This is a genomic window from Marinobacter sp. MBR-105 (genome assembly GCF_053628895.1).
The window spans coordinates 1-57,671 of the sequence record NZ_JBRJHG010000007.1 but is presented as its reverse complement, the minus strand read 5'-3'; the positions used below and the strand labels follow the sequence as shown (position 1 = coordinate 57,671).

48 protein-coding genes (1 of these 48 running past the window's edge) are annotated in these 57,671 nt (G+C 53.7%); 27 read left to right on the top strand and 21 right to left on the bottom strand.

Annotated elements, in window-relative coordinates; translation table 11 throughout:
- The 3 genes from ACSSVV_RS09835 to ACSSVV_RS09825 form a co-directional block, all read right to left on the bottom strand.
- Positions 1–1,259, bottom strand: partial view of a DUF927 domain-containing protein gene (locus ACSSVV_RS09835; protein WP_454106170.1) — the 5' portion only. It extends 418 nt beyond the left edge of the window; 1,259 of the gene's 1,677 nt are visible here — the first part of the coding sequence; its start codon is at positions 1,257–1,259; its stop codon lies beyond the left edge, outside the window.
- A 15-nt stretch (positions 1,260–1,274) separates the two neighbouring features.
- Positions 1,275–1,472: a helix-turn-helix transcriptional regulator gene (locus tag ACSSVV_RS09830; RefSeq protein WP_104417155.1), complete on the bottom strand. Its 198-nt coding sequence runs from the start codon at positions 1,470–1,472 to the stop codon at positions 1,275–1,277.
- A gap of 302 nt (positions 1,473–1,774) precedes the next feature.
- Positions 1,775–2,716, bottom strand: a complete 942-nt coding sequence (locus tag ACSSVV_RS09825; protein WP_454106169.1) for a LysR family transcriptional regulator — start codon at positions 2,714–2,716, stop codon at positions 1,775–1,777.
- 47 nt (positions 2,717–2,763) lie between these two features.
- Here ACSSVV_RS09825 and ACSSVV_RS09820 point away from each other — a divergent pair, with 47 nt between their 5' ends.
- The 4 genes from ACSSVV_RS09820 to ACSSVV_RS09805 are packed head-to-tail and all read left to right on the top strand — an operon-like array spanning position 2,764 to position 6,681.
- Positions 2,764–3,747 (top strand): aldo/keto reductase, encoded by a 984-nt coding sequence (locus tag ACSSVV_RS09820; RefSeq protein ID WP_454106168.1) that lies wholly within the window; start codon positions 2,764–2,766, stop codon positions 3,745–3,747.
- A complete protein-coding gene (locus tag ACSSVV_RS09815; RefSeq protein WP_454106167.1) occupies positions 3,744–4,151 on the top strand; it encodes a carboxymuconolactone decarboxylase family protein in 408 nt (135 codons plus the stop codon). The genes ACSSVV_RS09820 and ACSSVV_RS09815 overlap by 4 nt, the downstream gene beginning before the upstream one ends.
- Position 4,152: 1 nt before the next feature.
- Complete coding sequence (locus tag ACSSVV_RS09810) at positions 4,153–5,340, top strand: MFS transporter (protein WP_454106166.1); 1,188 nt, start codon at positions 4,153–4,155, stop codon at positions 5,338–5,340.
- A gap of 51 nt (positions 5,341–5,391) precedes the next feature.
- Positions 5,392–6,681, top strand: a complete 1,290-nt coding sequence (locus tag ACSSVV_RS09805) for an ISL3 family transposase (RefSeq protein WP_454106165.1) — start codon at positions 5,392–5,394, stop codon at positions 6,679–6,681.
- 219 nt (positions 6,682–6,900) lie between these two features.
- Here ACSSVV_RS09805 and ACSSVV_RS09800 read toward each other — a convergent pair whose 3' ends face one another.
- The 13 genes from ACSSVV_RS09800 to ACSSVV_RS09740 all read right to left on the bottom strand — a co-directional run bounded on the left by ACSSVV_RS09800 (position 6,901) and on the right by ACSSVV_RS09740 (position 21,625).
- Positions 6,901–7,389 (bottom strand): small multi-drug export protein, encoded by a 489-nt coding sequence (locus ACSSVV_RS09800; RefSeq protein WP_165794770.1) that lies wholly within the window; start codon positions 7,387–7,389, stop codon positions 6,901–6,903.
- A gap of 10 nt (positions 7,390–7,399) precedes the next feature.
- Positions 7,400–10,447 (bottom strand): efflux RND transporter permease subunit, encoded by a 3,048-nt coding sequence (locus ACSSVV_RS09795; protein ID WP_104417157.1) that lies wholly within the window; start codon positions 10,445–10,447, stop codon positions 7,400–7,402.
- The gene (locus tag ACSSVV_RS09790) at positions 10,447–11,586 is read right to left on the bottom strand and encodes an efflux RND transporter periplasmic adaptor subunit (protein WP_454106164.1); all 1,140 of its coding nucleotides are present in this window, start codon (positions 11,584–11,586) and stop codon (positions 10,447–10,449) included. The genes ACSSVV_RS09795 and ACSSVV_RS09790 overlap by 1 nt, the downstream gene beginning before the upstream one ends.
- Positions 11,587–11,612: 26 nt before the next feature.
- Positions 11,613–12,203, bottom strand: coding sequence for a TetR/AcrR family transcriptional regulator (locus ACSSVV_RS09785; RefSeq protein WP_104417159.1), 591 nt, complete (start codon positions 12,201–12,203; stop codon positions 11,613–11,615).
- 458 nt (positions 12,204–12,661) lie between these two features.
- The gene (locus ACSSVV_RS09780) at positions 12,662–14,761 is read right to left on the bottom strand and encodes a GmrSD restriction endonuclease domain-containing protein (protein ID WP_104417160.1); all 2,100 of its coding nucleotides are present in this window, start codon (positions 14,759–14,761) and stop codon (positions 12,662–12,664) included.
- A gap of 27 nt (positions 14,762–14,788) precedes the next feature.
- Positions 14,789–15,109, bottom strand: coding sequence for a helicase (locus ACSSVV_RS09775; RefSeq protein WP_104417161.1), 321 nt, complete (start codon positions 15,107–15,109; stop codon positions 14,789–14,791).
- 50 nt (positions 15,110–15,159) lie between these two features.
- Positions 15,160–18,075: a TrlF family AAA-like ATPase gene (locus tag ACSSVV_RS09770; RefSeq protein ID WP_104417162.1), complete on the bottom strand. Its 2,916-nt coding sequence runs from the start codon at positions 18,073–18,075 to the stop codon at positions 15,160–15,162.
- 207 nt (positions 18,076–18,282) lie between these two features.
- Entirely contained in the window at positions 18,283–18,855 is a 573-nt protein-coding gene (gene mobI / locus ACSSVV_RS09765; RefSeq protein ID WP_104417163.1) for a conjugative transfer protein MobI(A/C), read from the bottom strand.
- 108 nt (positions 18,856–18,963) lie between these two features.
- A complete protein-coding gene (locus tag ACSSVV_RS09760; protein ID WP_165794771.1) occupies positions 18,964–19,119 on the bottom strand; it encodes a hypothetical protein in 156 nt (51 codons plus the stop codon).
- 41 nt (positions 19,120–19,160) lie between these two features.
- Positions 19,161–19,790: a recombinase family protein gene (locus ACSSVV_RS09755; protein WP_104417164.1), complete on the bottom strand. Its 630-nt coding sequence runs from the start codon at positions 19,788–19,790 to the stop codon at positions 19,161–19,163.
- A gap of 120 nt (positions 19,791–19,910) precedes the next feature.
- Positions 19,911–20,300, bottom strand: coding sequence for a hypothetical protein (locus ACSSVV_RS09750; protein ID WP_106761122.1), 390 nt, complete (start codon positions 20,298–20,300; stop codon positions 19,911–19,913).
- A gap of 70 nt (positions 20,301–20,370) precedes the next feature.
- Entirely contained in the window at positions 20,371–20,784 is a 414-nt protein-coding gene (locus ACSSVV_RS09745) for a hypothetical protein (protein WP_173920289.1), read from the bottom strand.
- Complete coding sequence (locus ACSSVV_RS09740; protein WP_106761124.1) at positions 20,777–21,625, bottom strand: hypothetical protein; 849 nt, start codon at positions 21,623–21,625, stop codon at positions 20,777–20,779. The genes ACSSVV_RS09745 and ACSSVV_RS09740 overlap by 8 nt, the downstream gene beginning before the upstream one ends.
- A gap of 250 nt (positions 21,626–21,875) precedes the next feature.
- Between ACSSVV_RS09740 and ACSSVV_RS09735 the strand changes: the two genes are divergently transcribed.
- Positions 21,876–25,199 (top strand): VPA1262 family protein, encoded by a 3,324-nt coding sequence (locus ACSSVV_RS09735; RefSeq protein ID WP_133166197.1) that lies wholly within the window; start codon positions 21,876–21,878, stop codon positions 25,197–25,199.
- A gap of 437 nt (positions 25,200–25,636) precedes the next feature.
- The gene (locus ACSSVV_RS09730) at positions 25,637–26,386 is read left to right on the top strand and encodes a substrate-binding periplasmic protein (protein ID WP_014423150.1); all 750 of its coding nucleotides are present in this window, start codon (positions 25,637–25,639) and stop codon (positions 26,384–26,386) included.
- Between the two features lie 67 nt (positions 26,387–26,453).
- On the opposite strand, the gene thpD is transcribed toward ACSSVV_RS09730, so the two are convergent.
- On the bottom strand, positions 26,454–27,389 hold the full coding sequence (gene thpD, locus ACSSVV_RS09725; RefSeq protein ID WP_011787293.1) for an ectoine hydroxylase: 936 nt from the start codon (positions 27,387–27,389) through the stop codon (positions 26,454–26,456).
- A 195-nt stretch (positions 27,390–27,584) separates the two neighbouring features.
- A complete protein-coding gene (locus ACSSVV_RS09720) occupies positions 27,585–29,405 on the bottom strand; it encodes an acyl-CoA dehydrogenase C-terminal domain-containing protein (RefSeq protein WP_014423148.1) in 1,821 nt (606 codons plus the stop codon).
- 310 nt (positions 29,406–29,715) lie between these two features.
- Between ACSSVV_RS09720 and ACSSVV_RS09715 the strand changes: the two genes are divergently transcribed.
- Genes ACSSVV_RS09715 through ACSSVV_RS09705 form a run of 3 tightly spaced genes read left to right on the top strand, consistent with a single transcriptional unit; the run spans position 29,716 to position 34,496 of the window.
- Positions 29,716–30,228, top strand: a complete 513-nt coding sequence (locus ACSSVV_RS09715) for a DUF3833 domain-containing protein (RefSeq protein WP_374730301.1) — start codon at positions 29,716–29,718, stop codon at positions 30,226–30,228.
- A 23-nt stretch (positions 30,229–30,251) separates the two neighbouring features.
- Complete coding sequence (locus ACSSVV_RS09710; protein WP_022992621.1) at positions 30,252–31,346, top strand: efflux RND transporter periplasmic adaptor subunit; 1,095 nt, start codon at positions 30,252–30,254, stop codon at positions 31,344–31,346.
- 3 nt (positions 31,347–31,349) lie between these two features.
- Positions 31,350–34,496, top strand: a complete 3,147-nt coding sequence (locus ACSSVV_RS09705; RefSeq protein ID WP_454106163.1) for an efflux RND transporter permease subunit — start codon at positions 31,350–31,352, stop codon at positions 34,494–34,496.
- A 23-nt stretch (positions 34,497–34,519) separates the two neighbouring features.
- Here ACSSVV_RS09705 and ACSSVV_RS09700 read toward each other — a convergent pair whose 3' ends face one another.
- Positions 34,520–35,785, bottom strand: coding sequence for a sensor domain-containing phosphodiesterase (locus ACSSVV_RS09700; protein ID WP_141066693.1), 1,266 nt, complete (start codon positions 35,783–35,785; stop codon positions 34,520–34,522).
- A 582-nt stretch (positions 35,786–36,367) separates the two neighbouring features.
- On the opposite strand from ACSSVV_RS09700, the gene mnmG reads away from it, so the two are divergent.
- From mnmG to ACSSVV_RS09610, 18 genes are all read left to right on the top strand, one after another.
- Complete coding sequence (gene mnmG / locus ACSSVV_RS09695) at positions 36,368–38,254, top strand: tRNA uridine-5-carboxymethylaminomethyl(34) synthesis enzyme MnmG (protein WP_454106162.1); 1,887 nt, start codon at positions 36,368–36,370, stop codon at positions 38,252–38,254.
- Position 38,255: 1 nt separating this feature from the next.
- Complete coding sequence (gene rsmG, locus ACSSVV_RS09690; protein WP_022992616.1) at positions 38,256–38,900, top strand: 16S rRNA (guanine(527)-N(7))-methyltransferase RsmG; 645 nt, start codon at positions 38,256–38,258, stop codon at positions 38,898–38,900.
- A 23-nt stretch (positions 38,901–38,923) separates the two neighbouring features.
- Positions 38,924–39,718: a ParA family protein gene (locus ACSSVV_RS09685; RefSeq protein ID WP_014423140.1), complete on the top strand. Its 795-nt coding sequence runs from the start codon at positions 38,924–38,926 to the stop codon at positions 39,716–39,718.
- Positions 39,719–39,778: 60 nt separating this feature from the next.
- On the top strand, positions 39,779–40,654 hold the full coding sequence (locus ACSSVV_RS09680) for a ParB/RepB/Spo0J family partition protein (RefSeq protein ID WP_023008489.1): 876 nt from the start codon (positions 39,779–39,781) through the stop codon (positions 40,652–40,654).
- Between the two features lie 277 nt (positions 40,655–40,931).
- Positions 40,932–41,264: an ATP synthase subunit I gene (locus tag ACSSVV_RS09675; RefSeq protein WP_454106161.1), complete on the top strand. Its 333-nt coding sequence runs from the start codon at positions 40,932–40,934 to the stop codon at positions 41,262–41,264.
- Positions 41,265–41,279: 15 nt separating this feature from the next.
- On the top strand, positions 41,280–42,134 hold the full coding sequence (gene atpB, locus ACSSVV_RS09670) for a F0F1 ATP synthase subunit A (RefSeq protein WP_141066692.1): 855 nt from the start codon (positions 41,280–41,282) through the stop codon (positions 42,132–42,134).
- 54 nt (positions 42,135–42,188) lie between these two features.
- Positions 42,189–42,416, top strand: coding sequence for a F0F1 ATP synthase subunit C (gene atpE, locus ACSSVV_RS09665; protein WP_014423137.1), 228 nt, complete (start codon positions 42,189–42,191; stop codon positions 42,414–42,416).
- An 86-nt stretch (positions 42,417–42,502) separates the two neighbouring features.
- A complete protein-coding gene (locus ACSSVV_RS09660; RefSeq protein ID WP_011787280.1) occupies positions 42,503–42,973 on the top strand; it encodes a F0F1 ATP synthase subunit B in 471 nt (156 codons plus the stop codon).
- 12 nt (positions 42,974–42,985) lie between these two features.
- Positions 42,986–43,522, top strand: a complete 537-nt coding sequence (locus ACSSVV_RS09655; RefSeq protein ID WP_011787279.1) for a F0F1 ATP synthase subunit delta — start codon at positions 42,986–42,988, stop codon at positions 43,520–43,522.
- Between the two features lie 28 nt (positions 43,523–43,550).
- Positions 43,551–45,095 carry a F0F1 ATP synthase subunit alpha gene (gene atpA, locus ACSSVV_RS09650; protein WP_011787278.1) on the top strand — a complete coding sequence of 515 codons (1,545 nt, stop codon included), beginning with the start codon at positions 43,551–43,553 and terminating at the stop codon, positions 45,093–45,095.
- Between the two features lie 70 nt (positions 45,096–45,165).
- Complete coding sequence (gene atpG / locus ACSSVV_RS09645) at positions 45,166–46,029, top strand: F0F1 ATP synthase subunit gamma (protein ID WP_011787277.1); 864 nt, start codon at positions 45,166–45,168, stop codon at positions 46,027–46,029.
- A 52-nt stretch (positions 46,030–46,081) separates the two neighbouring features.
- Positions 46,082–47,476, top strand: a complete 1,395-nt coding sequence (gene atpD, locus ACSSVV_RS09640; RefSeq protein WP_011787276.1) for a F0F1 ATP synthase subunit beta — start codon at positions 46,082–46,084, stop codon at positions 47,474–47,476.
- 38 nt (positions 47,477–47,514) lie between these two features.
- Positions 47,515–47,937 carry a F0F1 ATP synthase subunit epsilon gene (locus ACSSVV_RS09635; RefSeq protein WP_014423136.1) on the top strand — a complete coding sequence of 141 codons (423 nt, stop codon included), beginning with the start codon at positions 47,515–47,517 and terminating at the stop codon, positions 47,935–47,937.
- Between the two features lie 150 nt (positions 47,938–48,087).
- Entirely contained in the window at positions 48,088–49,452 is a 1,365-nt protein-coding gene (gene glmU / locus ACSSVV_RS09630) for a bifunctional UDP-N-acetylglucosamine diphosphorylase/glucosamine-1-phosphate N-acetyltransferase GlmU (protein ID WP_454106160.1), read from the top strand.
- Positions 49,453–49,481: 29 nt separating this feature from the next.
- A complete protein-coding gene (gene glmS, locus ACSSVV_RS09625; RefSeq protein ID WP_023011880.1) occupies positions 49,482–51,314 on the top strand; it encodes a glutamine--fructose-6-phosphate transaminase (isomerizing) in 1,833 nt (610 codons plus the stop codon).
- A 189-nt stretch (positions 51,315–51,503) separates the two neighbouring features.
- Positions 51,504–51,980, top strand: coding sequence for a molybdopterin-dependent oxidoreductase (locus tag ACSSVV_RS09620; RefSeq protein ID WP_223268740.1), 477 nt, complete (start codon positions 51,504–51,506; stop codon positions 51,978–51,980).
- The gene (locus ACSSVV_RS09615) at positions 51,977–53,923 is read left to right on the top strand and encodes an EAL domain-containing protein (RefSeq protein WP_022992597.1); all 1,947 of its coding nucleotides are present in this window, start codon (positions 51,977–51,979) and stop codon (positions 53,921–53,923) included. Before ACSSVV_RS09620 ends, ACSSVV_RS09615 begins: the two co-directional genes overlap by 4 nt.
- Positions 53,920–54,684: a HAMP domain-containing protein gene (locus ACSSVV_RS09610; protein WP_023011877.1), complete on the top strand. Its 765-nt coding sequence runs from the start codon at positions 53,920–53,922 to the stop codon at positions 54,682–54,684. The genes ACSSVV_RS09615 and ACSSVV_RS09610 overlap by 4 nt, the downstream gene beginning before the upstream one ends.
- Before the next feature lie 8 nt (positions 54,685–54,692).
- Here the strand turns inward: ACSSVV_RS09610 and ACSSVV_RS09605 are convergent, their stop codons facing one another.
- On the bottom strand, positions 54,693–56,768 hold the full coding sequence (locus tag ACSSVV_RS09605; RefSeq protein WP_454106159.1) for a diguanylate cyclase domain-containing protein: 2,076 nt from the start codon (positions 56,766–56,768) through the stop codon (positions 54,693–54,695).
- Positions 56,765–57,671: substrate-binding domain-containing protein (locus tag ACSSVV_RS09600; protein WP_454106158.1), on the bottom strand; the 907-nt coding region annotated here is incomplete at its 5' end. The genes ACSSVV_RS09605 and ACSSVV_RS09600, both read right to left, overlap by 4 nt.

Here is a 57,671-nt window from a genome sequence, read left to right as displayed (position 1 = left end):
GACTCCTCTTCTGACCATGGTAGGATGAAATTTCTGCTTCCGAGACAAAGTGCTGCACCTATCAAGGCAAACCGCCGGATGACACGTTGCACCTGGGATGCCATCTGATCGTTTGACCACGCACCGCTCAAACGACCAACCTCGTGATTTAGATACTGACTGAGCTCAGTGTGACGCTCGGTCAGTAACGAAACCCACTCCCGAATGACTGAGCCGTGGTAGCGCTGACAAGACGATTTAAGCTCGTCCACAAATTGTTGAGGATGCTTGTGACCATGCAATTCGTCGAACGCACCGTAGGTCCCAAACACTGGGAGCTCCACCAGGCGTATTTGCTGACCAGCGCGTAACGGTTTACCGATCTGCTGAAGCAGCTCAGCAATCCAGACTTCACCGCTACTCAACACCAGCGTTCGCCAGTGCGACGTTGCGGCCAGCTCGCCGGAAACGTTTGCGCGTAGCTTCCCTGAGCCGTTCATGATCTGATATATCGCCGTATCGATGTCTTCCGGACGGGCCATACCGATCTCATCCAACGGCAGCAGCATGTCGTTGTGCTCTGAGGAGACTGCCGCTAATCCGTTGCTGGTTGAGATCCAACTGCGGACATAGCGGTTGTTCCCGTAGACGCTGGCTGCCAATTGCAACAAGGTCGTCTTCCCAGTCGACGATGTTCCAACCAGATGGATAGCGCCATTTTCCATCCCAGCAGATGCAATCAGTGGCGCCGCCAGTGCCGTGCCAATGCTGAATATTGCTAATGGATTGCCTCGGCATAGCTGCCCGACATAAGTCTGCCAGTCGCTGAGACTTCCAGACTCCTCTAACGTCGGAGAGCCTGATAATTGGCCTACGAAATGGTACGGTTCTTCAGCTGAGCCGATCGTCCAGTTACTGGTGGCAAATACTCCACCGTGCCAACCCGTTCGATTAACCACTGTCGCCGGTTCGGCCAGAGCCATCTGTTCCAACAGATAGTGCTGAAGCCGGCTCCAGCTCGCCTGCCCGGGTGTCAGTGGATAACCGGTATCAACCAGCATATCCCGTACCTGCCGGGCATTGTCACTGTTGAGATCTCGCGCATACACGACCTCGCGTAACTTCACACCATCGAAATTCTGCCATTCCAGCAACGCTCCGTGCCCGTGCCGTTTGTCAGTTAGCCTGGTGCGAGCCATTACCTGAATCCAGCCACCGACACGCTGCCAATGGTCCCCTGATAAGGCATAGAGCCCGTCATCTTGCAGTTTGTATTGCATATCACGCAGCCCCTCTCACAGCTTGTCCAGCCACGCTTTTACATCCTGGTAGCGAAAGCGAACGGCTCGGCCATTGGGATTTGGCTTCACTGGTGCCGGAAACCGGCCTTGCTTTACGTAGCGCCGTAAAGTTGCCTGTGACATTTTCAAAACAGTGCAAACTTCCTCATAGGTCAGCAAACACTCTTTTGAGGTGGTTATCTGTTTCTTCATGACTACTCCTGATTTTTTGTGAATCAATCGGGGGTAATCATCGGAAATATTCGTCTTGGGGGAGAACCGTGGAATTGCCCTTAAAGGGCACAAAGGCGAGGGTGGATGATAACTTGTTGATAATTAATAGATAAAAATCAAAATAAATTAAAAAAAACGGGTATTCGGATTAAATGGTTGATTTTCAAAAAATCACAGTAAGAGACAAACATCCCGCTCAGCGGATTGCTTGGTTGATTACATTAAAATAGAGGGGCCATTGATATCTTATTTGAAGGTACGTTTGGGCACACCCTGTCGTTTCAACCACTTAGGCGAGTGCGGTTCCGGCTCACCAGATCGACAAGAAAGTCAGCCACTGCACGCGTGCGGCGCGACTGTGTCAGGTCGGACTGGATTACCAGGTAGATAGACTGGTCGACACCTATGTCCGTATCGACGCAGACCAGACCAGCATCGAGGGCGAGGAAATGGGGTAGTACGGCGAGCCCGAGCCCCGCTTTGGCGGCCGCCACCTGGGTCGAGAGCGAGGTGGTGGCCAACACCGGTTCACGCCCTTGCAGAATCCGTTCAATCCATTGTGCGGCAGGCAGGTGCGACTGCATCTCGCTCCAGGTGATGAAGGCGTCCGCGTCATAGGCGCCTGCGTCGGGACCGGTCTCACGCTGCGTCGCATAGCCTGGACTACTGTACAACCCGTATCCCAGTGTGCCGAGGCGGCGAAGCGTGACGTGACCTCGTTCGGGTTTGACCATCCTCAATGCCAGGTCAGCGTCGCGACGATGCAAGTTGACGGTGGTTATATCGGTCACCAGTTCAAGCGTAATGCCAGGGTACTGTCTGTGGAACTCCGGCAATGCCGGCAGAATGAGCCCGGTCGCCAAGTTATCGGCCGTGGCCAGACGCACTCTCCCTGCCATCTGCGCATGAGTGGCGACTCCCGAGGTAAACGCAGCCGCCGCAGCTTCCAGCGCCTCGGCCTTCTCGATCAGGCCTGCCCCTTCCTCGGTGAGTTGATAGCCTGACTGTTGGCGTACAAAGAGCGGCAATTTCAAGGCCCTTTCGAGCCGCTCGATACGCCGTGACAGCGTTGCGATACCCAGCTTGAGCTCTGACGCCGCACCACTGAGGGTCCCGTGGCGGGCGACGGCAAGAAAGGCGCGGGTGTCGTCCCAGACCCAGCCTCGCGGCATCCGATTTTCAAAATCGGAAATCTGGTTGCCTGAATCGTCAATTTTTTCCATTTACGGATAGTGGCACGATACAACTCCGGTATTCAAGGAGACGTATCATGGAACAACGAACGCTTGGCACCCACCTGTCCACTTCCGCTATCGGATTGGGCTGCATGGGCATGAGTGAGTTCTACGGCCCCCGGGATGACAACGAATCGCTGCGTGTACTCGCGCGAGCGGTCGAGCTTGGGATTGATTTTTTCGATACCGCGGACATGTACGGGCCGCACCACAACGAGGAGCTGATTGGTCGCTTTCTGGCTCACCACCAGCCGCAGGTTCGCATCGCGACCAAATTCGGTATTGTGCGCAAGCTCGGCGAATACAAACGCAGCCTGGATAACAGCGCTGACTACGCACGCAAGGCCTGTGAGGCGTCTTTGCGCCGACTCGGCGTGGAGCAAATCGACCTCTACTATGTTCATCGGATCGATCCCGAGCAGCCCATCGAAGAGACGATCGACGGGCTTGCGCGGTTGGTCAAGGCGGGCAAGATCGCCCGCATCGGCCTGTGCGAGGTCAGCGCCGAAACGCTGCGCCGAGCCCATGCGGTGCACCCGATCACCGCAGTGCAAACCGAATATTCTCTTTGGACGCGCGACGTAGAGCGAGAAGTGCTACCCACCTGTCGCGAGTTGGGCATCGGCTTCGTGCCCTATTCCCCGCTCGGCCGCGGGTTCCTGACCGGACGATTTCAGGATAGAGCGCAGTTCAGCGATGGCGACTTTCGTAGCAACTTGCCGCGTTTTACAGAAGAGGCGATTGACACCAATCGCCGGGTCGCCGACGTGATCGCGGACATGGCCAGACACAAGGGCTGCAGCCCGGCGCAGCTCTCGCTGGCCTGGCTCCTGTCAAAAGGGCCCGACATCGTGCCGATCCCCGGCACCAAGCAACTGCGCTATATCGAGGAGAACGCGGCTGCGGTGCACATCACGCTGAGTGCTGCGGAGCAACAGCAATTGGAAACGGCAACCGCACGGTTGCCGGTGATGGGTGAACGCTATACCGCCGAGGGCATGAAGGGGGTTAACGCATGAGTGTCAGCCCCTCCGATCGCCGCGCGCAGGCATTGAAGCTGCTTGAACAGCTTGAGCCCGGTGCGCCTGGGCGCGTTGCGAAAAATCTCGATGACTTTCACCCTGATGCGGCCGGGATACTCCTGGGTTTCGCTTTCACCGACGTGCTTGCACGTGAAGGAATGCCACTGAAGACCCGCGAGATGCTGACCGTCGCGATGCTTGCGGCGATGGGGACGGCACCGGTCCAGCTTGAATTTCACATGCGCGCAGCGCTGAACACCGGAATCACCCGCGATGAGATCGTCGAGATCGTCCTGCAAGTGGCGGTGTACGCGGGCATTCCGGCGGCGATGAATGCGATCACGGCGGCAAAATCCGCCTTCATGTCCCGCAAACCTGCGGGCAGAGAGAAAGGAGCCTAGCATGTCTGCTCAACATACAACCTGGCGCAATTGGGTTGCCGTAACGGCGCTTGGCGTGGGTAGTTTCACCATTGTTACCACCGAGCTTGCGCCGATTGGATTGCTCTCTGCCATCGGGAACGATCTTGGGACGCCAACTTCACAGTCTGGGCTGATCGTAACCCTCTATGCCTGGATCGCTGTGGTTGCAGCGCTGTTTTCTGCTGTCGTGCTATCCCGTGTGCCGAGACGCCCGCTCCTGGTTATCCTGATGTTGATCTTGGCGTTGTCCAGCGGGGTTGCGGCTATGGCTGAAACCTTTCCCGCACTGATGGGCGCGCGAGTCATCGGCGCGCTCTCTCACGGCGCCTTCTGGGCAATGATCGGTACTGTCGGGGCTCAGCTCGTGCCACCCAACCGCGTTGGCCTGGCCACGTCGATCATATTTGGTGGCGTCTCGGCTGCCAGCGTGCTCGGTGTGCCGCTGGCCAACCTTATCGGTACAACCGAGGGCTGGCGTGGTGCCTTTGCCAGTGTGGCAGCCCTATCTTTCGCCGTCGCGGCTGTGTGTTTCATCACCTTGCCGAAACTACCAGGTCGCGAAGGTGTCGGAATCGCCGCAATGGTCCGCGTTTTATCAAACTCGCGATTCCTGCGCATATTTGCCGCTACGGTACTGGCGATCACCGCTCATTTCATGGCTTTCACCTATATTGAGCCCTACCTTAATGCGCAAAATGGCATATCGCCATCTGCTATTGCACCGCTGCTCTTTGCTTTTGGTGGAGCCGGGCTAGCCGCTAACGTTGTGACCGGCGGCTTGATAGACCGCAGGCTTAAATCTGTTCTCCTGGTCGCACTATGTCTCGCTTCAGTGGCGTTGTGGCTGCTATCCGGATTGGGAGGCGGGCTCGGGCTGCTAGGCACGACGCTATTGCTGATCCTTTGGGGTGGTGCAATCGCCGCTGTTCTGGTGGGATTCCAAACTTGGATTCTCAAGGAAGCGGGCGCTGACGCGCTGCCGGCCTCTGCAATCTATGTCGCAATTTTCAATGGTGCGATTGGTCTTGGCGCAGTGCTTGGGAGCTATGCGCTTACGCAGGCCGGTCTCTCACAGATCTTTTTGATCGCGGCCATGGCAACAGCAATGGGGACGCTAGCCATTTTGTTGTTAACTTATCCGGCTACAGTTCTTAGCTCTGTAGAATAGGCAGGCACGCTCTCTGACACTTCGAAAATCTGGACAAAGTAAGGAGGCTATGTGGCCTGCGAGCCCGCGAATATTCTCCATCTTCCGAAATACCAAATTCAGGGGACCAAGGTAGAAGAGCACGATCTCCATTTCCATATAGAAGCTCCTCACCCTATAGCTTGTGAGGGGTGCGATGTAGAGGGAGAGCTTGCCAGATTCGGAAAGCGCGACGTCGCGTACCGTGATCTCCCTATCCACGGAAAACGCGTCACCCTTTGGGTGATCCGCCGCCGTTATACCTGCCGGGCCTGCAAGACCACTTTCAGGCCCCGGCTACCGGAGATGGCGGACAGCTTCCGCATGACGCTGAGGCTGCATGAGTACGTAGAGAAGGAATCCTTCAACCACCCCTACACCTTCGTGGCAGCCCAGACCGGCCTGGACGAGAAAACGGTACGCGACATCTTCAGCGCCCGGACCGAGTTCCTTGGGCGCTGGCACCGATTTGAGACGCCCCGCATTCTGGGCATCGACGAGCTGTACCTGAACAAACGCTACCGCTGCATCCTGACAAACATCGAGGAGCGAACCCTGCTCGACCTGCTGGCTACCCGCCGTCAGGACGTGGTGACCAACTACCTGATGAAGATGAAAGACCGGCAGAAGGTTGAGATCGTCAGCATGGACATGTGGAACCCCTACCGGGCAGCGGTCAAGGCCGTGCTGCCACAGGCCCGCATCGTGGTCGACAAGTTCCATGTGGTGCGCATGGCCAACGATGCGCTGGAGAAGGTGCGTAAGGGCCTCAGAAAGGAGCTGAAGCCCTCCCAAAGCCGAACCCTCAAGGGAGACCGGAAAATACTGCTGAAACGCGCTCACGAAGTCTCAGGCCGAGAGCGCCTCATCATGGAGACCTGGACAGGCGCATTCCCGCAACTGCTGGCCGCCTACGAGCACAAGGAACGCTTCTACGGCATCTGGGACGCCACCACACGACCCCAGGCAGAAGCCGCCCTGGACGACTGGATAGCCACCATCCCGAAGGGCCAGAAGGAAGTCTGGAGCGATCTGGTCAGGGCGGTGGGCAACTGGCGCGAAGAGATCATGACCTACTTCGAGACGGACATGCCCGTCACCAACGCTTACACGGAGTCCATCAACCGACTGGCCAAGGACAAGAACCGTGAAGGGCGTGGTTACTCCTTCGAGGTGATGCGGGCACGAATGCTCTACACCACGAAGCACAAGAAGAAGGCCCCGACTGCGAAGGTCTCTCCGTTCTACAAGAAAACCATCGGTTACGGATTGCCGGACTTCGCAGAGGAACTCAACTACGGGGTCGATCTATCAACCATCTGAGGATGATATCAGGTTGGTGGGGTGGGGGTGCCCCATCAACCATTTAATCCGAATACCCAAAAAAACAAGTCATTACTGGAAATTTATGGCTTGCGCGAGTGGGTTTTGCGCATTTTATGATCAAATTAGCTATGTGTCTTTCACATGTGAAAGTCAGTGCTCGTTATCAGCTGCATTTTTTGATGCACTGAAACTGATAACCACTTTCTACATCAGCCACTAACCTGAAAATGGTAGCTGTTTACCATCTGACACTTCGGTAATGCCTATTCCCGCTAGAAAGCCGAAGAGCAACGAACAAAAAATCAATGACAAGGTAAACCAAAATAGTACACTTCGTTTTGTAGCTCCCATTGCCATAGCAAATGCGGCCGCAGCATGGACCCCAATAAGAAAAGGACCAAGAAAAGCTAAGCCAGGAACACCGAACTTTTCAAGAATTCGGTGTTTTCTGTCTTTACGTTCAGGTACGGATTCAGCTATATCATCAGTTTCAGATTTTTTTAGCCAACGGCGGACAAAAGCAGTTACTTTTTCACTGGCGTAGATAATCGGTAGTAAAGATACAAGGTTGCCGATAAAGCCAACCATAGCTGCGGGGAACCACGGCAAACCGGCCACTACTCCTAAAGGTACGGCAATCCACACTTCCAGAACCGGAATCGCGGCCCCAACAAATACACTTACATAAAGCATCAACTCATTCATGAAAAAGTTCCTACGCGTTCGCGCTCTTTTTATTAAAAAACAGTACATACAGGCTTGGAACAACGATAAAAGATGCCACGGTTCCCGAGATAAGTCCGCCCATAATTACAACATTAAACGATCTCCATAAGGGATCATTCGCTATGAGTAACGGAAGAAGTCCAAGTATCGTTGTTATTTGGGTTAACATAATTGGACGAAATCGTTCCATCAAAGCCGATTTAAGGGAATCGAGCTCAGATTTCCCCGATTCTTTTTCAATATCGACCTGCTCAATAATTAACATAGCATTCGATACAATAATCCCTATTAAGGCGAATATGGCCAGATTCGCCATAAAATCGAAAGGAAGACGGAAGATAACTAGCGCGAGCAGCAAGCCGATGGCACAAAAAGGTACGCTCAAGACGATAATTGTCACTTTTCTAAACGAATTATACTTATAAATAAACAGTATAATCATTGCTAAGATACACAATGGTAAGAAAGCAAATATCGCTTCTGCTGTAACTTCACTTTCTTCAATCTCACCACCAAACTGTACTTGAACGCCAAATTGCTCTTTTACTTCATCAATAGTGTTTGATATGGAGTTAACTAATTCTTTTGATGTCATTGAAGGATTCAATGCTGTCACCGTGACCGTCGGTGTTAGGTTGCGCTTCTTAATAAGTGACGGATCATGCCTGGTTTCAATGATCGCTATATCAGATAGATATACCGGTTTAGACGAGGACTCGGGGAATACTTGGATATTCTCCAATTGAGATAATGATAAATTCTCCGATAAATTCGTGCTCAGTACGATTGGAATTTGATACTCGCCCTCCCGAAGTACTGAGGCATTTTCTCCCAAACTATGTTCACGGAGTGCTAATAAGATATCCTCACGAGTCACCCCTGTGGATAGAGCTGCGGGACGATCAACCTTTACCAGAAAGTTCGTAACGGAACGTTCCCAATCTTGCTTTACGTTAATAGTGTGCTCTACCTCGTTGAGAGCTCCTTGAATAGCATCTGAAGCCTTTAGAATATTCGATTGCTTGTTACCAATAAGACGAATAGCGGCCTCTCCTGGCGGCGTGGAGCCCATAAAGAACGGGTTGATTTCGAGTTCGGCAAAAGGATACTCAGGAGGCATTTCTGCTCTTAGTTTATCGACAAACTCGCTGACAAGCGTATCTTTGGTGACGTTTACAACAAAATATGCCGAGTGAGGTGCTGGTTCAGGAGGGTTTAAACCAAGGATAAAGCGCGGTCCGCCTTCACTTACATAAGCTGTTGCACCTGTAATTTCCGGGAACCGATCATCATTACTTAGCCACTGAGTCATCTCTTCAGCTACAGCAGCCGTTTGTTCCGCTGGCGTGTTCGCTGGCAGCTCAACAGAAATCTGTAGTTGAGAACGTTCTGAAGGCGGGAAGAACGCCTCTGGGATGGTGCTTGACACAAACAATGCCACTACAAGACTTAAAACCGAAGCACTTAGAAACAACTTCGGACGCGAAATAACCTTGTCCCAAAAGGAAGACATTACGTTCATTACATAGGAAGGTTTACCGCCAGAGATCCCCCGGGTCTTGGACGATTGATTGATAAACCATTTAGCCATGATTGGTGTTAACATCGTAGCGACAAACCATGAAACAAGCAGCATCACACCAATGACAATAGTTAGTGTCTGCATATAAATAGCAGTAATATTGTCAGTGAACACCGGGGGAGCAAAAGCCAATATCACGGTTAAACTAGCAATAAGAATGGGCGTCCCCAGAGTCTTTCCCGCAGATAAAGCAGCCGACTCTCTCTCCTCGCCTTGCGCTACCCTTTTTGAGATGTCTTCAACAATGACCATGGGATTGTCAACGAGTATACCTAAGGCAATGATGAACGACGCAATGCTTACTTCGTTGAGTTCTACGCCAAAAATTCTTAGAAAAACTAACGTGATAACACCCGTGACAGGAACAGCCAGTGCCACCAAAGATCCCGCACGAAGACCCAAGGCAAGTACAGTGACGATCGTCACCACTAGAATAGTTTCGAGCAGCGTTGAAATCATTTTCGATATCACTTGATCAACGACTTTCCCCTGATCAGTGATGGTTTTCATTTGGTAACCTACCGGTAGCTCACTCCCCCATTCGTCCAGCTTACGGCGCAGTTGCTTGTTAAAATCCACCATATTAAGCCCAGGCGCCATATAACCAGCAACAACAATGGCCTGATCACCATCAAGGTATGCTGCACTATTCAGAGGTCTAGCCGGAACCCTGGTGACATCGGCAATATTTTTCAACGGAAGCATAGATCCGTCTGGTAGCGATATCACGGTTTCCTTAACTTCAGCCAGTTCGTCATAACTGCTCTCAACAAAAATTCGGCTTTGCTGAGTATCAAAATTGATACGCGCTACTTCCCCGAGAGAATTGCTCTTACTCAGTTGTAAAAAGATGTCATTAGGGTTCAGCGCATACTGTGATGCCACAAACGGCTTAAGTTCTATTGATATCTGTTCATCGGCAACACCGTGCAACGTAACTTTGTCCATCCCTGGAATACTATAAAGATAATTGCGAAGCTCATTTGCCTTGTCCCTCAACTCTCTAAAAGAATAATCCGTTGCACTTAGCGCTACTGTCATCACGGCTACCGCATCGTAATTATCATTAACGAATGGCCCTGATACCCCCTCCGGCAACTCAGTAAGTACATCGTGCATTCTCGCTCTGACTCTAAGCCACGCATGCGAATAACTTGGCGTACCATCTTTTATTTCAAGAGAGAGATAAATTTCTCCTGCCCTTATTGAGGTCGTAATATTTTTCGTTTCTTCTAATTCTCGCAACGCTCGCTCAATTGGTCGTGCAATAAGGGCTTCTGTCTCATAAACATCTAAGGCTGGGTGGTAAGCCGTTATGATGGTTTGGTTGATAGGTAAGGTGGGCTCCTCCCGAGAAGGGTAATCCGGATATAATGCCAGACCCGTGATCGTTAGTATTATGAAAATAAATAAAACAAGTCGGCTGTTTTTTATCGAAAAAGCAGTAATAGACATTATCGTACTTCCTCAGCCGGTCGAACCTTCTGACCCTCACTGATAAAGGCAGCACCCGCAGCAACATACGAATCTCCTTTCTGAAGATCACTTTTAATCCAGTAGCCACCTTCTTCAGCGTTAACAATACGGATGCCTGCTTTACTAACTCTCCCGGTTTTTTCGTTGTACTGGTAAACAAAAGGATTCCCATCAGTAGGCTCAGCAACAACAGCACTGTGAGGCACAAATATCGCGCCTTCTCCGTCGGGCATTCGATAACTGACGCTAACCACTAATCCTGGCAAAGGGCGTTTTTCTCGGGAAGTGTCGAGACGAAGTCTAACGGGGAAATTTAATCCCTCGTTTGCTCGCTCACCCAAATGCTCGACGGTGGCATTAAAATATGACCCCCGATAGTTCACTGTGATCTCTAGTTCTTTGTCATTTGATATATACTCTGCCAGATCACCGGGAATTGATGAGTCAACGATGAACTTCTCCATGCCGTCAAATGTAAAAGCGACTTGATTTGCAGTGACTTCTTCGAAGGGTTCGACACTACGACTTGAAATGACCCCATCATAGGGTGCCTTGATAGCGGTTTTAGAAAGGTTTCGCTCTGCAAGCCTGATTTGTGCCAGGGCATCACGGAGCGTCGATTGAGCGTTTTCGTATGTCGATCTGGCAGCATCTAAATTCTGTTCAGATACAGAGTTATTTTCACGCAACCGCACGAGTCGCTCATAATTTGTTTTAGCTTCTTCAAATGTAACCCGCGCTTTCTCAGCTTCAGAGCGAGCGCTCTCAAGGGCAAGCCTATAGGGCTCCTGATCCAGAACAGCCATCACATCTCCGGTGTTGAGCTGCGCGCCAATATCGAAGAGAACGTCGTTCACTGTACCATCAACACCAAAAGACAATTGGCTTCGGTTTTCTGTCTGTGTCACTCCTGGAAAACGAATGCTATTAACATAAGCATCGTCGGCCACACTGTTAATCGATACGGCTCTTACGTTTTCTGTAGCAGTTTGGGTCGGTTCTTCACTACAGCCCTGTAACAGCAGTAAAGTACAAATAAGCATGCCTAATACGAAAACTCGATTAGCCCGTGCATAATAAATACGTAACTGATCATTTATATAAATAAGCGATGTCAATTTGTGAAGTCCTATAAACGAAAATACTAAGGTCGAGGTCTTAAAAGCGTTTGTATAAACAGCCTTAACATGTCAGGCGAATACTCGGCGTCAGCCGTTGCAATATGGCAGGATATTCCGTCAATATATGCGAAAATAAAATGAGTTATCTGTTCAGGCGTTAGGTGATTACTAATTACGCCCGTGTCTTGTGACTTTTTAAACATCGAGCACGAAACATCATAAAGCTCCTTGCTTGAATTAAGTACAATCTTCTTTATCTCGGGGTTTCTAGACGATTCCGCGAGTATTTCTAAGTACATAATTGTTCCGGTCGTGTCACCGGTGAGGTGCGCTTCTTTCTCCAGAGCTGTTTGAAAGTCGTCGGCGCTTTCTACTCTTTTGAGGGCAGCCATGTCTCTTGAAAAATATCGCTTGGCGATTTCCAAGATCAACTCATTTTTTGAGGAAAAATATTGGTAGAGGCTAGCTTGACTAACGCCAGCCATTCGAGAAATCTCAGCGATTCCAGCCCCGTGAAAGCCTTTCTTAACGAAGCACTGGATGGCACCATTAATGATTCGCTCTATTTTCGCTTCACGAGCAGCATAATTGATTGGACGGCCAATATTCGACATCTTCACACCTTAATTAAGTGAATAATCATTTATATAATATACCGGTAGCATTGTCAACCATAAAGGTCCTTTCAGAGCCCCATTCAAGCCCTATTAGTAAACATCTACACCAACAATCGCGCAAAGAGTCCTTTTCGAGGCTCTTAAGAGAGGGAGAAGTGCTGGCAGGGAGGTTACTGGACTGAGAGCACGTCGTTTCCACCTGATTTGGAAAAACCACGCACTGGGATTCCGGCGACAACTTATCCAGATTAGTAGCGTATGTGCTGCTCATATCTCCAAGAGGCGACCTATTAGAGCGCATGGAATGGGCTCAAAGTTATCCAAATCAGATAGGTATGTGTAGCGATTGGAAAGTCCTCCAGGAGAGTCCCCGACCGCTGTTGGAGAACTCTCGCTCATTGTGATCGTCCAGCCACTACTTTCCGCCCCAGTTGCCGGGGCGCTGTTCCCACTGCTCAATCAGCATCGTTCCCCATCTGCTTTTCGAACGCCTGTCGAATGAGCCCCATTACATAGGCCAGCTCAGATTCCTCACTTAACCCTACTTCTACATCGCCATTTCCCCAACGTCCGAGGTTGGTCACGTCACGAGCCATCCCTTTCGGATCGCTCAACTCGTGAAACGGCATATTCAGAGACAGTCGCAAACGGGTCTTTTGCGGGACCACATCGACAAAGTTCGTCTCGGCTTTGAACGCTATATAGAGCTTGAGAACTTCTTCAGTGACGCTCGGGTCGAGCGCCTGGACTTCCTTTCGGAGCTGCTCAAATAGAGCGCGCATTGGGGTCCCGTTTGCTAGTTGAGGGTGATCCTCAAGATTGTAGGCTTCTGGTTTGACGGCCACGTTGCGGTAGGTATCGAGGATCTCGTCCGGCAATACCGGAGCCGCCCAAACCCGCACCGCTTCCTGGGCCAGCTTGGCGGCCCGATTCTTAATTGAGTCCTCATTCCATGCTTCTACAGCTCCCAGGCCCTCGTTGAGCCGTAGAGGGCTTTGTTTGAATCCGCCCTGCATATCGCGCTTCTCGATGAAAGCTCGGTCGCTGTACTCTGAGTTGTAGCCCGTAAGAGTCAGGTTACCCAGCGTATGCAGCCAGGTTTCATGCACACGCTTCCATTCCGGACCTAGCTCATCCTTCCATCTAGCAGACAGATTCTCATTCTGCGGCATGATGTGTTCAATCGTGTATTCGTCGACCGGAACCCGCTCCTTGCGCTCGAAATTCTCCAGGCGGCGTAACCAGTAACTCCGGCTGCGGAAATTATAGAGATCGCGTACTGCCAGTTCCCTTTTGAACTCTTCGTCATTCGGAAAACGCCGGTATGACTTCAAACCGAGCAGGTGAGCCTTGACGCTCTCCAGGTAACGGTTCTTCTGCAATGATTTGTGAAAGGTCGCAAAGGTCTTGTTCAGCGAGTTTGTGGGGATGGCACAAACGGCACGACGGAACACATAAGCCTCGATCAGCCGAATAGCGCTATGAAAGTCATCTTGGGACAGATTGTCCTGTTGGTAATCATGGTAAAGTTCCAACAGAAACGGATATGCCACATCGACTTTGAGTTCACGCAGATCTTTAAATGCCATTCCGAGCTGTTTATCTGTTTCTTTCCCCAATGCCATCGCACAAAAATACCGAGCGAAAGCATGTATTTCGGCAACCAATGAATCGACACCAGCACTCGCAACTTCGGCGCGACGTGAATGCTGTTTGAAAGCCTCGTACACTTCATCTAACCGTGGAATTTCCCCGGTTTTAACCGTGAGGTAGTGACGCATGAAGCTGTCAAAGTAAACGCCATAGCCTTCTTGCCCGAATTCCACCTCCATCGGACGCCAGTGGTCGCGATAGAGCCGAGTTTGATGCTCCGGCTCCAGTCCCATCAGCACATAGTTCCGGATCAGGTCAGCCTGGCTCAAAGCTTTTCCTGTGGAATTCATGCTCTCAAAAATGAGTTGCGGGTTATCCTGGTCTCGGCTCAGCGCAATATCAACGATGATGAGCTTTGAAAGGCCCCGGCAGAGGGTTTCCAGTTCCCCGTTTAGCCGCTCAATCTGGCTGTTGAAGAACTCGAAGTTTTCTTGGATTCGAAGAGAACCGTCATCAGGTAACGGCTTCTGCGTGACCAACGCCAGCAGGCTCTCTTTGTCCGTCTGGGTCAATAGCAGTTTGTAAGCTCGCTCACCGTCTTCCAACGGGTTAAGCAGGTAGTAATTGCGCAGCTTCTTAGCCGAAAACCCCTCCAGAGTCTCTGTGTTCCCAAGGTGTCGAGATAGCGCCTCAAGAATCAGCATGGTGGTAGTCAGTCGCTGTTGCCCATCAATGACCAGCAATGGTGATTGACTGGACACCTGATAAAGCCCCTTCTCGATGTAGACCACCGAGCCAATGAAATGTGCTGATATACCATCGTTGGTGCCGGCTCGCATAATGTCGTCCCACAGTTGGCGACATTGCTGTTCAGACCAGGAATACGTTCTCTGGTAAATCGGAATGACAAATTGTGGCGACTTCTTCAGGAAGTCGAGCAACTTGGCTTCTGTAGCTTTCATAACGGACGTTATCCCTTTTTTGTTCTGTTACTGTGATTCAACGCTGGTTTTGACCTGGTTATACACAGCCCGCATCAGGTACTGAGAAGCGATATTGCGGAAGGATTCGTCGTTCATCAAGCGTATGAAGATGTCTTCGTTGCCGTCCATTCGCTCTACAAACAAATTCTCAAGCTGCTTGTTAAATACCGGTTCGAAATTCTCCAGGCTGTTGGCCATGACGGCCTGCCGTAGCTGTTCGTTGGCAACAGCGGTTCCCTTCACCTGATCGAAGAACAGCTGATCCGCCGGGGTAAATTCAGTACCAAATCGCTCGTTGAGCTTGTCGACCAGCGTCGATAACTGCACCTCTTCCTCTCCCTGGCCGGTGCCGACCTCGATCGGGCCTTAAGTTGTCCTTATCGCTTGAAAGCGTACTTACGCTCTCGCTCTTCGAATGCAAGTTGCCCCCCCTCTAGAACCTCGCAAATATGCTCTCTAATGCCGAATTTCTTAAGCAATGAAGGCGCATCTGGTTCGAAAAACGTGCACTCCATGGCGCCGGAAACATATTCGAATCTAAATTGCTCGTTTTCCATATCATGCTGCTGGCCAGCCTGATTCGCGACGATAACACATTCGGAATCCGTGGATACAACCATATTAGCGTTGTGAGTGACCATGATGATTTGTCTTTTCTCTTTCCTTTCCCTAATAAAGTCGCGGAGTTCATTATAAACTGTTCGGTTATCTAAATTATCTTCAGGCTGATCTATAAGTATAGGGTGAGAGGAATTGCTCAAGTGTAGTATGAGATGGAGAAGCACCAGTCCTCGCTTACCGGGCGACATGCTGATAATGTCGTCATTTTTATAAAGCAAGTTAAAAGATATGTAAAAGCAATCCTGAAGTAGATTTCTAAGGATTAGTTCCTCGTTCGCACTCTTTCGAACTTTATGGGCGATCTGGGAGAAATCTCGAACCTTCTCGCTCAGGGTGAATATAGAGTCTAAATGCGTGTCTTTTGAGTAAATATAATTGTTTTCACTATCAATCGAGTCGCCTAGAATACTTGCAAGGCTTCCTCTGGCATCAAAACAGTTTATGAAAGAATCGAAACTATTGTGATCGAATTCTAGGCTAGCTTGAAGCGTTATATTTTCATTGTCTATCTTCGCAGCACCATTGAAAAGCGCCTCTATTTCACCATATGTGTCAAACAACTGCTCATACAGGGCTTTAAGCTGATCAGAAGCTGCTTTTCCTTGTTCGAGAGTGCTTTTGACCTTCTTGCCTGCTTCTTGAATAGCTCTAAGCTTAGCTTCTTCCCGTTTTTGCGCCTCTAGAAGTCCTTTCAATTCGTTTTGGCTTTTTACTTTAGACGAGAATTTTTCAAGACTTTCCGTGGTATTTATAATTCTTTCATCTAGCGAGCCTATCAAGCTATTAGCGCGGCGAATGTTCTTTCCCGCTTCTATTGGCAGGTCATCAATAATTTTCTGAATCTTAGCCAGTGTTATCTGAACAAGGCGGCTTCCAGTGTGAAACCGTTTTTTTTCTGACTCTTCAGAATTCGTCATAAGAGCTACGTTTCTAAACGAGTCTTCCATCTCTCTTACTAATTCATTTTTTAGCTCAGTGTGTATTTCAATATATCTTAAAAGAGACGAACGCCTTTTTTCACTAACTGACAATCTGTCGCTAAGCTTTTTATAAATCTTGCTTTCTTCAGGAGTAAAACCTGATGATTTTTTTATTTTTTCTATTTTTTCTTTTATTTTTTCTCTTTCATTATTTACCGAATTCTCAGCTCCTATTTTTTCCTTTTCGCTCTTTTCTTTTGCATACTTGTGTCTGAGGGATACAAGTTTTGTAACCTGTGTACTGATGCTCTCATTCAACGAATCACATTTTTTAAAAAGCTCTTCAGCATCTAGCTTTATTTCCCTGTCTTGATATAGAATTTCGAGTACAAGCTCATTGAGTTGATCTCGACCACTTTCCTCGGCTAATTTATTTATATATAGCTGAGGTATATAGGTTATTGGTCGTTGGTCGTTTGTTTCTCTAAAGCTTTGTTTAGTGTTGTCGTTCCAAGTGATTTCAAAGTCGAAATTTGATTCATTTTCAAATTCTGGATAAGTACTTGCCTTTGCTAGATCACACTTCTTTACGGTTTCCTCTTTGTTTGCCGTCCTTGAAATATGATAGAGTAAAAGCGATTTCCCTGAGGATTTGCCACCAATAATCGAATTTAAATCCGAATTTAATTCTATTTTATATTCAGGAAAAATATTTTTCCCACTGGAATCTTTGAATCGAACAGAGTCTATAACTTCATAGCTTACCTTATCGCCAGGGCAGGTATCTTGAATAGCAACCCGTGACCTCGGCTCAAATACTACCTGCTTGAGGCCCTCAAAAGTAAGATCAGCCTTTATCCAAGTGTTATTTTCTTCGTCAGGCTCAAAAAGTGTGTCGTATGCATGTGCATCAGAACCCCATATACAAGCTTTAGGTAAGCCAAATTCTTTTCTGAAAGAGGTAGGATTATCGTGATAATCTCCGAGCAAGAAGCTTCTCGTACGCTTGTTAGATGAGAATATCAGTTGGCTCTGTTGAATAAGTGTCTTCCGAGTACCGTGACCGGCCGAGTTCCAACTTACTCTGCTGAGGTCTTCGTCACACGGCAAAGCTAACAAGTAGTTTTTTTTGAATCTTCCATCTTCGGTGAGCAGTTCTGCTATTTCGCTTGTATTGACCGAGGCATTGCAGATCCCTACCGCAAGGGCAGATTGGCCTCTAAACTCGGGGTGTTCTTCAATTAGTCTTTCACCATATTCTATCAAGTTTTCTTTGGTTAAGGCTCTTCTCTCTGCTTTAAGCCCTGTTTCAGCGTGAGTTTCAAACTGTATTCTAGATAAAAACTCTCTTTGGATTAATGTGGGAGACAATTCATTGGAAAGGATAACGTGGAAGTTGGTCCGCCTATTCCATTTTAAGTCGACCTCTTTGCCTACTACGAGTTTGTCCAAGCGAAACTCGAGATTTGGGAAAATAGCAATATTCTTAATTTTCCTGATTTCATCCTCATCAAATAGCTCAGATAGTTTATCATCGTTGAGAATATAGTCTTCGACTACTTTTTTATAGCCGTCAAGAAGGCAATAGTCGGTCAGGCCAATGGCACTTACATTATGATCTATTGCTGACCGAAAGAGTTTTCTGACGTAATTGTCAAAGTCGTCGCCGAACTGGTTGTTCAGAATTGAAAATGGGGTATGGACATGGAGGTCCCACTTTCTCCAAATTGATCCTTTTGAGCAGTTTTTCACATATCCCTCGCAGTCAACCGTAAGAATTGCTTTTTATTGTCAAACTATCGTATACACAGGTCGGTGCGAATACAAAAAAATCTAGGTCTTTCGACAAATCTTGTACCCAGAGGATTACGTAGTTCAAGCCAAATACTGTTTGTAATCATCCACTAAAATAGATGCATAAAGCCCGTCGGAAAGGGACGGGCCTGAACGATTTTTTGTTTAGGATTCTGGAGGCCGAAGGCCATCGAAGTGCGCCTCCAAACTGTCCAACTGCTTCAGGTTTGCCCTGACGAGACGGCGCATGTGAGTGAGGTTTGCATTCATGATACGCACTATCTCAAACCCGGCTTCGGTCTCCTCAATGATGGGCCTTTCCCAGTCGTGAGCGCGGTTAAATGCGGGTTTTGAGTACCGGTGTTTCAGGGCACGGCGGATGTGTTCACTGAAAACCGCATGTCCCTTACCGTTTTTCACTCTTACGAAGGTGTTGTAGTACCAGTGCATTTCCAAGCTGCCGTGCAGCATTCTCACCCGGCAGCCGTGATGGCCAGGATAGCCTCTCGTTTCTTTGGTTCGATGAGCCTCATTATGCGCCCAGAAATGGTCCGACAGTCGCTGAGCGAGATAGCGAAGGCGCGCTCGCTCCATATCCAGGCTTTTGGAAAGTGATTGTAGATACTGTCTGCATTGACCAAGTGCCATTCGGCGCCCCTGATGATGGTCAAACTCCCCGGCGCGCGCCACCTCATGCCACTTATCGGTGATTTCCTGAATGGTTTTGGGTTTGCTCATTAGCATTCTCCTGTTGGTTGATGTTCAAGAGAAATGCTACTGGCCGCAGAGACAAACCCACGGGTCTGTAATTTGCCAATTTGGGCAAAAGTAGCCGTTTACCCCAGATTATCTGGAATTTTTATCGATCTGGCGGCGTGCTTTAAGCTTCCGGTTGAGAAATGCTTCCAGCTTGTCAGCATTCAGGTATGTGATGCCGCAGATCGCCAGGATAACGGCGACAAAGCCGAGGAAAGCAATGAGTGTGACGAACATATCGATCATGTGAGTTCTCCTGTTTTCGTTCTTTGATTGCAAATTGCAGCCTATGCTGCACCTGACTGCTTTTGTTCCTTTGCGACAGAGGCAATCAGATGGCGCGAACAACCCAGGATGTCCTGGATTTCGTTATAGCTATGGCCAGTGCGCAGTAAACTGGCGATGTGTTGCCGCCTCTTCAGATCAGGTTGACGCCCCTGATACTTACCCTCGCTGCGAGCCTTGTTGATCCCTTGATTCTGTCGGCGACGTCTGTCCTCATAGTCTTTCCGGGCTACCGCTGCCAACATGTCGAGCATCATGCTGTTGACCGCCTGCAAGATAGATTCGGTAAAGCCGGTGTCGTCTTTCTTGTCCAGAGCCAGCCAACTCGTTGGTAACTCGGGCGAGACAATCGCCAACCGCTTGGCTGCCAGCTTCTGTTTGAGCGTATCCCAGTCCTGCTGTTTAAGGCGGGCAAGCCGGTCTATCTGCTCTACCAGTACAATGTCACCTTCACCAGATTCGGCAATCAGTCGCATCAGTTCGGGACGATGCAATGTGGCACCGGAGACGTTCTCGGTATAAAAGGCAGCAATGCGCTGACCGTGTTGCTCGGCAAACTGGATTAGCGATGCTTTGGCCCGCTCGGCATTTTGTTCCTGGGTCGATGCTCTCAAATAGGCGCGTATAAACATTCATGCCTCCTCAGTCTGTTATAAGTGGTTCCGTTTGGCCGGTCTGTTTTAAATGGTTACTTGTCATGGTAAGCGGCCTGAGCAGTTGGTTCCCCTGATGTGTACCCATCAGGAACCACCTCAAGAGTCGAAAAACTCCCCGAACGGATCATCCTCTCGGAGGATCGGATTGACTCTGAAGTCATCGAACAGATCGCCTGCGCCTTCTTGACTCCCGGTGCCAGAGGTTGTCGTGCTGCTTGGACCGTTTTCTTCCCTACCACCACCTCGACTAAACGACGCCATCTTTTTCTCGAATTCAGGAAACGTCATTTGCCCATCGGGTCCCTTAGTAAAAACTGTCTTGTAAGCATCGACTGCGGCCATTGCGAAGCGAATGAGCAGTAGGATCACCCAGAGCACCAACAATAGATACCATGCGTAGAGCGATGCATCGGTACCCCTTAAGGCGAGCTCCACAACGCCGATCCCGGCGAGTCCCACTGCTACTATTTTTGTTACCTTCACCATGGTTTCAGTCCCCGATAGTTCTTTACTTCGAAGCTATCAGAACCTGAGAAAATGCAAGTTTCGACCGGCGTCAGGCCGCTCTGGCTCGCCCGGCGAGCCATGGCACTTTCAACTTGCTGTAGGCATCATTTGTCATCGACCTCAAATCTCCCGCATCAAGGTGTGGAACCAGCCACGCACTGCCTTGGTATCGAACTCTCGGGTAATTGGATGGCTGGAATACGCCATGAGGGAGGTCGTCCTCATCGCCCAGCCACTGCCTGAGCCGGATATCGATACTCCAGCCCTGTTCGAGCTCGATCCAACAATGGGGAGCAGTGACCATTAGGCTCAGTCGGTCCTCTGCGTATCCGATACGGCATTGATGGAAGATGCCTTGCTCGCTCAGGGCATTGCTGATCACAGAGGTCATGCAGTCGCTATCGATTTTGGCGTCTTCAAGCGGCAACAGCGCGAACTCCAGTTCATCATGCCAGTCACTCATGATCTGGCTCCTTGAACATCAGTCGCTGCCCCTGCTCGTACAGCACAGGGTACGGTAGCGGTTCGCCATCCTGGGTGACGGTGCCGGGAGGAAAGTACACCACCATCCAGGATGGTAAGGCACCACTGATCGTGCGGTAGAACTCGTCCACAGGGAAGCTGAGTTGCTCATCTGACTGCCGGAAAACAAGGCGGGAATAATTCTCTGGATGATTGGCCGCAATGTTGTAGCTTTCAGGCTCAGCGCCTTCCACGTAGGCCGGAGACTTCCAGCGATTCGGCGTTTTGATGTTGTAAGCAACCACACATTGACCAGCACCGCATCCATGCTCAGTGCTTTCAATCGACCAGAGCATCAGTGGATGGCCGTCAATCTCAGGCGTTTCCACGTTACTGAGTTTGGTGGCACTCAACGCCATATCATTGGCAGCTACCCGGATGGCCTGGTCAACCAGATTTACATACTGCTCATAGGCCTGAGCCTCTGAAGTGGCCATCGACGCAGGCATCCATCCCATCAGGCTTGGTCTCGCCGATGGATTGTCCGGTGTCATCAGGATGTCGGTAGCGTTGAACAAAAACGTTTGGTTACCCGATAGATGTCGAAGCGGTGCACCGAATGAGGTCGCCAGGCTGGCGAGATCCAGTAATGGCACCAACATGCCTTTATTGTAGGAGCGGGTACCATCCTCAGAATCCCGCAAGTCCATATCGTAGATGCCACCGGCTCTCGCCAGGTTTAAGGCCCGAGACTCTTCCGGATTGTAAGCTCGTGGGGTAGCCGCGCAGCCAGCCAGGGCAGCGGCCAATATTGCCGTAGTTAAGGGTGCTAATCTTTTCATTATGTCCTCCTGCTTTCATTAAATATTCTCATGAGGTTGAGAATATGCAAGAGGAAAAATAAAAATAATCTTTATAAATCAATAGTTTGTACTGATAGAACAAAGTTCCTTTCGCTCAAACATATAACGACAGACACACTGCCGTTACGTTGAAGCTCATGTGTTGTAAAACACTATAAAATGGTAGATGGTAACGGCGAGGAACGTACCAAATTACATAGTAGATACAAGTGCATAAATCGGGGCAAGAATGAATAAAGCGTTTAAAGACAATAAGGTCAGCACAACATTAAAAGACCTAATAGGTGACACTAGGCTGGCTCGCTTATTCTACGGTGATCCTCGGCCATGCGCTGTACAGCTTTGGATTCTTCAAGTTCATTCCACAGAAACGACTAAAAACCGGATTATCTATGGTCGTGTAGTACCATACTCACATTCTAATAATTCTTGGTCTTTCAGCAATAATGACAAATTTACGAATCTTGAACATTGCAGAGCGAAAATAACCCGGCTTAATCTGTACATCGGTAGCAATTTATTAAGTGATTTTCTGGAAATGCTTTGTGATGGAGTTAATATTTCCACGATAAGCGATACTTTAGGTCTTGAGCGAAAAAATAAGTTTGATGAGAAGTTTGGCACAATATTTTTAGATCCAAAAAAATTAGTTTATAAACCCGTAATATATCTTCTTAACAAGGATGCGTTCGAACTTCACTCGACTACTAGCCCCCATGGAGCAGCGGGTGCCATTAGCGCATCGATCACTCAAGTAGATAAATCATCTCTCTTCCAGGACAACCATAATTATCGTTCCGACCTTACAAAGTTTATCGTCGAACATCTAAATTTTGACACTGGATTGAACTTTGAAGATAACGATAAAGTGCGATTTGGTGATATTGAGTTTCTCGTTTTTCCGACTTTAGATGAAAAAGAGAAAAATTTACTTGAAGTTGTTTGGGGCGATGAAAGACGGAAATTAAGCGTTAAATTCGACGCCAAGAATCTTCCTAACTACCCTGATTTTCTATTCAACATTAAGATCTATAACAGCGGTCAAATTATATACTCAAGGATTGCAAATGCGAAACAGTACGACAACCGCATATATATGCGCGAGTTTGATATTGATAGAACAGTTAGATCCATCGCTGACTCTACTGAACTAGAAATCTATGGTTTTAATGTCGAAGATAGCGAAGAAAATATATTATGTTGCAGGTGGCGCACTGGATATATTCGAGAAATAAATTTTCAAGCTAATGTGGTCGGTGGTAATTCAAGCTCTGTTAAATTTGATTGGTTAGAGAACACGGTCAAAGAAAAGCAATCTAGCCGCGTGAAAGCAGTATTAACTAAAAACACAGGAAACCATGGGTTTGCTAGCCAAGTGGGCGGCCGGGAGGCTGACCCTTGGGTTGCTGTAAACCGCGAGCTAAGCCCTATTTTTAATAAACTGCACCCAAAAAAATCGGATGCAAGGTTTTTCGAACGTTATGGACCAAGCGATGGTGAAGGCCGTTTACAATTTGTCGAATGGTTCAAAGCTCTCTTTTCAAAATATAACGACAGCCAAATAATAATTTTCGATCCCTATTTTGATTCGGCTGGATTATCGTTGCTTTCTTTATATGCTGCGCCTAAGTGTAGCTACATAGTATTTACCTCACTACCAAAACAAAAAGGTGACGAGGAAAACCCTACTAATCGTAATAGAGTAGACGATCTAGTTACTGCTTGTGAAAACAATAAACGAACCCTTTCAAAAATAAACCTCAGAATCATTGGCTTAAAAGACGGAAAGCTCCACGACCGATATATCCTGATTATAGGAAGCGATGGCTTACCAATAGTTGGCTTTAATTTATCAAATTCCTTGCAGAAAGTGGCAGAGAACTATCCCTTACTTATTACGCCGATACCATCTGATACTTTGTTAGAGGTTGAAAAATATAAAAGTGGCCTTTTGAAGGACTTAGAGGCAAAAACATCTGATTCTGAAGAAAACAACCCTGGATTAAGCAAACTATATGTTTCTTCCGAAGCTCCAGGGAAAAATGTAAGATACGAGCCACTAAAAATACTGAATAATGAATTAGCAGGCGACATCCTATCAATATGGGCTAACGAGCCTTCATTAACAGGATTATACGGTGCACCACTGAAAGACAAGTTGATATCTCTTGAGCTATTAGAAGGGGACTCACTTAACTTGATCGATCCTCAGGGGTTCTTAGCCTGGGTAAAGAAAAAGGTCAGCTCTGAAGATTTCATGGATCAATGGGAAGTGGTTGGTGAATTTTTGGCAAACTCTAGAGCTGGTGATACAGATTTTCAAGAAATATTAAGTGAAACCTCGTTCTTACAGAATCTCATGGGGTACCTTACTAAATCGATACAGCGCACCCATAAAGATCTGGATACTGATATAACTGTCTTAGAACCTCACCTATTTCAAAGACCAATTGAAAAGCTGCTGTGTAGCTCTTACCAGCTTCATCATATGTGCCATATGACTAAATATACAGCACTTACTTGGTCAGAATATTTTGCAATAAAACTGCTTTGGTCATATGACCCAAAATCATTGTTAGAACTGGTTGCTGAAGAATCGCCTAAAATTCCGAAAGAGCCGGATCATGCTGACATAATTAGGCTGTCATTGTTAAGCCAAATTGTTAGCGAGATCTCCCTATCCATAGAGCTGCTACCAAACTATTCCCGCACATGCACTTTATTGAATAGTTGTAACGGTTTAATTCGATGGATGGGCTTATATGCTCTAGAGCAGATGATTGATCAAACTAAGGACGTCACATCAGAGCTGGGCTTGCTTTCAAGATTTGACCGCACGGAAAAGGTAAGATATTTAGGTTGGTTGGTGAACAGATCGGCAAATGATGAAAGAAAACGTGATCAATACGAGAAATTATTAGTCGCACTCAAAAGCGAACTACCAGAACAGCTATCTGGAAGTGATTTGAGGCACGTAATCGATTCGATGAGAGGCCATATGCGCCAATTACCATGGACAGAACCGTGGTTGTTTCGGGATCTAGTTTTACCTCTACTTCAAAGTGAGCAAGCTGATACGGATGATGCTTGCAAAATCTGGATCGAGGAAATCGTTTCATTGATAGGCCCAGCTGAAAGCAGGAATTCAAGACTGTTCCAACTTTCACGGGAAGGGCAGATGACAAATACTTGTGCATTTATCGTCGCTCATAGTACGCCTGAGCAACAAAGACAAGTAATTGAATTGATCAGACCCATTTTAAATAAGCAGAAAAGAGTTTTACAACAACCTCTGGCAAGTACGTCTAACTGGTCTTGTTGGAACGATGCTTTGGTAGTCTCAATGTGGATATTGGCATTCACTAGGTGGTGTCAATACTATTTAACCGAAATGAAGCAAGCTAATGTAGAATTAGATAACTTGTCAGGAGAAGCAAGCGCCCTTGCAATGTTAAGGCCTATGGAAGAATGGGAGTCAGAGGGGACAGGAAAAGACAGAGACCTGGCCTCATTCCTATCCCAAGCTGAAGATCTTCTTTCGCAGTCGGAGTAACTCTGCTGTCATAGGGGCGAACAACTTGGCAGTCGGTCATACCATTCAATTAAGAGTGGATATTGACAGATGCAGAATAATCGAACAGGAGATACTTTATGTTCCCAGTTTCCCACTTTTCCCAGGTCCTTAATGGGGAATCAGCATTCGGATCTACAGAAACTTGCAAATATTTAGACTTTTTTCGCAAATTTCAGCACTCCGAGAGTGCTCCGAAAAACTTACAAGGTACTGTTTTTAAAAGAAAACAAATATTCTGCATCGGAAAATAATTCAGGACGGAGCCCTCAGCCCGCTCTGGCTCTCGAGTGTTCCCTTACGAAAACAAACAGTTTATCTGTAAAACAACGTTAAAAGCTCGGGTAAACTCCACTACTGTCTCATCGTGCCGCTGCCTGTGCAGCGGACCAAGTCATTCGTGGTAAAGGAGATAACCCGTGCGCAAGTTGGCCTCTCTGTTAGCTGCCACGCTGGTGTTTGCCGGCGTTTCTGTGCCCGCCCTGGGCTCAGACAAACTCTACATCTACACCGAGAACTTTCCTCCGTACAACATGAGTTCCACCGGCCGTGCCTTCGAGCATAACGGCGATGGCATTGATGGACTGTGCACCGAGATGGTGAAAGCGGTGCTGCAGGCGTCCGGGCTGGACTATGTCATCAAGCTCCGGAACTGGGATTACGGCTACAACCGGGCCCTGAACAAAAAGAACCACGGGATCTTCTGCACCACCTATACCGAAAGCCGGGCACCGCAGTTCAAGTGGGTAGGGCCATTGGCGAACAACCTGTGGACCATCTTTGCCCCGGCCGGCACCAACCTGCAGATCGACGATCTGGAAGATACCCGGGGTTTGCTGTATGCCGGCTATCGCGGTGACGTCATGACCGAATACCTGCTGGAGCGCGGCTATAAGGTCTCGGAGATGGAAAGCGACGATCTGAACCCGAAGCGCCTGGAACTGGGACAGGTTGACCTCTGGATTGCGGACCAGCTGGCCGGGCCCTATTTTGCCTCCCAGCAGGATGTGGAAGGGCTGGTTCCGGTGTATTCGTTCAACAAGACCGAACTGTACCTGGCCATGAACATGGAAACGCCGGACGAGGTGATCCAGAAACTGAATCAGGGCCTGGAAACCATCAAGAACAACGGAATCTACGAGGCTATTGAGACCAAGTACGGCCTCTGATCAGAGCTTTGTTCCATTGCAAAAGGGGAAGCCACTGGCTTCCCCTTTTTCGTTATTGGGCCATCGCTTAACCGGTGCGGCGCAGATCCGGTGAACGAACCGGGCGCAGGGCCTCGGTATGGCTGCGATTGCCCAGAAAGTCGGGCCGCGGTTTGTTGCCGCAGAATGGCTGTTCCAGACGGTTTTCCACACTGTTGTAGACGAAGAACAGATTGCTGCGGGGCCAGGGTGACATATTGGCATTGGAGGCATGCAACGTGTTGCACTCGAATATGATCAGAGAGCCCGCTGGCCCGGTAGGCGCCTGGATGCCGTACTGATCGGCCATCTTCTGCAGGTCCTGCTCGTTGGGGACCCCCAGCTCCTGCTTTTTCAGTGAGGACTGGTAGTTGTCCTCGGGCGTGCGGCCGACACAGGGCACAAACGTTTTGTGGGAGCCGGGAATCAGCATCAATGGGCCGTTGAATGGTGTGTTGTCGGTGAGGGCGATGGAAAAGCTGACGGCCCGCATGCGCGGCATACCGTCCTCGGCGTGCCAGGTCTCGAAATCCGAATGCCAGTCAAAGCCCTTGCCGTGGAAACCGGGTTTGAAATTGATGCGTGACTGGTGGATGTAGGCATCACTGCCCAGTAGCTGGTGCACCATATCCAGCAGGCGGGACTCCCGGGTCAGTCGGTCGAAGCGATCAGACAGTTCGTGGATCCCGAAAATAGAGCGGATTTCCTGCTTGCCCGGCTCAGTAATAGTGCCTTCGGAACGCAGGATGCTGTCGTCATTCTCATAGGCTCGCAGGTCGTCCCGGAAACGTTTGACCGTTTCCTGATCCAGAAAGTTGTTAAATACCAGAAAGCCGTCCCGTTCATACCGGGCCAGTTCAGTTTCGCTCAGCGGCCCATTGTGGCGGTCGGTTCCCTGGCTGTGGATAACCGGGTCCTTGCGCTCGAAACTCTCTGCCGGGCGCTCGAGGCGGGTGGGATAAAAGTCGTCAGTACGATTGTCCATTTTCGAACCTCCTTCTTTTATACGCGAGAATGGTGATGTCTCTAAAAGTCGTTAAACCTCAGTGCATTGTGAGAAAAGTGGTAAGGCAGGGGGAAAGTTGAGGTCGTATCAACGGGATTTCAACCCCGGTTTCCGGATGGTCATGAACAGGCAAAAATGTCCCGGGCAGCGCCCGGGACGGGAAAATACCGGAGGTTAACCGGTAAAGGCCATCTCTTCCGGCGCCACCTGCATGAGGTTGCGGGTCGGGCTCAGCATGCTGGTGGCGTGGGCCTGGGCCCGGGGCAGCAAGCGCTCATAATAGAACTCGGCGGTCGCCAGCTTGGTGCGGTAAAAGGCGTCAGATTCATCGCCGCCGTTTTCCAGTTTATCGCTGGCCACCGCCGCCTGGCGTAGCCACATGTACGCCATGGTCACGTAGCCGCTGTACATCAGGAAGTCGTTGGCGGCGGCGCTGACCACGTCGCGATCCTTGCGTGCTGCCAGCATCACGCGCACGGTCAGCAGGTTCCACTGGGCGGTCAGTTTCAGCAGCTCCACCGCCATCGGCCGCAGTTGTTTGTTGGTCAGGTGCTTGCGGGCAAAATTGGCCACCTTGAGGGTGAATTCCCGCACTGCTCCGCCCTGGGTCATCAGCAAGACCTTGCGCCCGAGCAGGTCCAGCGCCTGGATGCCGGTTGTACCTTCGTACAGGGTGGCAATACGGGTATCCCGGACAATCTGCTCCATACCGTGTTCGCGGATGTAGCCATGACCGCCGAACACCTGCATGCCCAGGTTGGTGGCCTCACAGCCCAGTTCGGTCAGGAATCCCTTAAGGATTGGCGTCAGGAAGCCGAGTTTGTCGTCATATTTCTCAACCTTGGCGGTATCGCCTGCGGTATGCGCTTCCACCATATGGTCCGCGATCTTGGCGGCGTAATAGAGCATGGAGCGGCCGCCTTCCGCGATGGCTTTCTGGGTCAGCAGCATACGCCGGACATCGGCATGGTGAATCAGGCTGTCGGCAACCTCATCCGGCTCTTTCTTGCCGGACAGCGCCCGCATGGAACGGCGCTCCCTGGCGTAATCCAGAGCCCACTGATAGGACAGCTCGGCGGGGCCAACCCCCTGAATTGCCGTACCGATGCGGGCTGTGTTCATAAAGGTGAACATGCACTCCAGGCCCTGATTCTCCGGGCCGATCAGATAGCCGGTGGCGCCATCGAAATTCATCACACAGGTGGCCGAAGCCTTGATGCCCATCTTCTTCTCCAGCGCGCCGCAACTGACGGCGTTGCGCTCACCGACACCGCCCTGGGCATCGGGCAGGAACTTGGGCACGATAAACAGGCTGATGCCTTTGGTGCCTTTCGGGGCATCCGGCAGACGGGCCAGCACGATGTGAACGATGTTTTCGGTCAGATCGTGCTCTCCTGAGGAAATGAAGATCTTGGTGCCTGTGAGTTTGTAGCTGCCGTCGGCCTGGGGTTCGGCCCGGGTTTTGACCTGGCCCAGGTCGGTACCGCACTGGGGCTCGGTCAGGCACATGGTGCCGCCCCAGCGGCCTTCAGTCAGCGGCGCCAGATAAGTCTGTTGCTGCTGCTCGTCGCCGTGCAGATAGATGGTGTTCATGGCCCCCAGGGACAGGCCCGGGTACATGGAAAAGGACCAGTTGGCGGTGCCCATCATTTCCTGCTTCAGCAGGCCCATGGAGGCCGGCAGGCCCTGGCCCCCGAATTCCTCCGGTGCCGACAGGCCCTGCCAGCCGCCCATCACATATTGCTCGTAGGCTTCTTTATAGCCCTTGGGGGTGATCACTTCACCGTTTTCCAGGTGGCACCCTTCTTCGTCGCCGGACTGATACAGCGGGCTCAGCACCTCTTCGCAGAAACGGCCGCATTCGCTCAGAATGGCGTCGACAATGTCGGGCGTGGCGTTCTCACCGGAGGCCAGTGTCTGGTAGTGCCGCGGGTAATCGAATACGTCATTGAGCAGGAATTTCATGTCCCTCAGGGGCGCTTTATACACAGGCATAGCCAGTCCTCACATGCATTAATCATCCGGAATTGGTTGGGCCAGAAAGGCCACTGTGTGTGCAGTTGTACGGTATTCCCGGCGGGCTGCCATTGACGGAAAGCGCTGGTGCTGATGTCAGAATGGACAATTGGCTGAAATGACGGTTGGGCCCGGGGACTGATCGGGCACGGCCATGGGTCCGTAATGCTGAAAACGTTCTGTTGCTATCCGGTAGTCGCCAAGGAGTGTAAAAGTCATGCAAACGCAGCCTTTCCCCGGTCTTTTCCATGGTCTTCGAAGCGGTGGTCTTATACTGTTAATGACCCTGATGCTGGCAGGGTGTGCCGGGCCGAATCTGGAGGATTATCAGGGCCAGGCACCGGAGCTGGTGCCCTCGGAGTTTTTCCGGGGCGAACTTTCGGCCCGGGGGGTGGTCAAGGACTACGCCGGCCAGGTTATCCGTACCTTCGACGCAGACATTGTGGCCAGTTGGGATGAAAACGGTGTCGGTACGCTGGATGAGGTGTTCCGTTTCAACGACGGCGAGGTCCAGACCCGGATCTGGACGCTGACACCGGACAACGGCAGCTATCACGCCAGCGCCGGCGACGTGGTGGAAGCCGGCACCATGCGCTGGCAGGGCAACGCCATACACATGAATTATGTCCTGCGGGTGGCATACGGCGATGGCACGATCGATGTCCGGATGGACGACTGGATGTACCTGGTTACTCCCGACACCCTGATCAACCAGACCACCATGAGCAAGTGGGGTGTCGATGTGGGTGAAGTGGTGTTGGTGATTCAGAAACATGAAAGCGGGGCTGTCCCGCAGAACTGAACTCGGAAAGGTTTGCGATACCCATGTGGAAGCAATGGCTGATTGCGGTGGTACTGGTTGCAGCGGGTGCCGGAAGTGCGGTGTTCTTTTTGGCGATGGATTCCTCGTCCACAGAACAGGCCGGTGAGGAGCCGAGGGCCAGCAAAGTCAGTGCAGTGGCGCCCAGATTGCAGCAGGTCAGGGATGAGATTCGTTCGGTGGCCAACCTCAAGGCACTGAATGCCGTGGAACTGACCACCGAAGTCACCGGTCGGGTGGTGCAGATCAACCTCGAACCCGGACAGAAAGTATCTCAGGGCGATGTCCTGTTACGTCTCGACGATCGTCAGGCCCGTGCCGATCTCCAGGTGATTGAAGCCCAGCTGGCCGATGCCAGGCGGCAACTGGAGCGGGCCCGGCGTTTGCGCTCCAACAATAGCGTGTCCCAGTCCCAGGTGGATGAACTGGTCACCGCCGTGAGTGTGGCTGAAGCCCAGCGACAGGCTGCCCGGGTGCGGCTGGAAAACCATCGCATTGAAGCGCCGTTCTCCGGTGTGGTGGGCCTGAGCGACATCAGCGTGGGGGCATATCTGCAAGCGGGCACCACCATTACCACGCTGGACACCACCGATCGAATGGAAATGGGTTTTGCGGTTCCAGAACGTTTTGTCGGCCAGGTTCGGGTAGGCCAATCGGTGATTGCCTCCACGCCGGCATTCCCAGACGAGGTCTTCCGGGGAGAGCTGGTGGAACTCGCCACCCGCATCAGCGAATTGAGCCGAACCCTGTCGGTGCGAGCCATTATCGATAATCCGGACGGTCGTCTGCGGCCGGGCCAGTTCATGTCGGCGTCACTGACCCTGCAGGAACGGGAAGGGCTGGTGATTCCGGAGCAGGCAGTGATGATTCGTGGCGACGACAAGTATGTGTTTGTTGCCGAAGACGGCGTGGCACGCCGGGTATCGGTGGCGACCGGTTCGCGCATGCCCGGTCTGGTGGAAATTACCTCTGGCCTGACCCTGGACGATGCCGTGGTAGTAACCGGGCAGGATCGCCTGAGTACCGGCGACCGCATTGAAGTACAGAGTAACGACCAGGCGATTCCGGAAAACCGGTTTGCCCGGACCGTGGAGTCCTGATCCATGGTGCTGTCCGATGTCTCCATCAAACGCCCGGTGTTTGCCACCGTTCTGAGCCTGCTGATTGTCGTATTCGGCGTGGCCGCCTTGCTGGGCTTGCCGGTTCGGGAGTATCCGGATATTGATCCGCCGGTGGTTTCGGTGTCCACCGATTACACCGGCGCTGCGGCGGAAGTGGTCGACACCCAGATTACCCAGGTGATTGAAGGGGCCATCAGTGGCATTGAAGGCATTCGCTCCATCGAATCCTCAACCGAACAGGGTGAATCCCGAACCTCAATAGAATTTGATACCTCCCGGGATGTCGACATTGCCGCCAACGACGTACGCGATGCGGTGTCCAGGGTTCTGAACCAGTTGCCGGATGAGGCCGATCCCCCGGTGGTTCAAAAAGCCGATTCCGATGCCCGGCCAATGATGTGGATAACTCTGATCAGTGACGTCTGGGACAGTGCCGAACTCAGTGACTTTGCCGATCGGGTTCTGGCAGACCGGTTATCGGTTCTGGACGGTGTTGCCGATGTCCGGATTGGCGGTGAACGCCGTTACGCCATCCGGGTCTGGCTCGACCGCACCCGCCTGGCGGCCCGCAACATAACCGTTGCCGATGTGGAGCAGGCACTGCGGCAGAACAACGTGGAGTTACCGGCCGGTTCAGTGGACTCCTCCACCCGCAACTTTACCGTGCGCGCGGAAGGGCGGTTGTCAAATGTGGAAGATTTCCGCAATCTGGTGATCCGCCGGGATGGCAACGACCTGTTGCGCCTGGGCGAGGTTGCCAATGTTCAGGTCGGGGTGGAATCGGATGTTGGTCGTTTGCGGGCCAATGGCGAAACCGCTATCGGGATGGGGGTAATCCGCCAGTCCAAGGCCAACACGGTAGCAGTGTCGGATGCGGTGAAGGCGGAGCTGGTGAAGATTCGCGAGACCTTGCCGCCGGAAGTGCGTATTGCCGAGAGCTATGACGAATCGGTGTTTATCCGGGCTTCGATCAAAGAGGTTCTGACCACGCTGGCGATTGCGGTATCGCTGGTGATACTGGTTATTTTCCTGTTCCTGCGCTCCTGGCGCGCAACCCTGATTCCGGCGGTCACCATTCCGGTGGCGGTGATCGGTGCGTTTATCGGCCTGGGTTTCCTGGGCTTTTCCATCAACGTACTTACCCTGTTGGCCATCATTCTGGCCATCGGCCTGGTGGTGGACGATGCCATTGTCATGCTGGAGAACATCCAGCGTCGCATTGATGAAGGCGAACCACCGTTGCTGGCGGCCTACCGGGGCGCCAAGCAGGTGGCTTTCGCGGTGATCGCCACCACGCTGACTCTGGTGGCGGTGTTTGTGCCCATCTCGTTCATGGGCGGCAACGTGGGCCGGTTGTTTGCGGAATTTGGCTTCACCCTGGCTGCCGCCGTGGTGGTCTCCAGCCTGGTCGCTCTGACCCTGGCGCCGATGCTCTGTTCCAAGTGGCTCCGGCACAGTCCTGACAGTGCCGAGGGGCATCGGCTCTGGGCCTTCAGTGAGCGCATCCTGAACGGCCTCACCCACGGCTATCAGAGAATGCTGCGGTTTTCCCTGAACCAGCCCGGGCTGTTGCTCGGGCTCGGTATCGTCGGGCTGATTGTGGCGGTGGTGATTTTTCCCCGTTTGCCCCAGGAACTGGCCCCGACCGAAGACCGCGGCGTAATCATCATGCCCGTCAGCGCGCCCCGGGGTTCGACGGTTGAATTCACCGATCACTTTGTCAAACAGGCCGAAGAGCGGCTGTTGCCCTACCTGGATGACGGTATCGCTGAGCGATTCCTGTCCATCGTCGGATTCCGGGATGAAGAAGACAATGCCTTCATGATCATGGGGCTGGTGCCCTGGGAACAGCGGGATATCAAGCAGCAGCAGGTCACCACCGAGATCCGCGACAAGCTGTCTGACATTTCCGGGGTGCGGATCAGTGTCATCAATCCGCCGGGGCTGGGCCAGCGCGGCTTCAATCAGCCGGTGGAGTTTGTCATTGCCGGCCCTGACTACGAGTCGGTGCAGGCCTGGAGTGAGGAGATCGTTGAACGGGCAAAGGAAAACCCGAATCTGCTGAATGTCGACACCGATTTTGAGCTGACCCGGCCGGAACTGAAGGTCAATATTGACCGCGACCGGGCAGCGGATCTGGATATCACCATCGAAGACGTAGGCCTCACCCTGCAGACCATGCTGGCCTCCCGGCAGGTAACCACCTATCTCGATCGGGGCCGGGAATACGACGTCATTATCCAGGCGGACGATGCCGACCGGGCCACGCCCGGTGATATGGAACAGATCTTCCTGCGGCCTCGGGCAGGTGGGGAACTGATTCCACTCAAGGCCCTGGTATCTGTGGAAGAGATCGGGGCCAATCCGGATTTGCGCCGGATTGACCGGCTGCCGGCGGTGGTGGTGAGTGCGTCCCTGGCCGAGGGCTATGACCTGGGTTCAGCGCTGACCTACCTGAATAACCTGGCTGTGGATAACCTGCCTCCGGAGGCCCGGCTCAGTTACAAGGGCCTGTCCCAGGAATTCCAGGATTCCTCGGCGGCCATCTACCTGACCTTCGGGCTGGCGTTTATCATCGTGTTCCTGGTGCTGGCGGCCCAGTTCGAGAGCTGGATCCACCCGCTGATTATCATGCTGTCGGTACCGCTGGCGGTGACCGGTGCGCTGATCGCACTGGCCTGGTCCGGCATCAGTCTGAACATCTACAGCCAGATCGGCATCATCATGCTGCTGGGGCTGATGGCCAAGAACGGCATTTTGATCGTGGAATTTGCCAACCAGCTTCGGGACAAGGGTTACGAGGTGAAAGAAGCCATTCTGGAAGGTGCCAGCCTGCGCTTCCGCCCGGTACTGATGACCACCATATCTACGGTGTTCGGGGCGGTTCCGCTGGTGATTGCTACTGGTGCCGGGGCCGAGAGCCGGGCGGCCATCGGCATGGTGATCCTGGGTGGCCTGATTTTCGCCACTACCCTGACCCTGTTCATTATCCCGGTGTTGTACAACCTTTTAGCCCGCTTTGCGAAATCCTCGAACGCGGTGGAGCAGGAGCTGGAACGCCTGGCAGCGGGCCCATCCGGTGGTAGCAGCTCGGCGGCTGTGCCACAGCGCAAGGCGGACGATTTCTGAACCCTACCGGCTGAATCCCGGCATCAAAGGGTGTCCGGGAACAGAACCTGACCGTCCAGGACCTCATCCGGGTGGATATCCACGCAGAAGATCCGGTGGCCCTGGGCCAGTGAGGTGCCGGTGGACAGGGTAACGGTTCGTCGGGCGTCCGGAAGGGCCACGTAGGGGCGGCTGCAGCTGATGTGTTGCGGTCGCTCCAGGGCGTTGCGGAAATATTCCCGATGGCTCCAGCAGGCGCCAGCGGACTGATACAGCGGGTTGAATGCGGCATTCCGGGAAGCCCCGGATTGGGCCAGACTGCCTTGCTGAACCCCTTTTTGATCGAGCAGGAAGCATCGCCGTACGCCCTCCATTTGCAGCAGAGGCCGGCATACCCGATCAAATTCCTCGCCCCGGGCCAGGGCATGGCAGGCATCCATGATTTCGAATCTCAGCAGCTTGAGATAGGTCTCGCGGGTCCTGAAATCGTTCTGGCACCAGCGTTCGGATTCCGACATGACCTGTCGCAACGCGGTTTCGGCGGTCTGCGTCAGTTCTTCGGACCCTTGCCCCGGTCGGGCAAACAGAAAGCCCTGCAGCAGATCCGCTTCGGTGGCCAGCGCAATGTGGGCCTGGGCATTGTTCTCGATGCCTTCAATCAGCACCAGGCTGCCACTCTCGCGAATCATCCGGACCAGGCTGTTCAACAGCAATCGCGCGCGGTTGTGATCCTGGGCGTTCATCAACAGAGACCGGTCAATCTTCACGATCAGCGGGTTGATTCGCCACAGGCGCTCAAAATTGGAATCACCCATGCCAAAGTCGTCGATGGCGATCTGGAATCCCCGGGCCTTGGCTTCCTGGACGAACTCCAGCAGCGTGGCGCTGTCCCGGGAGGCGGTCTCCACCAGCTCCAGCACGATCTTCTCCGGATGCACGTCCAGTTGATGGCAATGGTCAGCCAGTACAGACAGGTAGTCGTTATGGTGGAACAGAGTGTCCGGGTTGATATTGATAAACAGCCAGATAGGTAGGTTGGTCTGGGTGAAATTCTCCAGGTGCAGGTTCAGCAGGTGCCGATCCAGTTCCGAGGTGACGCCCTGAATGCTGGCCTGCTCGAAAAGCGAAGGCGGCGGTACTGGCTGATTACCACGACGAACCCGTACCAGTGCCTCGTAGCCGACCATCTTCTGATGGGTGGGGCTGAGAATGGGTTGATAGACCGACCGGAAATCGTGATGTTCGATAAAGCTGGCGGTTTTGCCAGAGGGGCGGTGCCGGTGCTCGGCAAGTCTGAGAACGCGCTTCATGGTCAGGAACCCTTGTACTGCCTGTTCGAGCCTTCCTGGCCGTGGTTGAGAAACTGCATTCCAGGCTCAAGCGAGTTCTGTGCCAAAACCTCTGGTTGGGCGCCTGGCACAGGGGCCAGATGACCGCGCTGGCGAGCCTGCGTAGAAACTGGCCCTTTGTTGGTGCACTTGGGTTCAGGGGTACAGGTTTTTGCACCGTATATAGGCATTTGCTAAAAACGCTGTGGATAATTACTGGGATAATTTGCGAATAATGCCAGAGTAATTTAATTAAATTTATATTTAACAAATAGTTACCAACATTTTTGGCTGTAAGTGAAGGCATCAATTGTGTGGATAACTTTTTGAAAACTTTTTTGAACAATGTATGACAAGGCTATGAAATCCTGAAACCTTCGGAATTTCCTTATCCTGAACGAACCCTGTCAGAGAGCGGCGTCGCACTGATCATCGGCCAAGGCCAGCCGCCAGGGTTTTTATTCACCTCGTTGCTGGTTAAAATTTGCACATTCTGACTGCAATTTCCCGGGCGAGGCGTTATACTCGCCGCCCTGTTTTTTTCCCCGATTTCCGAGGTGTAGTGTGGAGTTTCCGACCCGTTTCGATGTCATTGTCATTGGTGGTGGCCATGCCGGTACTGAAGCCGCCCTGGCGGCAGCGCGTATGGGTTCGCAAACCCTGCTGCTGACCCACAACATTGAGACTCTGGGGCAGATGTCCTGTAACCCGGCCATCGGTGGCATTGGCAAGAGCCATCTGGTGAAGGAAATCGATGCCCTGGGCGGCGCCATGGCCCGGGCCACCGATCAGGCGGGCATCCAGTTCCGGGTCCTGAACAGCCGAAAGGGCCCGGCGGTGCGTGCCACCCGTGCTCAGGCAGACCGGATTCTGTATAAAGCCGCCATTCGCCATATGCTGGAAAACCAGCCTAATCTGACCCTGTTCCAGCAGGCGGCCGATGACCTGATTGTGGAAAACGACCAGGTGGTGGGCGTGGTGACCCAGACCGGCATCCGCTTCAACGCCAAAACCGTGGTTTTGACCACCGGTACCTTCCTCGGTGGCGTTATCCACATTGGTATGCAGAATCACGCCGGTGGTCGCGCCGGTGATGCGCCGGCCAATGCCCTGGCCAAACGCCTGCGGGAACTGCCGTTCAACGTCGGCCGCCTGAAAACCGGAACACCGCCGCGCATTGATGCCCGCACCGTGGATTTCTCCGCGATGCAGCAGCAGTGGGGGGACGATCCGACACCTGTGATGTCGTTTATTGGCAGCCGTGACGAACATCCAGAGCAGATCTGCTGTTACGTGACCCGCACTACCGAAGAAACCCACGACATTATCCGCAGTGGGTTTGACCGCTCGCCCATGTTCGCTGGCAACATCGAGGGCGTGGGCCCGCGTTATTGCCCGTCCATCGAGGACAAGGTCAACCGCTTTGCCGACAAGGATTCGCACCAGATTTTCGTCGAGCCCGAAGGCCTGACCACCAACGAGCTGTACCCGAATGGTATTTCCACCAGCCTGCCGTTTGATATCCAGCTCAAGGCAGTGCGCTCGATTCCCGGTTTCGAGAACGCCCACATCCTGCGCCCGGGCTATGCCATCGAGTATGACTACCTGAACCCGCAGGACCTGCGCCACACCCTGGAAACCAAGTTTATCCAGGGCCTGTACTTTGCCGGCCAGATCAACGGCACCACCGGTTACGAAGAAGCCGGTGCCCAGGGCTTGCTGGCGGGCATCAACGCCTCGCTGCGGGCCCGGGACCAAGAAGAGTGGTACCCGCGCCGGGATGAGGCCTATCTGGGCGTACTGGTGGACGACCTGATCACCATGGGCACCCAGGAGCCCTACCGTATGTTTACCAGCCGTGCCGAATACCGGCTGATCCTGCGGGAGGACAACGCCGACCTGCGCCTGACCGAAACCGGCCGCAAGCTGGGCCTGGTGGACGACGAGCGCTGGCAGAAGTTCAGCGAGAAGTGCGAAGGCATTGCCAAAGAGCGTAGCCGCCTGGAAAGCACCCGTATCCATCCGAACACCGAGGCGGGTGAGCGAGCCAATGGCTACCTGAAACAGCCGATGACCCGTGACCAGTCTCTGGCGGAGCTGCTGCGCCGTCCGGAGATTGTCTACGATCACATCGCCGAGATCGGGGCCAAACGGGCGGAGGACCCGAACGTAGCCGATCAGGTGGAAATCGAGATCAAATACGAAGGCTACATCTCCCGCCAGGCGGATGAGATCGAGCGCCTGCGCAAGAACGAGAACACCGCGTTGCCGCTGGATCTGGATTACGACGTCATCGGTGGCCTGTCCAACGAAATCAAGCAGAAGCTCAAGGATGTGCGCCCGGAAACGGTGGCTCAGGCGTCCCGTATCCAGGGGGTGACCCCGGCGGCGGTCAGCCAGATTCTGGTGCATCTGAAAAAGCGCGACCTGTTGAAAAAGCAGAGCGCCTGAGATGAGTTATCCACAGTGGCCCGGCCAGCTTCGGGACGGCCTGGCGGCCATGAACCTGTCTTTGTCCGACAGCCAGCAGCAACAGTTGCTGGCTTTTCTGGCTCTGCTGAACAAGTGGAACAAGGCCTACAACCTGACCGCCGTGCGGGATGAGCGGGTCATGGTCTCCCGCCAGTTGCTGGACAGTCTGAGCATCCTGCCCTGGGTGACCACAGACCATTTGCTGGATGTGGGCGCCGGCGGCGGCCTGCCGGGTATTCCGCTGGCCATTGTGTTCCCGGAAAAACGCTTTACCCTGCTGGACAGCAACGGCAAGAAAACCCGATTCCTGAATCAGTGTGTGCTTGAGCTCGGGCTGGACAACGTTGAAGTTATCCACGGCCGGGCGGAAGACTGCCAGCCCGATCAGCCCTTCACCCAGATCAGCAGCCGGGCCTTCACCGCCCTGGAAAACCTGGTGACCTGGTGTGGTGGTCTGCTCGCGAATGACGGCGAGTTCCTTGCCATGAAAGGCCAGTATCCGGATGATGAAGTAGCTGCCCTTCCGGCGGGCTGGCAGGTAGAATCCAGCCATTCCCTGACCGTCCCCGGAGCCGACGGCGAACGGCATTTACTGATCGTCGCCCGGGCTGAACGACACCGGTAACCCTCAACAGCAGGAGGCAAAGCATGGCGCGCGTGATTGCAGTGACCAATCAGAAAGGCGGTGTGGGCAAAACCACCACCTGCGTCAATCTTGCCGCGTCTCTGGCGGCCACCAAGCGCCGGGTGCTGCTGGTGGATATGGATCCCCAGGGCAATGCCACCATGGGCAGCGGTGTGGATAAAAATTCCCTGGAGCTGTCCGGATATGATGTGCTGACCAAACGGGCTACTCCGGCGGACGTGATCGTCCACGCTGAAGCCTCCGGTTTTGATCTGCTGCCCGCCAACGGTGACCTGACCGCCGCCGAAGTGGAGCTGATGAACGAGATTGGCCGGGAACACCGGTTACGGCTGACCCTCAACACCGTTCGGGAAAACTACGACTACATCCTGATTGATTGCCCGCCTTCACTCAGTCTGCTGACCGTGAATGCCCTGTCTGCCGCGGATTCGGTACTGATCCCGATGCAGTGTGAATATTATGCCCTGGAAGGGCTGGCGGCACTGATGAACACCGTCCAGCAGATTCAGGAAACGGTCAATCCCAATCTGGAGATTGAGGGTATCCTGCGCACCATGTACGACCCCCGCAATAGCCTGACTCTGGATGTCTCCGGTCAGCTCAGTGAATATTTCGGTGACAAGGTTTACCGGGCGGTGATTCCCCGCAACGTCCGGCTGGCAGAAGCGCCCAGCTACGGCATGCCGGCACTCAAGTATGATCGGGTGTCCAAGGGTGCGGTGGCATATCTGGCGCTGGCTGGCGAGATGGTACGCCGGCACGGATCGAAAAAGACATCGCCCGCGGTTGCGGTGTAACATAGACCGCCGTCAGGCAACCATGCACCCACTATTTCAACAGGAAGAATGACAACCACCATGGCGGCGAAGAAGCGAGGCTTGGGCGAACGGGGACTGGGGGCACTGCTCCAGGGCTCGAAGGTGAATCTCAATCAGGAGATCAGTGATCACGATGGTGAACTGCGTGAGATCCCGGTCGACCTGATCCAGCGTGGTCGTTATCAGCCGCGCCGGGATATGGACCCCGCCGCTCTGCAGGAACTGGCAGACTCCATTCGTCAGCAGGGCGTGATGCAGCCGGTCGTGGTGCGTCCGGTGTCGGAAGGCCGTTATGAACTGATTGCCGGTGAGCGCCGCTGGCGTGCCACCCAGCTGGCAGAACTGGACCGTATTCCTGCTATTATCCGCGATGTCCCGGATGAAGCCGCCATTGCGATGGCGCTGATCGAGAACATCCAGCGCGAAAACCTGAACCCTATTGAAGAAGCCTTCGCCCTGCAGCGCCTGCAGGACGAGTTCGGCCTGACCCAGGCTCAGGTGGCCGAGGCGGTGGGCAAGTCCCGAACGACGATCACCAACCTGTTACGGTTGATCGGCCTGACCGAAGACGTAAGGGTAATGCTGGAGCATGGTGATCTGGAAATGGGCCACGGCCGTGCCATGCTTACCCTGCCACCGGAGCAGCAGATGCAGGTGGCCCGTCAGGTGGTCGCCAAATCGCTGTCGGTACGCCAGACTGAAGCCCTGGTGCGCCGGGTTCAGCAGGAAAAACCGGAAGACAAAGCCAGCGCCAAGCCGGCTCTGGATCCGAACATCCGGGCCTTGCAGGACGATCTGTCTGACCGGCTCGGTGCCCGGGTGGCGATCAATCATGGTAAACGGGGCAAAGGCAAGCTGGTGATTGAGTACAGTTCACTGGACGAGCTTGACGGCATTCTGGGCCACATCCGTTAATCGGCCCGATAAAACCTGAAAATCATCCTAAAGTCCCGTCTGGTGCCGGAAACACCACATGTGGTTGTGGTGATCGATGAGCAACACAACCTGTGTAAAACTTCAGGTTTCGGCGGCAAAACCTGCTCACTTTTTCGCCAATTTTTCCGTGCGGTTATGTTGAACACCTATCGGTTAACACATATAATTCCGCGCGCTTGGAATGACAGCTGGTGATATGAACCGTTCTTCGAGAGCCATCACGTACGTACCACTTGGCAAGTGGTTGATTATAGAGATGGCGGTTCTGCTGATTCTGAGCCTGTTGTGGCTGTTGGAAAGTCGTTTGGCCGGGTATTCCGCACTTGTTGGCGGTCTTATTTTTGTCATACCAAACGCGTACTTTGCTCACCGCGCGTATCGATATCAGGGTGCCCGACAGATGCACCTGGCAGTGAGCAACATATTCAGGGCTGAAAGCATCAAGCTGGCCCTTACCGCAGTGTTTTTTGCGGCCGTTTTCACTTTAATGGAGCCAGTCCACGTACCGGCTCTGTTATTCACTTTTGCTGTGATGGTTGTGTTGGGTACGGCATTGCGCTGGCTCATCCGGCCGCGACCACAGCGATGACTGGACGAGAGCAGTATGGCAGCTGATACCCCAGTAGAGTATATAAAACACCACCTCACCAACCTTACCTATGGCAAGCTCCCGGAAGGCTATGAGCGCGCGGATGGCAGTGTCGTGCAGGAGGCCACCTGGACCTTCGCACGTACCGGCCAGGAAGCCGCGGACATGGGCTTCATGGCTGTCCATGTCGATACCCTCGGCTGGTCTATCGCCATGGGTATTCTGTTCCTCGGTTTGTTCCGCTTTGTGGCCAACCGGGTTACCGAAGGCACACCGACCGGATTGCAGAACCTGGTCGAAATGACCTTTGAGTTCGTTCAGGGCATTGTGCGCGATGTCTTCCACGGCAAGAATCCGTTGATTGCCCCGCTGGCGCTGACGATTTTCGTCTGGATCCTTCTGATGAACGTCCTGAAGCTGATCCCGATCGACTACATTCCGTCTATCGCCCACGCGTTGGGGCTTGGTTACTTCAAGATTGTTCCGACCACCGATCCCAATGGTACCTTCGGTATCTCCATCGGTGTGTTCCTGCTGATTCTGTTCTACAGCTTCAAGGTGAAAGGCGTGGGTGGCTTTACCAAAGAGCTCGCCTTTAACCCGTTCAATCACTGGATCATGATCCCGTTCAACCTGCTGCTGGAGATCCTGGCGCTGATCATCAAGCCGATCAGTCTGGCGCTGCGTCTGTTCGGTAACATGTACGCTGGTGAAGTTGTCTTTATCCTGATTGCGCTGTTGCCGCTGTGGGTTCAGTGGACGTTGAACGTTCCCTGGGCGATCTTCCACATTCTGGTTATTCCGCTTCAGGCCTTTATTTTTACGGTGCTTACTGTGGTTTACCTCAGCGCGGCACACGAAGATCACTGATTAACCCTTAAATAAACAAACCCTTAACTATCTGAAAAAACTGAGGAGTCTTCAATGGAAATGGTATTTATCGCAGCTGCGTTGATCATCGGTCTGGGCGCTCTGGGCGCTGGTATCGGTTTCGGTCTGCTGGGCGGCAAACTGCTTGAGTCCACTGCCCGTCAGCCGGAAATGGCCAACCAACTGCAAACCAAAGCCTTCATCATGGCTGGTCTGCTTGACGCGGTTCCCATGATCGGTGTTGGTATCGCGATGTACCTGATCTTCGTTGTTGCTGGTTAATTAAACCGAGAGCTGTGGGCGCCGGCTGAGGTCGCGCCCCTCCTTCCGGAAACCAGGACGCAACGAATAGCAAGAGGTATATCGCCGTGAATATAAACCTTACGTTGATAGGGCAATCGATTGCCTTCGCTATTTTCGTCTGGTTCTGCGTCAAATATGTATGGCCGCCGATTACGGCAGCCATGGAAGCGCGCCAGAAGAAAATTGCAGATGGCCTATCCGCGGCCGATCGGGCATCACTCGATCTCGAACTGGCCCAGGAAAAAGCCACCAAAGAACTGCAAAAGGCGAAAGAAGAAGCTGCAGCCCTGATTGACCAGGCCAACAAGCGTGCCGCCCAGATTGTGGAAGCCTCCAAAGAGGATGCCCGCAAAGAAGGCGAAAAGCTTATTGAGCAGGCCAGGGCGGAAATTCAACAGGAGCGTGTTCAGGCTCGCGACGCACTCAGAGCAGAAGTGGCCACCCTGGCCGTTGCCGGTGCCGAGAAGATTCTGGAAACCTCTGTAGACGCCAAAGCTCACAGCGAGATGCTGGAAAAGCTGGCCGCAGAACTCTAAACGAGGGTCATCATGGCAGAACTTACAACGTTAGCCCGACCCTACGCGAAGGCCGTTTTTGATGCCGCGCAGGACCAGAACGCCGTTGATCAATGGGATCAGGCTCTGGCTTTTGCCGCTCAGGTTGCGGCTGACCAAGAGGTAAAGAACATCCTGGCCAACCCCGGCCTGTCTGAGCAACGCAAGGCGGAACTCTTCGCAGAGTGTTTTGAAGAGCCGCTGCCTGAAGCACTCAGAAACTTCCTGTTGATTCTTGCTGAAAACAAGCGTCTGGCCCTGCTGCCGGAGATTTCTGCTCTGTTCCGTTTGTATCGTGCAGACCTCGAGAAGTCTGTACACCTGACAATCGATACCGCATTCGACTTGTCTGCAGACGAGCAGCAGAAACTGATCGACGCACTGTCCAAAAAGCTGGAGCGCAAGGTCGAACTCGAGACCACCGTGGATCAGTCCCTGATCGGTGGCGTGATCGTACGAACAGGCGACCTGGTTATCGACGCTTCAGTCCGTGGCAAACTGGCCAGAATGGCCAGGGCTCTGGGCTCCTGATTTCAGCACAAGGTTTGAGGACAAAGGCATGCAGCAACTGAATCCATCCGAGATCAGTGACATCATCAAGAAGAGAATCGAGAAACTCGACATCTCTTCCGAAGCAAAAAACGAAGGTACGATCCTGTCTGTATCTGACGGTATCGTGCTGATCCACGGTCTGGCCGACGTTATGTACGGCGAGATGATTGAATTTGCCAACGGCACATACGGCATGGCGCTGAACCTGGAGCGTGATTCTGTTGGTGCGGTTGTTCTGGGTGACTACGAAGGTCTGGCCGAAGGCCAGAAGGTACGTTGTACTGGTCGTATCCTGGAAGTACCCGTTGGTAACGAACTGCTGGGCCGTGTGGTTGACTCCCTGGGTAACCCCATCGACGGTAAGGGCGAGCTGGGCAACAGCCTGACCTCCCCGGTCGAGAAGGTTGCACCGGGCGTTATCGCCCGTCAGTCCGTTGACGAGCCGGTACAGACTGGTCTGAAAGCCATCGATACCATGGTTCCCATCGGCCGCGGCCAGCGTGAGCTGATCATCGGTGACCGTCAGATCGGTAAGACCGCGGTTGCCATCGACGCGATCATCAACCAGAAGCACACCGGCATCAAGTGTATCTACGTTGCCGTTGGCCAGAAGCAGTCTTCCATTGCCGCCGTTGTGCGCAAGCTGGAAGAGCACGGTGCCATGGACCACACCATCGTGGTTGCTGCTGGCGCCGCCGATCCGGCCGCCATGCAGTTCCTGGCTCCGTACGCCGGTACTTCCATGGGTGAGTTCTTCCGCGACCGCGGTGAAGACGCCCTGATCGTATACGATGACCTGTCCAAACAGGCCGTTGCCTACCGTCAGATCTCCCTGCTGCTGCGTCGTCCGCCAGGACGTGAAGCATTCCCGGGTGACGTTTTCTACCTGCACTCCCGCCTGCTGGAGCGTGCGTCCCGTGTAAATGCTGACTACGTTGAGCAGTTCACCAACGGCGAAGTGAAAGGCAAGACCGGTTCCCTGACCGCGCTGCCGATCATCGAGACTCAGGCTGGTGACGTGTCTGCGTTCGTACCGACCAACGTAATTTCCATTACCGATGGTCAGATCTTCCTGGAAACCAACCTGTTCAACTCCGGTATCCGTCCGGCCATGAACGCCGGTATCTCTGTATCCCGGGTAGGTGGTGCAGCCCAGACCAAGATCATGAAGAAGCTCGGCGGTAACATCCGTCTGGCCCTGGCCCAGTACCGGGAACTGGCGGCGTTTGCCCAGTTCGCTTCTGACCTCGACGAAGCAACTCGTAAGCAGCTGGAGCATGGTCAGCGCGTCACCGAGCTGATGAAGCAGAACCAGTACAGCCCGATGACCGTTGCGGAAATGGGTACCGTACTGTTCGCAGCGAACGAAGGCTTCCTGGACGATGTGGATGTCAACAAGGTTGTGAAGTTCGAAGCCCAACTGCTGGACTGGATGCGGTCCGAGCAGAAGGAACTTCTGGACAAGATCGGCCCTGAAGGTAACTTCAACGACGACATCACTGCCGGCCTCAAAGCTGCTCTGGAGAAATTCAAGACCACTCAGAGCTGGTAAATCCAAAAGGCCCGCCGTTGTGCGGGCCTGCTGGTCCATTTGAGTGTCTAACTTGAAAAGGCAGTGACATATGGCCGTCGGAAAAGAAATACGTAACCAGATCGGAAGCATCAAGAGCACGCAGAAGATCACGTCTGCCATGGAAATGGTAGCCGCGAGCAAGATGCGTAAGGCTCAGGAGCGTATGCAGGCAACTCGCCCGTACGCTGAAAAGATGCGCCAGGTAATCGGACACATTGCGAAGTCCAACAAGGATTACCGCCATCCGTTCATGCAGGAGCGCGAGGTCAAGCGGGTAGGCTACATTGTGGTCTCCTCTGATCGCGGTCTTTGCGGTGGTCTGAACACCAACGCGTTCAAGCTGCTCGTCAGAGAAATGCGTGAATGGAAACAACAAGGTATTGAGACCGATATCTGCGCTATTGGCCAGAAGGGTGCCTCCTTCTTCCGCAACTACGGCGGGAACGTGGTGGCAGCCGTGACGCACCTGGGCGATAGCCCGAGTGCAGATCAGCTGATCGGTAGCGTCAAGGTGATGCTGGATTCGTTCGTGGAAGGCAAGATCGACCGCCTGTTCCTGATCAGCAACGAATTCGTCAACACCATGACCCAGAGCCCGAAGGCGCTGCAGTTGCTGCCGCTGCCGGAAGGCGATGATGAAGAAATCGGTCACCAGTGGGATTACATCTACGAGCCGGATTCCCGTCCGATCCTTGACGGGCTGATGCCACGTTATATCGAATCCCAGGTGTATCAGGGTGTGGTAGAAAATCTGGCCTGTGAGCAGGCTGCCCGGATGATTGCCATGAAGAGCGCGACAGATAACGCTGGCAGCATCATTGACGAGCTTCAACTGGCCTACAACAAGGCCCGTCAGGCAGCGATCACACAAGAGATTTCGGAGATTGTGAGCGGCGCGGCATCTGTTGGTTAACGCTCACAGACCTACTGGTTTTATTGACTATCAAGATAACGAGGAACCGAGCATGAGTAGCGGACACATCGTTCAGATCATTGGCGCGGTTATCGACGTGGAATTTCCACGTGACTCCGTTCCAAGCGTTTACGACGCACTGCTGCTTGAAGGTGGCGAAACAACTCTGGAAGTCCAGCAGCAGCTGGGTGACGGCATTGTTCGTACCATCGCCATGGGCAGCACTGAGGGCCTGAAGCGTGGGCTGAAAGCAGAAAACACCGGCAAGCCGATCTCTGTACCTGTGGGTACACAGACTCTGGGCCGGATCATGGACGTTCTGGGTCGTCCCATCGACGAACAGGGCGACATCGGCGAAGAAGAGCGCTGGGCTATCCACCGCAAAGCACCGGGCTATGCCGATCAGGCAGCGTCTGCCGACCTGCTGGAAACCGGCATCAAGGTTATCGACCTGATCTGCCCGTTCGCCAAGGGTGGTAAGGTTGGTCTGTTCGGTGGTGCCGGCGTAGGCAAGACCGTAAACATGATGGAACTGATCAACAACATCGCGAAAGAGCACTCCGGTCTCTCCGTATTCGCAGGTGTTGGTGAGCGGACCCGGGAAGGTAACGACTTCTACTACGAAATGAAGGAGTCCAACGTTCTCGATAAGGTTGCCATGGTTTACGGCCAGATGAACGAGCCCCCTGGAAACCGTCTGCGTGTGGCCCTGACCGGTCTCACCATGGCTGAGAAGTTCCGTGACGAAGGCCGTGACGTACTGCTGTTCGTTGACAACATCTACCGTTACACCCTGGCCGGTACTGAGGTATCTGCACTGCTGGGTCGTATGCCTTCTGCGGTAGGTTACCAGCCGACCCTGGCGGAAGAGATGGGTCAGCTGCAGGAGCGTATCACCTCTACCAAGACCGGTTCCATCACTTCTATCCAGGCGGTCTACGTACCGGCGGATGACTTGACTGACCCGTCTCCGGCCACCACCTTCTCGCACCTTGACGCGACCGTGGTACTGAGCCGTGACATCGCTTCCAAGGGTATCTACCCGGCGATCGATCCGCTCGACTCCACCTCCCGTCAGCTGGATCCGCTGGTGATTGGTGAGCAGCACTACAACGTTGCCCGTGGTGTTCAGAACGTTCTGCAGCGCTACAAGGAACTGAAAGACATCATCGCGATCCTGGGTATGGACGAGCTGTCTGAAGACGACAAGCTGATCGTATCCCGCGCCCGTAAGATTGAGCGTTTCCTGTCGCAGCCGTTCCACGTTGCTGAAGTATTTACCGGTTCTCCAGGTAAGTACGTGTCTCTGAAAGAGACCATCGCGAGCTTCGAAGGCATTCTCAACGGTGACTACGACGACATGCCGGAGCAGGCGTTCTACATGTGCGGCGGCATCGAAGAAGCGATTGAGAAAGCTAAGGCAATGAAAGAGAAGGAAGGTAAGTAAGACACCTTTTTTCCTTTCTGACCCAAGAGGCGTATGAAATGGCTATGACCGTACATTGTGACGTCGTAAGTGCCGAGGAAAAAATCTATTCGGGCCTGGTGGAGATGCTGATCGCCACCGGTACCGAAGGTGAGCTTGGCATCCAGTATGGCCATGCTCCGCTACTGACCGAGCTGAAGCCCGGCGCAGTGCGGATCATCAAGCAGGGTGGCAGTGAGGAGATTCTGTACGTATCCGGTGGTTACCTGGAAGTACAGCCCAATCTGGTTACCCTGATGGCCGACACCGCCGTTCGTGCAAAGGATGTGGACGAAGCAGCGGCCCTGGAAGCCCAGAAGCAAGCCGAGAAGGCACTGGCGAACAAGACAGGCGAGTTCGAGTACTCGCGTGCTGCTGCCGAGCTGGCCGAAGCTGCCGCTCAGCTGCGCACCATCCAGAAGCTGCGCAAGCACCTGCGTTAAGCAGAGCCTGTGTCAGCGCCCGGACTGGCCTGACAGTGAACCGCATCCTCAGGTGGAGGGCCCGGTATTCCGGAAACGGAGTGTCGGCGATTCCACCGGGACGCGGTTTTTTCATTTATGGACGTTTTGAATACCGGAGCTGATTGCCCCATGAGCCCGTTACACGTTGTGATCCTGGCTGCAGGCCAGGGCTCCCGCATGAAATCCTCCCTGCCCAAGGTACTGCATCCGGTGGCGGGTAAAGCCATGCTGCACCATGTGGTTGATACCGCAAAACAACTGGGCGCGGAGAAAATTCACACGGTGATTGGTCACGGAGCCGATCAGGTTCGGGCGTCACTGGAAGACGACTCGGTGAACTGGGTGTTGCAGACCGAACAGCTGGGCACCGGCCACGCCGTGGCCCAGGCACTGCCGGCACTGCCGGATGATGCCCGGGTGCTGGTGTTGTACGGTGACGTCCCTCTGACTCGCAAAGATACCCTGGAAACCATGGTCGCCGACCTGGACGAACGGAATCTGGCTTTGCTGACGGTGGATATGGATAACCCCCACGGTTATGGCCGGATCGTTCGCAACGAACAAGGCCTGGTTCAGGCCATCGTTGAGCAGAAAGACGCGACCGCTGAACAGCAGCAGATTCAGGAAGTGAACACCGGCATTCTCGCGGTATCCGCCCGTCAGCTGAAGCAATGGCTGCCCGCTCTGTCCAACAGCAACGCCCAGGGCGAGTATTATCTGACTGACATTATCGCGATGGCGGTGGACCACGGCTTGTCAGTGACGGTTTCCCAGCCGCTGAATCCGTTTGAGGTTCAGGGCGTGAACAACCGCCTGCAACTGGCGGAACTGGAGCGCTGGTACCAGCGTCAGCAAGCCGAGCGTTTGATGACCGAGGGTGCATCCCTGGCGGACCCGGCCCGCATTGAGGTCCGCGGTGAGCTCATCATTGGCAACGACCTGTGGATAGACGTAAACGCGGTCTTTGAAGGCCGGGTGAGCCTCGGCAACAACGTTGTGATCGGACCCAACTGTGTGATCAAAGATGCCACTATCGCCGACGGTGCGGAGATCAAGGCCAACAGCGTGATTGAAGGTGCAGTAGTGGGTGCCAACGCCCAGATCGGGCCATTCGCACGTCTGCGCCCGGGCACTGAACTGGCCGCCAACACCAAGGTTGGTAATTTTGTCGAAACCAAGAAGGCCGTGGTGGGTGAGGGCAGCAAGATCAATCACCTCAGTTACGTTGGTGATGCCTCACTGGGCCGTAATGTGAATGTGGGTGCAGGTACCATCACCTGCAATTATGATGGTGTGAACAAACACCAGACGGTATTGGGTGACGGGGTATTTGTCGGCTCCAATACCTCACTGGTCGCCCCGGTGAACGTAGCGGAACAGGCCACCATTGGTGCTGGCTCGACCATTACCCGCGATATCAGCGAAGGGGAACTGGCGGTGGCCCGTGGCAAACAGCGCAACATCGCCGGCTGGGAACGGCCGAAAAAAGCGTAACCAACGATTAACGAACAGGTGATAACAGCATGTGTGGGATTGTAGGAGCGGTATCTGAACGGGATGTCCAGGGTATTCTGCTGGAGGGCCTGCGCCGCCTGGAATACCGGGGGTACGACTCCGCCGGCATGGCCGTCATCAATGGCCAGCACCTGGTGCAGCGAGCCCGGGAAGTTGGCAAGGTGGCGGCCCTGGCTGATGCCATTGAAGCAAACCCCCTGGCTGGTCACCTGGGTATCGCCCACACTCGCTGGGCCACCCACGGCGAGCCCTCTCAGGTAAACGCCCATCCCCATATGTCCGGCGAGCGGCTGGCCATCGTCCATAACGGCATCATCGAGAACTACCAGGAACTACGGGATGAACTCAGGGCCGAGGGTTTTGAGTTCACCTCCCAGACCGATACCGAGGTGGTCGCGCATCTGATCGAGAAATACTTCCGTGAACAGGGCAAACTCTACGAGGCGGTAAAGGCGGCCATTCAGCGTCTGCGCGGTGCCTACGCCCTGGCCGTTGTTCATGCCGATGAGCCGGATCACCTGGTGGTCTGTCGCGAGGGCAGCCCTCTGGTGGTTGGCGTCGGTATTGGCGAGAATTTCATCGCGTCTGACCAGCTGGCCCTGTTGCCGGTGACCGACCGCTTCATGTTCCTGGAAGAGGGCGATATCGCCGATATCCGCAAGGACAACATCCGCATCCACGATCGCAGTGGTCAGCCGGTGGAGCGGACCATTACCCGTTTTGAACACGGTGCTGACTCTGCGGACAAAGGTGAATACCGCCACTTCATGCTCAAGGAAATCTACGAGCAACCGAAAGTGATCAAGGCCACCATGGAAGGCCGGATCACCGACAGCCGGGTCCTGGAGCAAGCCTTGGGAACCGATGCGGCCAACCTGCTGGATAACGTCCGTCACGTGCAGATCATCGCCTGTGGCACTTCGTACCATGCCGGCATGGTGGCCCGCTACTGGATTGAGGAACTGGCCGGCGTGCCTTGTTCGGTGGAAGTCGCTTCCGAGTTCCGCTACCGCAAACACGTGATTCAGCCCGACACCCTGTTCCTGTGCATTTCCCAGTCCGGTGAAACCGCCGACACTCTGGCGGCATTGCGTCAGGCCAAACAGGCTGGCTTCCGCGCGGCTCTGGCCATCTGCAACGTGCCGGGCAGCTCGCTGGTGCGGGAATCCGATCTGGTCATCATGACCCAGGCCGGTCCGGAAATTGGTGTGGCGTCGACCAAGGCGTTCACCACCCAGCTGACCGCCTTGCTGATCTTCACCCTGGCGCTGGCGCGCCATAATGGCCTGAGTGAAGAGAAAGAGGCAGACATCGTTGCCGCCATTCATCAGTTGCCCAAGCAGGTGAGTGATATCCTCGCCCTGGATGCCGACATTGAAGAGATGTCCAAGGCGTTTATGGACAAGAACCACAGCCTGTTCCTGGGCCGCGGTTCCCAGTTCCCGGTGGCGATGGAAGGGGCCCTCAAGCTCAAGGAAATCTCTTACATCCACGCCGAGGCCTATCCCGCCGGCGAGCTCAAACACGGTCCGCTAGCCTTGGTGGACAGTGAAATGCCGGTAGTCACGGTGGCACCGAACAACGACCTGGTGGAAAAGCTGAAATCCAATCTGGAGGAAGTTCGCGCCCGTGGCGGTGAGCTGTTCGTGTTTGCCGACAAGGCGGCGGACGTGAAGCCGGAAGAAGGCATCCACGTGATGCAACTGCCGTCCGTGCACGAGATCACCGCGCCCATCGTGTACACCGTACCGCTGCAGTTGCTGTCTTATCACGTGGCGGTGTTGAAGGGTACGGATGTGGACCAGCCGCGGAACCTGGCCAAGAGTGTGACGGTGGAATAACCGGTCTTTCCCTTCCAGGTGTTTGAAAAGCCCGTTGCGCGCATCAGCCAGCGGGCTTTTTTCGTTCTCTCGGTGTTTTAAACGATTTCACAAATTAGATGCACTGTGTAACCAAGTGGTACTGGCTGAAAATCGCGCCCGCCACTATGATGCCTGTCCAAATTATGATCAACAGGATGGGTGTTTCCGATGAATGATCGTCTCCGATCAATGTTAGGCCTGGCCATTCTCCTCCTCATTACCTTCGGCTCGGCCTCTGCCCAGACGCTCGAAATTACCGATGGAAAGGAGACTCTGGTGCTGGATCGGGCACTGTTGGAGAGTTTTCCACAGTCAGTCATCGAGACCACCAGTCCTTACTACGACGGTACCGCCGAGTTCTCCGGCCCAACGCTGGCAAGGGTCATCGAGCATTTTGGCAGCACCGGGGCCAACGAGGTCACTCTGGTGGCTCTGAATGGCTACAAGGTGTCAGGGTCCATGAAGGAACTGATGAGCCTGGACGCCATTGTGTCCACCCGCCAGAACGGCGAGCCGATGAGCATCCGCCAGCGTGGTCCCTACTGGATCATGTTGCCGTTATCGGAGCGGCCTGAGCTGGACAGTGAGGATTTCCACCGTTACATGGTCTGGCAGCTCAACCGGATTGAACTCACGCAGGAATGAACAGCCAATCTGTTCTGGCGGGACTCTTCTCCCGCATCACCGTGGTCCTGTTGTTCTCCGTGGTGGGTGTCTTGCTGTCCGCCAGTTTTTACACCTATCTCCAGGATCGCAAACTGCAGAGTGTCTCGCTCAGTGCCCTGAGAATGGCGTCGTGGAACCTGGTTCGTCTCGGCAGCGAAGCAAGCGCCCTGGATAGGGAGTTGTCGCTGCTTGATCGCGGTGTCGGCGAGCCTGCTCAGGTTACCCTGAGGTACGACGTTCTCTGGAGCCGCTACGATTACCTCCTGACCAGCAAGGAGTCTGCGCCCACCCGAGAACACGACAACAATGCGGCTCGCCTGCAGGATCTGTTCACCCGTTTGCAGGCGCTGGAGGACCCTCTTACCCGACGCCTCGCCGGAGACCCTACCGGCTGGTCTGACGCCATGGCGGCATGGCATCGGCAGTGGCAGGACGTTATGCAGCTGGTTACCGATAACTTTGTGGGCGATGAAACCAGTCGGTTGATGAGCAGCGTGGAAGCCTCCCGGGACAGGCTGGCCAAGCTCCGGATACTGACACTGGTCGCCTTGGCGGTAGTTTTCGGCTATCTGGCGCTGGGAATGGCATTCCTGCGTAAGCAGTCAAAGACCGATCCGGTCACCGGGTTGCCCAACAGCCATTATTTGCATTCCCTCGGAGGCGTGGACCCTCGCGTCAGCATCATTACCTGCGCCATTCAGAAATACACGCTGGTGCTCAGTGAATATGGCCAGGAGGGCGCAACTTCGCTTACCCAGGCATTTGCTCGTAAACTCCAGCGCGAATTGTCGTCTGATGATCAGCTCATCCAGGTGTCGGCCAGTGAGTTTGTGATTCTACTGGCGCCCCTGGAGCCCGAGTTCGTTGAGTCTTCGGTCTACCAGCTGGTGTCTGCGACCCGCTTTGACTGGCGGATTGGCGATTCCGTCTGGCATGCCTCAGCCGTTTTCGGCGTGGCGCCGCCCTGCGCCGGAAAAGCAGGTGACTGGCAGATCCGCTATCAGCAGGCGCATCGTGCATTGGTCCAGGCCTCGGAGGAAAACCAGTCCTATTTCATTGACGGAGAAGCTCTGCGCCGGCGGATACTGGAAGAACGCCAGATTCACGCAGGTCTGCTCAGCCTGTTTAATGAGGAACCTGGTACGTTGATACTCCGGCTGGTCTATCAGCCCATCGTCAGTGCGTCCGACGTGAACCTTGTAACCGGGGCCGAAGTCCTGTTGCGCTGCGAACACGACAGCCTGGGATTCATCCCGCCCAATCGCGTGGTAGAGCTCTGCGAGCGCTATGGTCTGGGGGAACAGCTGGGTTGTTGGCTGTTCCGCAGGGTTGCCGCGGAAACCCGGCAGCTGTATTCCGGGCTCCGGTATACCGGCAACCTCTCGATCAACCTCAACCCAGCCATGTTGTCCATGAAGCTGATCGGAAACGTTGAACGGCTACTGCTCGAGCCCGGTATCCCCGCGGCGGCCTTATGCATGGAGATTACCGAGGACAACGCGGCTCTGGAGTTTGGCAACATCAATGATGTGATTGAAGCGTTGCATGGTCTCGGCATTACCTTTGCCCTGGACGATTTCGGCACCGGCCACTCGTCCCTGGAATACGTCCGGGAGCTCAAGGTCGACAGGCTGAAGATCGACCGTTGCTTCGTTGAGGGCATTGAGCTGGATGCCAACAAAGCCAGGTTCCTGGCATCCATTGTGTCGATGGCCAACCAGGCGTTCATGAAGAGCGTGATTGAGGGGGTGGAGAACGAGTCCCAATGGCAGCAAGTGGAGTCATTCGGGGATGTTCTGGTGCAGGGCTACTACGCTCACAAGCCGATGTCATTCAACGACTATCTGGGTTTGCTTCTGGATGCCAAAACGCGCTGGCCCACCCCGGATTCCGCTCGGGCAATTGCGGAGGTCCGGGTATGAAGCTGTCACTGCGAGTCCAGGCGGTCATTGGTATCGGCACCATTGAAGTAGCGATACTGGTGGTTCTGTTGTACTCCGTATTCCACTTCATGGATGGCTCTATCCACCAGGAGGTGGATCGCCGTGCTCAATCCATCGCCCGGGTATTGGCAGCCAATGCCGTTGATAACCTGCTGCTTGGCAATCGAGTGGGACTGCAGGATCTGGTCAGCGCCACTGCGCGTGCTGATGGCATCGAATTCGCCCGTATTCTGGATTATGAGGGCCGGCTGTTGGTGGAAGCGGGCTCTCCCGAGAGCTTGAAGCAGCCGTTCGAGCGTTCCCGCAGAGCCGAAGCACTTCCGGACCTTTACATGGCGAAGGCGGTGATTACCCAGGCGGGACTGGGTTATGGGTCGGTGGAAATCGGACTGGATTTATCCGGCCAGAAACGGGCCATGGCCGGAGCTAAGCGGAACAGCGTGATGATCGCCGGGCTTGAGGTGCTGACGGCCGCGCTGTTCTCCATGCTTGCCGGTCATTACCTGGTCCGGCGCCTACGCCGGATTCGTCGTTTTCTGAAGTCCGTGAACCAGGGGGATTACCTGCAACGCCTGGATGACCACGGAACCGATGAGGTATCCGACATTGCTGCCGAGATTGATCAGCTTGCGGATCGGTTGGTCTGGGAGAAAAGTACGCGGGACGCGCGCATTCATGAGCTTGAAGTACAGAACAAGCTGCTGCAGACCAAGCTGGCAGAACAGCTCCGAAAAGGTTGAAGGCAGAGCTATTCCTGATCTCCGGCCGGCACAGCTTTGGTGTCGTCTGTGTGGTCCAGACCGTTGAAGAACCGCACCTGATTCTTGCCTCTTTGTTTGGCCTGGTACATGGCGATGTCGGCTTGCCTTAGCAGTACTTCGGCATCAATATCCGGCACCTGTGGATAAAAACTGACGCCAAGGCTGGCAGAGACCTGAACGGTTCGTTCGAGCAGTTCGACCGGCTCCGACAATGCCGACAGCAGTCGGGACAGGATGGTTTTGCAGTCAGGCCCGGACGAAAGCTCCGGCAGCAATACCACAAACTCATCCCCACCCAGTCGTGCAACGGTGTCGCATTCCCTCAGGATGCCTTTCATTCTCCGGGCCAGTGTGACCAGGAGTTCGTCGCCGGTGGCATGGCCATAGGTGTCGTTAACGGCCTTGAAGCCATCCAGATCCAGAAACACCACGGCCAGTACATCCCCGTGCCGGCGGGTAGAGGCGACTGCGTGCTGAAGCCGCTCGCCCAGCAGCAGCCGGTTGGGAAGGCCGGTCAGAGGATCGTAGTGGGCAATATGACGAAGCTGTTCTTCGGTCTGTTTGAGATGGGAAATATCCGCGAACAGCGTGACATAATGCTCCACCTCTCCCTCCCGGCTGCGCACCGCCGCGATGGTCATCAGCGAGGGCAGCAACGAGCCATTCTGGCAACGTATCCAGTACTCACCACTCCATACTCCCTTGGCATCAAGCGATGCCAGCACCTGATGCCGAAAATCCCGGGAGTACTGGTCAGAGGCCAGGATATCCTCGTAATACTGCTCCAGAACGTGGTCCCGGGCGTATCCTGTCAGCGCGCTGAAGGCGGCGTTTACGTCCAGAATTCGTCCCTGTGCACTGGTCAGTACAATGCCTTCCCGGGCATGGCGAAACACACCCGCTGCCATCGACAGGCTGGCCTCCGCCCGCTTGCGTTCCGTAATGTCCTGATGGGTGCCGTACATAAGCAAGGGCTGGCCCTGGTCATCCCAGGATTGCACCTGGCCTCGGTCGAGAACCCAGACCCAGTGGCCGTCCTTGTGTCGCATCCGGGCCTCACATTCGTAATAGGCCAGCTCGCCGCGGAAATGCCGCTCCAGCAGCTCGGCGCTGCGCTGCAGATCATCCGGATGCGCCAGGTTCATCCAGGTGTCGATCGATACCGGCGCCAGTTCCTCCAGGGTATAGCCTGCGATCTCGGCCCAGCGTTTGTTGTAGACGGTTTCTCCCGTCTGGACATTCCACGCCCAGGTACCCGACCGGGTCCCGCTGATAATGTTCTCCAGCCGACTTCGTTCCAGCTTCAGTTGCTCCCGTGAGGCTTTGATGGACTCGAGCATGGTGTTGATGCCATCACTCAGCACGGCCAGCTCCCGATACTGGAACGGAGGCACGGGCTGAAGCGGAATACCCTCGGCATCCTTGTTTCTGAGCGCGTCATCGATGGCGACAATGGACCGGAAAACCGAACGGTGGAGCACCGTGCCGAGCAGAGCCGACAGGGTGAGCGCGAGAGCCAGAACCGTCAGCAGTTCCTCAAGCACTACCCGCTCCAGCTTCGCCATCAGCAGGTCATCGGAGGCGTAGATCCGGATCGTACCCAGTACTTCATCGTTGCCGCCCACTATGGGCGCACTGGCTTGGTAAAACGCCTGGGCAAGCTCATGCTGAACCGGTTGGGTGCGTTGCTGGAACAATCTGTATTGGCCGTTCTGTTGCCGCAGTTGGCCATACAGGTAGTAGGGCTGGCCGAGAATCCGGCCCATCTCATAGTCTTCGAGTATCACCGCGAAGTGTTGTTTCAGGGCCATCTCGGTGGCAATCAGGCTTTCGTATTCGTGCACTGAGTAGGATTCGATAAATGGGGCAATGCTCCGGCTCAGACGTTCAAGACTCTCGTGGACATCCTGTTCGATGCCCGCCGTAATCTCTGCCCGGGCGGTGCTGTAAACATACACCGCATGCAACAGAAATACGCCCGCGATAACGGCCACTACCAGAGACGTAGTGCGGCCCAGTAACGAGGGGTAACCAGAGGTGTTTGCGGCCACTTGTTTCATCATGGTTGCGACCGGTTACCCAGAACGTTGCGCTGGATGGTGGGCAGGAGTTGCTCCAGATTACCTCGATGTACCGGTAACACCGGCAGCCGCTGGACCTTTTCAACCGATGCACCCGACAGGTGCCGATGCATTGCCTCCACGGCGGTTTCGCCCATCAGGAATGGCTGCTGCATCCCGGCCGCCACGAGGTCGCCAGAACGGATCATGGCCAGAAACTCGGGTTCGGCGTCAAAGCAGATCAGCAGGATCTGGCCGGTTTTGCCGGATTCCCAAATGGCATCCAGCGCGCCCCGGTATCGATTGGAGCCCTGTAACCAGATGGCTCGGAGCTGTGGATTGTCCTGAATCAGACGTCGACTGAATTCATAGGTCTCGCGGTAGGAAAAGTCCGCTTGCTGGTAGATGCCGGCGGTGCTGACACCATGCTCCTCCAGGGCCCGCAGAAAGCCTTCGGTCCGGGCCTTGCCGTTGGCTCGCTTCTGGGGAATGGCGACAATCCCCACCGTCCCGTTCATCCAGCCCTTCTCGTCCAGAGCGGCAACCAACAGTTCGCCCAGATCGTAGGCGCCCTGGTCATTGTCGGATTCGATATAGCTCACATAGTTGTCCGACTTGGCGCCAATATCTGAAATCACCACCGGAATACCGGCTTGTTCTGCAAGCTTGAGAACCGTGACGGCGGCGGAGGATTGGGTCGGGGAGAGGATGATGCCGTCAACGCCGGAGTCAATCGCGGCAACGGTCGCTTCCAGTTCTCCTCGGGACAGGTTGTCGGCGCTGTGTACCGATAACTCATAGCCCAGTTCAGTAGTCGCCCCTGCAAAAGTAAAAACCTGAACAAAGGCAATGAGTTGGCCTGACTTCGGGGTATAATATCCATCATAAATCTCCCCGTTTCGTCCA

What these genes read in the sequence shown, in the direction of transcription:
- ACSSVV_RS09830 (WP_104417155.1), bottom strand. Translation starts at nt 1,472, where the DNA reads ATGAAGAAACAGATAACCACCTCAAAAGAGTGTTTGCTGACCTATGAG.
- ACSSVV_RS09825 (WP_454106169.1), bottom strand. Translation starts at nt 2,716, where the DNA reads ATGGAAAAAATTGACGATTCAGGCAACCAGATTTCCGATTTTGAAAAT.
- ACSSVV_RS09820 (WP_454106168.1), top strand. Translation starts at nt 2,764, where the DNA reads ATGGAACAACGAACGCTTGGCACCCACCTGTCCACTTCCGCTATCGGA.
- ACSSVV_RS09815 (WP_454106167.1), top strand. Translation starts at nt 3,744, where the DNA reads ATGAGTGTCAGCCCCTCCGATCGCCGCGCGCAGGCATTGAAGCTGCTT.
- ACSSVV_RS09810 (WP_454106166.1), top strand. Translation starts at nt 4,153, where the DNA reads ATGTCTGCTCAACATACAACCTGGCGCAATTGGGTTGCCGTAACGGCG.
- ACSSVV_RS09800 (WP_165794770.1), bottom strand. Translation starts at nt 7,389, where the DNA reads ATGAATGAGTTGATGCTTTATGTAAGTGTATTTGTTGGGGCCGCGATT.
- ACSSVV_RS09795 (WP_104417157.1), bottom strand. Translation starts at nt 10,447, where the DNA reads ATGTCTATTACTGCTTTTTCGATAAAAAACAGCCGACTTGTTTTATTT.
- ACSSVV_RS09785 (WP_104417159.1), bottom strand. Translation starts at nt 12,203, where the DNA reads ATGTCGAATATTGGCCGTCCAATCAATTATGCTGCTCGTGAAGCGAAA.
- ACSSVV_RS09780 (WP_104417160.1), bottom strand. Translation starts at nt 14,761, where the DNA reads ATGAAAGCTACAGAAGCCAAGTTGCTCGACTTCCTGAAGAAGTCGCCA.
- mobI (WP_104417163.1), bottom strand. Translation starts at nt 18,855, where the DNA reads ATGAGCAAACCCAAAACCATTCAGGAAATCACCGATAAGTGGCATGAG.
- ACSSVV_RS09760 (WP_165794771.1), bottom strand. Translation starts at nt 19,119, where the DNA reads ATGATCGATATGTTCGTCACACTCATTGCTTTCCTCGGCTTTGTCGCC.
- ACSSVV_RS09755 (WP_104417164.1), bottom strand. Translation starts at nt 19,790, where the DNA reads ATGTTTATACGCGCCTATTTGAGAGCATCGACCCAGGAACAAAATGCC.
- ACSSVV_RS09750 (WP_106761122.1), bottom strand. Translation starts at nt 20,300, where the DNA reads ATGGTGAAGGTAACAAAAATAGTAGCAGTGGGACTCGCCGGGATCGGC.
- ACSSVV_RS09745 (WP_173920289.1), bottom strand. Translation starts at nt 20,784, where the DNA reads ATGAGTGACTGGCATGATGAACTGGAGTTCGCGCTGTTGCCGCTTGAA.
- ACSSVV_RS09740 (WP_106761124.1), bottom strand. Translation starts at nt 21,625, where the DNA reads ATGAAAAGATTAGCACCCTTAACTACGGCAATATTGGCCGCTGCCCTG.
- ACSSVV_RS09735 (WP_133166197.1), top strand. Translation starts at nt 21,876, where the DNA reads ATGAATAAAGCGTTTAAAGACAATAAGGTCAGCACAACATTAAAAGAC.
- thpD (WP_011787293.1), bottom strand. Translation starts at nt 27,389, where the DNA reads ATGGACAATCGTACTGACGACTTTTATCCCACCCGCCTCGAGCGCCCG.
- ACSSVV_RS09720 (WP_014423148.1), bottom strand. Translation starts at nt 29,405, where the DNA reads ATGCCTGTGTATAAAGCGCCCCTGAGGGACATGAAATTCCTGCTCAAT.
- ACSSVV_RS09715 (WP_374730301.1), top strand. Translation starts at nt 29,716, where the DNA reads ATGCTGGCAGGGTGTGCCGGGCCGAATCTGGAGGATTATCAGGGCCAG.
- ACSSVV_RS09710 (WP_022992621.1), top strand. Translation starts at nt 30,252, where the DNA reads ATGTGGAAGCAATGGCTGATTGCGGTGGTACTGGTTGCAGCGGGTGCC.
- ACSSVV_RS09705 (WP_454106163.1), top strand. Translation starts at nt 31,350, where the DNA reads ATGGTGCTGTCCGATGTCTCCATCAAACGCCCGGTGTTTGCCACCGTT.
- ACSSVV_RS09700 (WP_141066693.1), bottom strand. Translation starts at nt 35,785, where the DNA reads ATGAAGCGCGTTCTCAGACTTGCCGAGCACCGGCACCGCCCCTCTGGC.
- rsmG (WP_022992616.1), top strand. Translation starts at nt 38,256, where the DNA reads ATGAGTTATCCACAGTGGCCCGGCCAGCTTCGGGACGGCCTGGCGGCC.
- ACSSVV_RS09685 (WP_014423140.1), top strand. Translation starts at nt 38,924, where the DNA reads ATGGCGCGCGTGATTGCAGTGACCAATCAGAAAGGCGGTGTGGGCAAA.
- ACSSVV_RS09680 (WP_023008489.1), top strand. Translation starts at nt 39,779, where the DNA reads ATGGCGGCGAAGAAGCGAGGCTTGGGCGAACGGGGACTGGGGGCACTG.
- ACSSVV_RS09675 (WP_454106161.1), top strand. Translation starts at nt 40,932, where the DNA reads ATGGCGGTTCTGCTGATTCTGAGCCTGTTGTGGCTGTTGGAAAGTCGT.
- atpB (WP_141066692.1), top strand. Translation starts at nt 41,280, where the DNA reads ATGGCAGCTGATACCCCAGTAGAGTATATAAAACACCACCTCACCAAC.
- atpE (WP_014423137.1), top strand. Translation starts at nt 42,189, where the DNA reads ATGGAAATGGTATTTATCGCAGCTGCGTTGATCATCGGTCTGGGCGCT.
- ACSSVV_RS09655 (WP_011787279.1), top strand. Translation starts at nt 42,986, where the DNA reads ATGGCAGAACTTACAACGTTAGCCCGACCCTACGCGAAGGCCGTTTTT.
- atpA (WP_011787278.1), top strand. Translation starts at nt 43,551, where the DNA reads ATGCAGCAACTGAATCCATCCGAGATCAGTGACATCATCAAGAAGAGA.
- atpG (WP_011787277.1), top strand. Translation starts at nt 45,166, where the DNA reads ATGGCCGTCGGAAAAGAAATACGTAACCAGATCGGAAGCATCAAGAGC.
- atpD (WP_011787276.1), top strand. Translation starts at nt 46,082, where the DNA reads ATGAGTAGCGGACACATCGTTCAGATCATTGGCGCGGTTATCGACGTG.
- ACSSVV_RS09635 (WP_014423136.1), top strand. Translation starts at nt 47,515, where the DNA reads ATGGCTATGACCGTACATTGTGACGTCGTAAGTGCCGAGGAAAAAATC.
- glmU (WP_454106160.1), top strand. Translation starts at nt 48,088, where the DNA reads ATGAGCCCGTTACACGTTGTGATCCTGGCTGCAGGCCAGGGCTCCCGC.
- glmS (WP_023011880.1), top strand. Translation starts at nt 49,482, where the DNA reads ATGTGTGGGATTGTAGGAGCGGTATCTGAACGGGATGTCCAGGGTATT.
- ACSSVV_RS09620 (WP_223268740.1), top strand. Translation starts at nt 51,504, where the DNA reads ATGAATGATCGTCTCCGATCAATGTTAGGCCTGGCCATTCTCCTCCTC.
- ACSSVV_RS09615 (WP_022992597.1), top strand. Translation starts at nt 51,977, where the DNA reads ATGAACAGCCAATCTGTTCTGGCGGGACTCTTCTCCCGCATCACCGTG.
- ACSSVV_RS09610 (WP_023011877.1), top strand. Translation starts at nt 53,920, where the DNA reads ATGAAGCTGTCACTGCGAGTCCAGGCGGTCATTGGTATCGGCACCATT.
- ACSSVV_RS09605 (WP_454106159.1), bottom strand. Translation starts at nt 56,768, where the DNA reads ATGATGAAACAAGTGGCCGCAAACACCTCTGGTTACCCCTCGTTACTG.